The following is a 55,608-nucleotide window of genomic DNA, read 5'->3' as shown; positions in this document are numbered from 1 at the left end:
CACGTCGCGACCACCCTGCTCGGCATGGTCGACGCGGCGGTCGGCGGGAAGACCGGGATCGACACCAGGGCCGGGAAGAACCTCGTGGGTGCCTTCCACGAGCCGGCCGGCGTCCTCTGCGACCTGGAGCTGCTGCGGAGCCTGCCGCCCGAGGAGCTGCGCTCGGGGCTCGGCGAGGTGGTCAAGTGCGGCTTCATCGCCGACCCCCAGATCCTGCGCCTGGTCGAGTCCCACGGCGTGCCGGCGGCCGACTCGCCGACGCTGCGTGAGCTGGTCGAGCGAGCCGTGCGGGTCAAGGCCGCGGTGGTCTCCGGCGACCTGCGCGAGGCGGGCGGCGACGCGGGTCACCCGGGTCGGGAGGTGCTCAACTACGGACACACGATGGGGCACGCCGTCGAGCAGGCCAGTGACTACGCCCTGCGCCATGGCGAGGCCGTGGCCATCGGGTGCGTCTACGTCGCGGAGCTGGCCCGGGCCTCGGGGATCCTGGCCGACGACGTCGCCGACCGTCACCACGCGGCGTTCGCCGGCGTCGGTCTGCCGACCGGCTGGTCCGGCGCGTCGTACCCCGACCTGCGCGCGCGGATGGCCGTCGACAAGAAGGCCCGCGGCTCCACGCTGCGCTTCGTGGTGCTGAGCGACGTGGCTCGGCCACAGGTCCTGACCGACCCCGCCGAGGAGTCGCTGCGCGCGGCGTACGCCGTGATGACCGGAGGTGGCCGATGAGGGTGCTGGTGCTGAACGGTCCCAACCTCGGCCGCCTCGGCCGCCGTCAGCCCGAGATCTACGGCTCCACGACGTACGCCGAGCTGGTCGCGCTGTGCCAGACGTGGGCAGGCGAGGCGGGGCTGGAGGTCGAGGTCCGGCAGACCAACCACGAGGGCGAGCTCCTCGACTGGTTGAACGCGGCCGCCGACGAGACGACCCCGGTGATCCTCAACGCCGGCGCCTGGACCCACTACTCCCTCGCGCTCCACGACGCCTGCGCCCAGCTCTCCGCCCCGCTGGTCGAGGTCCACCTCAGCGACCCCGGGCAGCGTCCCGAGGAGTTCCGTCACCACTCCGTGGTGACCCCCCATGCCGTCGCGGTGATCAGCGGCAAGGGCGTGGAGGGCTACCACGAGGCCCTGCGGCTGCTCGCGGAGACGTCTGTCTGACCGGGGCTCCGATGCGTTGTCCGAGCGCTCGGACAGCGGGCGGGAGCGTGCCTGGGGCAGCCGGGGGGAACCAGGACCCCCACCTTCCCGTCCGATCGGCACATCACCGATCCCGGCCGAGAGCGGCCGACGAGGGAGCCTCTCGTGAACCGCACTGTCAGCATCAGCGCCAGGGGAGCGCTCGTCGCGGTGGTCGCGGCCCTGGCACTCCTGGTCGCCTACCTGCTCGGCACCACCGGCAGCTCCGCCCGCGCCGCCGACACCACGACGACCCAGGCGACGACCCAGGCGACGACCCAGGCGACGACCCAGGCGGCGAAGCCTCGCACGATGGTCACCAGCGGCACGGGCAGCAGCCTCGGCGTCCCGGACGAGCTGAGCTTCACCGTCTCGGTCGGGCTGCTGCGGCCGACCCTGACCGAGGCGATGGCGGCCGCCGACGCCCGGATGCACGGCGTGCTGGCGCGTCTCGACGGGCTGGGGGTACGCCGCTCCGACGTCCAGACCACCGGTCTGTCGATGAACGCCGTGTACGACTACCACTCCTCGGGTCCGCCGACGTTGCGCGGCTACCACGTCTCCCAGCGCGCCCAGGTGCTCGTGCACCAGCTCGCGGCGGGCGGACGTGCCGTCTCCGCGGTGATCCGGGCCGGAGGGGACGACGTCCGGGTCAGCGGGCTGGGCCTGCGGATCTCCGACCCCGACTCGCTGCTGGCCCGGTCGCGCGCGGCCGCCGTCGCCCAGGCGACCGTCAAGGCCAAGCAGTACGCCGCCGACACCGGACAGACCCTCGGGTCCGTGTTGTCGCTGCGCGAGGTGCACGCCAGCGCTCCGGCGCCGACCCCGCTGGCTCTTCACCAGGCCTACGCCGACGACCTGGCGACACTGCCGATCCGCGCCGGGCGCGACAAGCTCGCCGTGACCGTCCGCATCGTCTGGTCGTTCCAGTGAGCGTCGCGGCGCGGGGAGGGCGCCGTCCGCTGGTGCCGGCGACCCTCCTGCTCCTGGTCGTCCTCGTGGTGACCGGCTGCTCCGCGCCATCCAGCCGGTCGAACGACGCCGCGGCGACGGGCCAGGCCCCCGAGAGTGCCGCGGGGGCGAAGGCCCTCGCCTCGACCCGGTCGGACCGACTGTCAGCGAGCCACGCGGTGCCCGAACGGGCCGTCATCTCGACCGGGAGCATCGAGCTCGTCAGCAGCGATGTGTCGGCGACGCGCACCCGCCTGGACGCTGCGTTGTCCCGGCTCGACGGCCGGGTCGCGGACGAGCACACCGCCACCGACGACCACGGCACCGTGACGCGGTCGCACCTGGTCGTCCGGGTGCCGAGCACGCGGTTCGACCAGGCGATGACCGACCTCTCGGGAGTCGCCTCGCTGCGCAGCTCGTCGCGTCGCGCCGAGGACGTCACGACCCAGGTCATCGACATCGGGGCGAGGATCGCCGCCGAGCGGGCCGGCGTCCGCCGCCTGCGCGACCTGGTCTCCCACACCGCGAGCCTGGGCTCCCTCCTGGCCGTGGAGCGAGCGCTGACGCAGCGGCAGGGCGAGCTGGAGTCGCTGCGCCAGCAGCAGGCCTACCTGGCGGACCAGACCAGCCTCGCGACGATCACCGTCGACGTGGTCCGGAAGGTGTCGTCCGCCCCCGTCGAGGCGAGCGCCGGCGGCTTCGTCGGTGGCCTGCGGCACGGCTGGCACGGGCTGGTCGTGCTGGTGGTCGCGTTCCTGGTCGCCTTCGGCGCGGTGCTGCCGTTCGCGGTCCTCGCACTGCTCCTCGGAATGCCCTCGTGGCTGGTGACCCGCAGGATGCTGCGGATGCGCCGGCTGCGCACGCCCGCGGAATCGTAGGGAGCGCAGCGCGGGTACTAGACTTCGAGGCCGCCCGCCCGGACGTCCCCGATGAGTGGGCCCACCGATCTCGCCGATCCCACCAGAAGAGGCACTCCCGCATGGCCACCACCAATGACCTCAAGAACGGCATGGTCCTCAACCTCGACGGCCAGCTCTGGCAGGTCATCTGGTTCCAGCACCACAAGCCCGGCAAGGGCGGCGCGGTCGTGCGGTCGAAGCTGAAGAACGTCGAGTCGGGCAAGGTCGTCGACCGCACCTTCAACGCCGACGTGAAGGTCGACGTGGCCACGGTCGACAAGCGGACGATGCAGTACCTCTACAACGACGGCACGTCCTACGTCTTCATGGACACCGGCACCTTCGACCAGGTCGAGGTCGACCCCGACCTCGTCGGCGACGCGAAGAACTTCATGCTGGAGAACCAGGAGGCCATCGTGGCCAGCAACGACGGCCGAGTCCTCTACCTGGAGCTGCCGGCATCGGTGGAGCTGGAGATCACCTACACCGAGCCGGGTGTCGTGGGTGACAGCGCCACCGGGCGCACCAAGCCGGCCACGCTCGAGACCGGGCACGAGATCCAGGTCCCGCTGTTCATCACCCAGGGCGAGAAGGTCAAGGTCGACACCCGCGACTCGTCGTACCTCGGCCGCGTCAAGGCCTGACCGCCGCGCCATGCCCGCTCGCTCGAAGTCGCGCAAGCGCGCGCTCGACATCCTGTACGCCGCGGACGTGCGCGGCCAGGACCCCGTCGTCGAGCTGGATGCGGCCATCGCCGAGGGCCAGGGCCCGACGAACCCCTACACCGAGACCCTGGTCCGGGGGGTGAGCGAGCATCGCGAGCGGATCGACGAGATCCTGTCCGACTACGCCGAGGGTTGGAGCCTGGACCGGATGCCGGCCGTCGACCGGCAGGCGCTCCGCATCGGCGCCTTCGAGCTGTTGTACGCCGGCGACGTCCCACCGCCGGTGGCGGTCTCGGAGGCGATCGGCCTGGTCCGCGACCTCTCCACCGACGACTCGCCGGCGTTCGTCAACGGTGTGCTCGGCAGCGTGCTGCGCGACCGCGAGTCGCTGAAGGGCTAGGGAAGCGCTGGTCAGTCCCGCCTGCTGCGCGCCGCGATGCACGTACGCCGGCTGCGTTGCAGCCGCTCGACGTGCGCCCAGCATGCCGTCGCGACCGCGCCTTGCCATCGCCCACGCCTCGCGACGCTCGCGACGGCGCCAGTGATCGGCACTTCCCTAGTGAGGGGGTCACCCCTCGGGGTGGTCAGTGCGGCCGACACACGGCCCTAGTCTCGTCTGCATGGCGGGCGTCACCGACCAGGTCGACCAGCTGGGCCGCCGTGCGCGTCGTAGCCCGTGGAGCGAGCGTGCGCTGCGGGTGGGCATGGTGGCCTACGGGGTCGTGCACCTCACGATCGCGTGGCTGGGCATCGAGCTCGCCCTCGGCGACCACAGCGGCGCGGCGTCGCGCAACGGCGCGCTGCGCCAGCTGGCCCAGCAGCCGCTCGGGAGGATCGTCGTGTGGGTGGTCGCCGTCGGCATGTTCCTGCTGGTCGCCTACAAGCTCCTGGAGGCCGTCGTCGACGCGGGCGCCGAGGACGGCGCGAAGGAGGTCGTGGCGCCGGTCACCGACGTCGGCAAGGCGATCGTCTACGGCACGCTCGGAGTCAGCGCGGTGCACGTGGCCGTGGGCTCGGGCTCCAGGACCAGGACCACCGACTACACCGCGACCCTGATGGACCAGCCCTACGGCCGCTGGCTGGTGGGCGCGGTGGGGGTCGCGATCATCGGCTACGGCGGGTACCTGTGCCATCGCGGCTGGAGCGAGAAGTTCCTCGAGCACCTCGACCCGCGTGGCCGCTCGGGCCGGACCGGCACGGCGTACCGCTGGTTCGGCAAGCTCGGCCACCTCGCCAAGGGGGTCGCGATCGCCGTGGTCGGCGTGCTGTTCGTCTACGCGGCCATCGACCACCGCGCGAAGAGGTCCGGCGGTCTCGACCGGGCCCTGCACACGGTCCTGCACCAGCCGTTCGGGCCCGTGCTGCTGTTCGCGATCTCGGTGGGCATCGGCTGCTACGGGCTGTTCTGCTTCGCCCGCGCGCGGCATGTGTCGACGTAGGGAAGTGCTGATCAATGGCGCGCAGCAGGCGGGACTGACCCGCGCCTCCCTAGAGCGTGGCTCTCGCCGCGTCGGCGATTCGGGACCCGCACCCTAGTGGCGCTGCCGCGCGGGCACGACTCCGTGGTTGGCTGCTCGCATGACCGAGACGCACGAAGGCACCGAGTTCGACGTGATCGTGGTGGGCCTGGGCCCCGGCGGTGAGCACGTCGCGATCAAGCTCGCGGAGGCCGGACTCCGGGTGCTCGGCGTGGAGGAGCGACTGGTCGGGGGCGAGTGTCCGTACTTCGGGTGCGTGCCCTCGAAGATGATGATCGCCGCCGCGCACACCCTGCGAGAGGCCCATCGCGTCAACGAGCTCGCCGGCAGCTCGACGGTGAGCCCGGACTGGACTCCCGTCGCCACGCGCATCCGCGACGAGGCCACCGACAACTGGGACGACACGGTCGCGGTGAAGCGGCTCGAGGACGCCGGCGCGAGCTTCGTGCGCGGAAGCGGCGTCCTGGCCGGCGACGGGCGGGTCGAGGTCGCGGGGACGACGTACACCGCGACGCGGGGTGTGGTGGTCAACACCGGGACCGCACCGGCCGCGCCGCCGATCCCGGGCCTGGCGGACACGCCGTTCTGGACCAACCGGGACGCCGTGCAGCTCACCGAGCTCCCGGCGTCGCTGGTGGTGATCGGCGGCGGCGCGATCGGCTGCGAGCTGGCCCAGGTGATGGCGCTGTTCGGGGTGCAGGTGACGCTCGTGGAGGTCGCGGAGCGGCTGATCGCCCTGGAGGAGCCCGAGGCGAGCGCGGCCCTGGAGAAGGCGTTCGCCGAGACCGGGATCCAGGTGCTCACCGGCGCCGGCATCGGCTCGGTGTCCTACGCCGACGGGCGCTTCTCGGTGGAGCTGGCCGACCAGCGGCTGAGCGCGGACAAGCTGCTGGTGGCCGCCGGACGCCGCACCAACCTGCACGGGCTCGGGCTGGAGCACGTCGGCCTCGACCCGGACGCACGGGTGCTCGACCCCGACGAGCGGATGCGCGTCGCGGACGGGGTCTGGGCGATCGGCGACATCGTCGGCAAGGGTGCCTTCACGCACGTCTCGATGTACCAGGGCGCCGTGGTCGTCGCCGACCTGCTCGGCCGCGACGGCCCCTGGGCCGACTACCGCGCGGTCTCGCGGGTGACCTTCACCGCGCCGGAGGTCGCCTCGGTCGGGCTCACCGAGAAGGCGGCGCGCGACCAGGGCCTCGATGTCGTCGTGGCCACCGGCGACCTCGGCGGTCGCGGCTGGATGGCTCGTGAGGACGGCGTGATCAAGCTGGTGCTGGACCGGGCCCGCGAGGTGCTGGTCGGTGGCGTCGTGGTCGGCGTGAACGGCGGCGAGATCATGTCGATGCTCGAGCTCGCCGTGCACGCCGAGGTGCCGCTCGCGACGCTGCTGCACCAGCACTTCGCCTACCCGACCTACCACCGCGCCTACGAGACGGTCCTGAAGGACCTCGCCGAGCGCGGAGGTCGCTGAGCGTGTCCGGAGCCGCACGGGCCGCCCGGGCCGCACGGGCCGCGGTGGCGGTGATGGCCGGCACGGCGGCGGTGTCGCTCGCCGGTCTGACTCCGGTGTCGCCGACGACTCCGGCCGGCGCCAGCACACCCCCGCACCATGCGCGCGCCGTCGCTCGCAAGGTCGTCGCCCGCGGCCTGCGCGGACCCCGGGACATCGCGTTCGGTCCGCACGGGGTGATGTACGTGGCCGAGGCCGGACAGGGCGGCTCCGGGACGTGTGTCGCGGGACTCGACGGACCGTCCTGCCTCGGGTGGACGGGCTCGGTGACGCGCGTGCGCAAGGGCCGTCAGCACCGGGTTCTCACGGGCCTGGCCTCCCTCAGCGACCAGCACACGCACGCGTCGCCGATCGGCCCGTCCGGCCTGGCCGTGGTGGGCCGGCACACGCTGGTCCTGACCCTGGGGCTCGGCGCCGATCCCCGGTCACGGGGGAGGCTCCCGGCCCGTGCCCGCAAGCAGCTGGGCCGGCTCGTGTCGGTCGACCTGCGCACGACGAGGGTCCGCTCGGTGGCCGACCTCGCGTCGTACGAGCGCAAGGCGAACCCGGTCGACGACCCGGACAGCGACCCCGCGGGGCTGGTGAAGGGCACGCACGGCTCCTGGCTGGTCGCGGACGCCGGTGGCAACGACCTCGTCCGCGCCACGGGTGCCAAGGTGAAGACCGTGGCGAGGTTCAAGAACCGCAAGACCGGCGGCCGGGCCTACGAGTCGGTGCCCACCGACGTCGTGCGGGGTCCCGACGGCGCCTACTACGTCAGCGAGCTGACCGGCTACCCCGACCCGCGGGGGAAGGCCCGCATCTGGCGGGTCGTCCCCGGCCACAAGCCGAAGGTGTGGGCCACCGGCCTCACCGACGTGACTGGCCTCGCGTGGGACGGCAGGAAGCTGTACGCCGTGCAGATCGCGGACCACGGCCTGTCCGGCGGCGGCACCCCCCTGGGGTCGCTGCGGCGGGTGTTCCCGAAGTCCGCGGGCAGGGCGCCGGCGGTCGTCGCGGCGAATCTGTTCGCGCCGTACGGCGTGGCGATCCACCACGGCGCCGCCTACGTCTCGACCGGCGCGGTGGCCGCCACCGACGGCACGGTCGTCAAGATCCCGCTGGGGTGAGGTCGGCTGCTAGGGTCGCCTGCGATCGACATCCTTTAACGAGCCGTCCTGTGAGGCGGAGAAGGAGGTCTGGCAGTAGATGCCTGCGCCTGCCACCACCGCGTCCACACCCGGAGTGCCGGATCCCGGCTCCGATCGCACCGTCCTCGACGCGAGCGACATCTCCCGGGCCCTGAGCCGGATCTCCCACGAGATCCTCGAGCGCAACAAGGGCGCCGCCGACGTCGTCCTCCTCGGCATCCCGTCGCGGGGGGTGCCGCTGGCCGAGCGCCTCGCCGACCACGTCGCCGCGGTCGAGGGCGCCTCGGTGCCGCACGGCTCGCTGGACGTCACGATGTACCGCGACGACCTGCGCCTCAAGCCCGCCCGCACGCTCCTGCCGACCCAGATCCCCGACGGCGGCATCGACGACAAGATCGTGGTCCTGGTCGACGACGTGCTGTTCTCCGGCCGCACGATCCGGGCGGCGCTCGACGCCCTCAACGACGTCGGCCGGCCGCGAGCGGTGCAGCTCGCCGTCCTGGTCGACCGGGGCCACCGCGAGCTCCCGATCCGCGCCGACTTCGTCGGCAAGAACCTCCCGACCTCGCTGGTGCAGCGGGTGCGGGTCCATCTCACCGGCGTCGACGACGTGGACGCCGTGGTCATCGAGGGAGCGGCGTCATGAAGAAGCACCTGCTGTCGGCGGCCGACCTGAGCCGCGACGACGCCGAGCTGGTCCTGAGCACGGCCGAGGAGCTGCGGTCGCTGGCCGACCGGCCCATCAAGAAGCTGCCGGCCCTGCGGGGACGCACGGTGGTCAACCTGTTCTTCGAGGACTCCACCCGCACCCGCATCTCCTTCGAGGCCGCTGCGAAGCGGCTCTCGGCCGACGTCATCAACTTCTCCGCGAAGGGCTCCTCGCTGTCGAAGGGCGAGTCGCTCAAGGACACCGCCCTGACCCTGGAGGCGATGGGCTGCGACGCCGTCGTGATCCGGCACGGCGCCAGCGGCGCGCCGCACCGGCTCGCCAACTCCGGATGGGTCCGCGCGTCCGTCGTCAACGCCGGCGACGGCACCCACGAGCACCCCACGCAGGCCCTGCTGGACGCCTTCACCATGTGGCGTCACCTGGGTGCCCGCAACGGAGGGACCCTCGACGGCCAGCGGATCGCGATCGTCGGCGACGTCCTCCACTCCCGGGTCGCCCGGTCCAATGCGCTGCTCCTGCACACGCTGGGTGCCGAGGTCACGCTGGTCGCGCCGCCGACGCTGTTCCCGGTGGGGGTCGACACCTGGCCGGTCGAGACGTCGTACGACCTCGACGCGGTGCTGCCCAAGGCCGATGCGGTGATGATGCTGCGGGTCCAGCGCGAGCGGATGAACGGCGGCTTCTTCCCGACGGCCCGCGAGTACAGCCGGCGCTACGGCCTGGACGGACGCCGGATGGCCACCCTCCAGGACCACACGATCGTCATGCACCCGGGCCCGATGGTGCGCGGGATGGAGATCTCCGCCGACGTGGCCGACAGCGACCGCTCGGTGATCGTCGAGCAGGTCACCAACGGCGTGGCCGTCAGGATGGCGGTGCTCTACCTGCTGCTGGGTGGAGCCGAACCCGTCGAGACGCCGGTCTCGACCCCCGCCGGATCATCCGCCATCACGACCGAGGGGACAGACGCGTGACCAGCTACCTGATCAAGGGCGCCCGCATCCTGGGGGGCGAGCCCGGCGACATCCTGGTCCGGGACGGGGTGCTGGCCCTCGGTGAGACCGACCCGGCGGCGGAGGCGGTCGACGCGACGGGGCTGGTCGCGCTCCCCGGCCTGGTCGACCTGCACACCCACCTGCGCGAGCCCGGTCGCGAGGATGCGGAGACGGTCCTGACCGGCACCCAGGCCGCGGCGATGGGTGGCTTCACCGCCGTCCACGCGATGGCCAACACCGACCCCGTCGCCGACACGGCCGGCGTCGTGGAGCAGGTGTGGCGACTGGGCCGCGAGGGGGGCTACTGCGACGTCTACCCGGTCGGTGCGGTCACCGTCGGCCTGGCCGGCCAGCAGCTGGCCGAGCTCGGGGCGATGGCCGACTCTGCCGCCCGCGTGCGGGTCTTCTCCGACGACGGACACTGCGTGAGCGACGCCGTCCTGATGCGTCGGGCGCTGGAGTACGTCAAGGCGTTCGACGGGGTCGTGGCCCAGCATGCCCAGGAGCCGCGGCTGACCGACGGTGCGCAGATGAACGAAGGGGAGCTGTCCGGCCGCCTCGGCCTCACCGGGTGGCCGGCGGTCGCCGAGGAGGCCGTGATCGCGCGCGACTGCCTGCTGGCGGCCCACGTCGGGTCGCGGCTCCACGTGTGCCACGTCTCGACCGCCGGCTCGGTCGAGCTGATCCGGCAGGCGAAGGCCTCGGGATGGAACGTCACCGCCGAGGTGACTCCGCACCACCTGCTGCTCACCGACGACCTCGCCGCGTCGTACGACCCGGTCTTCAAGGTCAACCCGCCCCTGCGCACCGCGGCCGACACCGAGGCCCTGCGGGCGGGGCTGGCCGACGGGACGATCGACGCCGTCGCCACCGACCACGCACCCCATCCGCACGAGGACAAGGACTGCGAGTGGTCGGCTGCGGCCTTCGGGATGCTGGGCCTGGAGACGGCCCTGTCGGTGGTGCAGCAGACCATGGTCGACACCGGCCTGCTGACCTGGGCCCAGGTCGCCGACCGGATGTCCTACGCGCCGGCGCGGATCGGACGGGTCCTCGACCACGGCCGGCCGCTGGACGACGGCGCGCCCGCCAACGTCGTGCTCTACGACCCGTCGGTACGCCGCGTGGTCGAGGCCTCGGAGTCGGTCTCCCTGTCGCGCAACACGCCGTACGCCGGGATGGAGCTGCCGGGTCGCGTGGTGGCGACCTTCCGGCAAGGCCGCGCCACGGTCCTGGACGGCAAGCTCTGCTGACCCTCGCCATAGCAGTCCTGCTATGGCGAGGGGTGGCTGGGATGGGCAACGACCTCGTGCGGGAGGCCCGCAGGCGGACCGCGCTGAGCCAGCGTGAGCCGGCCGAGAAGGCCGGTACGACCCAGACCGCGATCGCCTGCATCGAGACGGGACGCTCGACGCCGAGCTTCGACGCCGTGCTGCGGCTGGTCCGGCTCAGCGGGCTCGACCTCGACGTCATGCTGGTCGAGCGCGACGACTCCGACTGGATCCAGGCCAGGGACCTGCTGACCCTGTCTGCGGAGGACCGAGTGGCGCTCGGGGTCCGGACGGCCAACACCATGCTGGCCGTCCAACGGCAGCCTGCCGCCCATGGCGCCGCTTGAGCTCACCGCGGACAAGCTCCTCGGGGTGCTGACCCGCCACGACGTCGACTTCGTCGTGATCGGCGGGCCGACGTCCCCACCCGGGACGCCGACATCACTTCGGACCGTGAGGCCGACAACCTCGGTCGGCTGTCCGATGCCCTGAGGGAGCCAGATGCTCAGGTGCGCCCCGATGACGAGCAGGTGCCCTTCCCCCTCGACGCGGAGTCACTGGCGTCGCCGGGGGCCTGGAACCTCCGGACGTCCTTCGGCGACCTCGACATCTCGATGGTGCCCAGCGGCACCGAGGGCTATGCCGATCTGGTCCGGGACGCGACCCCGACATCGATCCGCGGGACCGTCGTCCCGGTCGCGTCCCTGGCCGACGTGATCCGCAGCAAGCAGGCCGCCAACCGGCCCAGGGACCAGCGCGCGCTGCCGGTGCTCCACGAGATTCTCGCCAGCCGTTGCCAGCGACAAGGATTGGCAGCCTGTCGGCGGCGGAGGTGAGGATGGGCACCGTGATGACTCGGTGATCCGTCTGCTCCAACGCATCCTCCCGCCCACCACACTGGAGCGCGACCTCGCGTTCCAGTGCGTCCTCTCGGCGTTCGCGACCGGCTCGTTCCTGACCGGTACGGCGGTGTACTTCACCCAGATCGTCGGCCTGACCGGCGCCCAGGTCGGCCTCGGCATGTCGATCGCCGGGGTCGTCACGCTCCTGCTCTCCCTCCCGCTGGGCCGCCTCTCCGACCACGTCGGCGCCAAGCCGCTGTGGGCGGTCTCCGCCCTGGTGGAGGCGCTGCTGTACTTCGCCTGGCCCCTGGCCGGCGGGATGGTGTCGTTCGTCGCGGTGCTGTCGCTGCTGGCCGTGATCGGCACCGCCGGCACCACCGGTCGCAACGTCTACCGGATCGCGGTCTTCCCCCGTGAGGTGCGGGTCCGAGCCCTGGCCTACATGAGGTCCGCGCGCAACGTCGGCTACACGCTGGGCGCCCTCGCGGGCGGCATCGCGCTGGCCATCGGTACTCGTGGCGCGATCATGGCGGTGCCGATGCTCACCGGCGGCCTGCTGATCCTGAACGCCGCGATGGTCTCGCGACTGCCCCGGATCGACCGGCCGCAGCCACCCGCCACCGACGACCATGCCGGGGCCGCCCCGGCACCACCGGCCTGGCGCAACCTCGGCTTCGTCACCCTCTCGGTCTGCAACGGCGTGCTCGGGTCCAACCAGGTCCTGCTGAACGTCGTGGTGCCGTTGTGGCTGGTCGAGCGCACCGACGCTCCGCACACGCTGCTGGCCTGGCTGTTCGGCACCAACACGGTGATGGCGGTGTTCTGCCAGGTGCGGGCCTCGCGGGGCTCGGAGACCGTGCCCGGCGCGCTGCGCGCGGTGCGCCTGTCCGGGTGGGCGTTCATCGTGTCCTGCCTGGTCATCGGGATCACCCACGAGACCGTCGGCTGGGTCTCGATCGTGCTGATCTGGCTCGGCCACGTCACGATCACCGGCGCCGAGCTGTGGCAGTCCGCCTCCGACTGGGGCTTCCAGTCCGAGCTGTCCGACCACCGCCGGCTCGGCGACTACCAAGGCGTCTGGGGCCTGGGATACCAAGCCCAGCCCATCGTCTTCCCGGGGCTGTTCACCTTCCTGGCCCTCCAGTGGGGTGCGCCCGGCTGGGCCGTGATCGCCGCGATCGGCGTGCTGGCCGCACTCGTGTCCCACCCCGCCGCGCATGCCGCCGAGCGGTTCCTCCAGCGCTCCGGGGCGTCGTACGGCGAGACCAGCGGCAGCCTCACCGGGTCGTCGGCCTGACGCCGGGCTGGAGCCCGGCCCCAGGCCGACGACCCGGGCAGGCCCCGAAACTCGTTGGAGCTCGGGGCCACGCCCGGTATCCTCGCCGTCATCATGTGGATCGCACGCTGACCTGACTCGCGCCCGCGGCGCCGCCCGGCGAGTCCTCCTCCGCAGCAGCGAAGGTCACCGGCATGCCAGATTCCGCCAAGCTCCTCCCGGTGGTTCGCACCACCGGCCTCGACGTCCTCCTCGGCACCCGCCGCGTGCTGCACGACATCGACCTGACGGCTCCGCCCGGCCGGCGGATCGGCCTGGTGGGGGAGAACGGGTCGGGCAAGACCACGCTGCTCCGAGCCATCGCCGGTACGCTGCCCGCGCGGGCGATGGTGACCGGGGAGATCGAGCGCCCGCCCGACGTGGCGATGCTCGGTCAGGAGCCTCCGTTCGGCGACGCCCAGACGATCGGCGACGTGCTCGCGGGTGCCCTGGCACCCCTCCGCCGGCTCGTTCGCGACGTCGAGCGACTCTCGCTGGAGCTCACCGACGAGTCCGGCGAGCTCGCGGCGACGGCGTACGCCGACGTGCTGGACGAGGCGGTCGCCCGCGACGCCTGGGGAGCCGACCGACGGGCCGCGGAGGCCGCCGAGCGGTTGGGGCTCGGCGCGCTCGACCCCGAGCGACGGATCGGCACCCTATCCGGCGGGCAGCGCACGCGGCTCGCCCTGGCGACCCTGATGACGACACGTCCGGCCTGCCTGCTCCTCGACGAGCCGACCAACCACCTCGACGACGCCGCGATAGACCTGCTCTCGGCCTTCCTGGGAGGTCTACCGGGCGTCGTCCTGCTCGCCAGCCACGACCGGGTCCTGCTCGACGACGTCTGCACCGACCTGTTCGACCTCGACCCCCGGCCCGAGGGCGAGCTCGGGACCGATGGACAGGGCGGCCGGCGCTTCGGCGGCGGCTGGACGGCGTACGAGGAGCACCGGGCGGCCGCGCGACGACGCTGGGAGGAGACCTACGCCGAGCAGCAGGACGAGCTGACCCGGCTGCGGGCCGCCTCGCAGATCGACTCCTCGGCGATCGCCCACAACCGGCCGCCGCGCGACAACGACAAGCACATCTACGGGTTCAAGGGCGCCAACGTGCAGCGCACCCTGGCCCGTCGCAAGCGCGATGCCGGCCGGCGGCTCGATGCCGCCGAGCGTGAGCAGGTGCGCAGACCGCGCCCACCTCTGCGGCTGCGCGGCGACCTCACCGGAGGTCATGGCGCGGCGGGCCGGGTCGTCCAGATCCGCGACGTCGTCGTCGACGGGCGACTCGCGCTCGCGCGGCTCGACGTCACTGCGGGCGGGCACGTGCTGGTGTCGGGTCCGAACGGCTCGGGCAAGTCGACGCTCCTCGGTGTGATCTCGGGGCGGCTCGCGCCGACGTCGGGCTCGGTCGTGGTCGCCGCACACCGGGTCGCCGAGCTGATGCAGGACGCACGCTTCCCCGACCCGGAGCGCAGTGCCGCCGAGACCTACGTCGCGGCGCTCGGTGCGCAGCGGGCGGCGCGGATCCCCTTGCGAGACCTGGGGCTGGTGCCGCCGGACCGCCAGGTCACCCCGGTGGCGCTGCTCTCGGTCGGGCAGCGCCGCCGACTGGCGCTCGCCATCGCGATCGCGGGGGAGCCGGACCTGCTCCTGCTCGACGAGCCGACCAACCATCTCTCGCTGTCGCTCGCCGGCGAGATCGAGGAGGCCCTCCGGGTGACGGCGGGCACCGTCGTCGTGGCCTCGCACGACCGGTGGCTGCGCCGGCGCTGGGATGGCGCCGAGCTCGCCCTGCCCTCCGCGGACGCGCTGGACTGACCCCGCCAACCCGGCACCCTCGTCCCCAGCGACCCTCGGACCGGACCAGAGCGCGCGCGGGGTCTCAGCGCTCGAGCGCGAGCCCCAGCCAGTCGGCCAGAGCGGTGATCTCGGCGTCGACCGCGGTGGTCATCTGGCGGGTGAACGGCGTGTCCTCGTGGACGGCGTCGACGAACAGCCGACCGGCCTTGCGGTCGGCCGTGGCGTCGAGCTTGCCGACCAGCCGATCGCCGTGCAGGACCGGCAGCGCGAAGTAGCCCCAGCGGCGCTGGGCGGCGGGCTTGTACATCTCCAGGACGTACTCGAACCCGAAGAGCTGCTCCATCCGCACGCGGTCGCGCACCACCGGGTCGAACGGCGACAGCAGCGCGGTGCGCCCGGCGAAGGGCTGGCCGAGCAGCGCGAGCTGACCGGGGTCGACGCGCCACTCGCCGTCCGTGCCCGACACGACGGCAGGTACGCCGGCCTCGCCGACCTGGATCGGCTCCCCGGGCAGTGCGGTGCCCCTGGCGCGGGCGATGCCCAGCCCACGCAGCCGCGCGGAGTCCTTGAGCCGGCGAGCCTCCTCGCGGGGGACCGCCGCGACGCCGCGCGGATAGACCCGCGCGGCCAGGTCGTACTTGCGCTGGGTGCCGGCCCGCCCGTTCACCGCGACCTCGCCGCGCTGGAGCAGGCAGGAGAGCATGGTGCGGACGTTGCGGTCGGTGTTCCACCCCGACGACTTCCACGGCACCTGGGCCGTCGCCTTCACCTGGCGCGACGGGAGCGGTCCGTCGGCGTCGAGGAGGTCGAGCACCTCGGTGCGGAACAGCTCGTTGGCCTCCAGCCAGTCGCGCACCTCGTCCCAGCGGGGGTACGCCGCCATGTCCGCGAGGTGCAGACCCAGGTCGGCCATCGACCGGATGCCGTCGGAGTCCTCGTAGAGGCTGCGCTCGGCGAGCAGGTCGTCGAGGTCGGCGGGTGCGAAGGCCTCGCCCAGCCGCGACCAGCAGACCAGGTCGTAGCTCGGGGCGATCGCGCGCGTCGGCTCGGTCGGCAGCGCGACGAGCCGCTCCACGACCGTCATCAGGTCCGTGGGTCGGGCCGCGTCGAGCAGGGTGGCGCGGACGACGACCTGCCGCGCCTGCTCCCGGGTCAGCTCATGCACGGCTCACCAGCCCGCGCGCCAGGGGCCGGCCGAGCCGCCCGCCGGGGAAGCGGATTCGCAAGCCGACCCGGTGGGCCCGTCGGAATGCGTACGCGGTCGTCCCGGAGGAGGCGGTGGCCGTGGCCCAGTCGGTCATCCCCACCCCGAAGGGGGCCACGGTCCGCGGGAGCCCGAAGTCGTCCGCCGAGGATGCGCGGGCAGCGACCGAGCTGGTCATCAGAGCGAGCAGCAGGACCGGACCGAGCAGGATGCGACGCATGCCGCGGATCCTGGCACCCGTCGCCGACAAATGGCTGGCGCGGAGACGGTTCGGTCCGATGGACTGCGCCTCGATGAAGATCACCTCAGGCAGGGCCCAGCTCGCCGCGGCGTCCCACGGGACCGGTGACCCGACCGTCCTGCTCCTGCACGCCGGCGTCACCGACCGCCGAAGCTGGCACCACGTCGTGGACGCGCTGCCCGTCCAGCGGTGTGTGTCCTACGACGCGCGCGGCTTCGGCGAGACGACCTACCAGGCCCAGGACGGCTGGTCCGCCGTCGACGACGCGGTCGCGGTCCTCGACGGCTACGACGTGGGGTCAGCGGTCGTCGTGGCGTGCTCGATGGGCGGACGGACCGCTCTCGACCTCGCGCTGCGTGAGCCGGGGAGGGTCCGGGCACTGGTGCTCATCGGCCCGGCCGTCAGCGGGGCGCCCGAGCCGACCTACGAGCCGGAGGTGCTCGCCCTCGACCCGGTCTGGGTGGCCGCGGAGGAGCGCGACGACGGCGAGGCCCTCAACCGGCTGGAGGCGCGGCTCTGGCTGGACGGGCCGACCGCGCCTGAAGGGCGGGTCACCGGACCCGCCCGTGACCTGTTCCTGGAGATGAACGCGACCGCGCAGGCCGCGACGGACCCGGGCGAGCGCGCTGAGGACGCCACCGCCTGGGACCGGGTCGGCGAGATCGCCGTCCCCACGCTGGTCATGGTCGGCGAGCACGACCTGGCCTACGTCAAGCAGGGCTGCGGGCACCTCGCCGAGTCGATCGACGGCGCTCGCCTGGTGGAGCTGCCCGACGTCGCGCACCTGCCCCACCTCGAGGGCGACCGGACGACTCTCGCCGAGATCGCGGCGTTCGTCGTCGGCATCTCCGACCGCGGCTGCTAGGGTCGGCAGCGCTTCGACATCCTTTAACGATCCGTCCTGTGAGGCGGAGAAGGAGGTACGGCGTGCCCCGGCATGCGCCCGCTCTGCTGGTCCTCGAGGACGGCCGGACGTTCCGAGGGGCCGCTTTCGGCGCCGAGGGCGAGACCTTCGGCGAGGCTGTCTTCGCGACCGGGATGACCGGCTACCAGGAGACCCTGACCGACCCCTCCTACCACCGCCAGGTGGTCGTGATGACCGCCCCTCACGTCGGCAACACCGGGCTCAACGACGAGGACCCCGAGTCCTCCCGCATCTGGGTGGCCGGCTACGTCGTCCGCGAATCGTCGCGGGTGTCGTCGAGCTGGCGCGCGCGCCGCCCGCTGGCCGAGGAGCTGGCGAGGCAGGGCGTCGTGGGCATCTGCGAGATCGACACCCGCGCGCTGACCCGCCACCTGCGCGAGCGCGGCGCGATGCGGGTGGGCATCTCCTCGACCGAGACCGACCCCGCCGCGCTCCTGGACCGCGTCAGGTCCAGCGAGGAGATGCTCGGCGCCGACCTCTCCGGGGAGGTCTCGACCGCGGAGCCGTACGTCGTCCCGGCGGTGGGGGAGCGGCGGTTCACCGTGGCCGCCGTCGACCTCGGGATCAAGGCGAACACGCCGCGGATGCTGGCGCAGCGGGGGATCGAGACCCACGTCCTGCCGGCGAGCTCCACCCTGGCCGATGTGCTCGCGATGGCGCCGGACGGCCTGTTCTTCTCCAACGGACCCGGCGACCCGGCCGCCACCACCGGTCAGGTCGAGCTGCTGCGGGCCGCTCTGTCGCACGGGCTGCCCTACTTCGGGATCTGCTTCGGCAACCAGCTCTTCGGGCGGGCCCTCGGTCTGGACACCTACAAGCTCGCCTACGGCCATCGCGGCATCAACCAGCCGGTCCTCGACCGCACCACCGGCCGCGTCGAGGTGACCGCGCACAACCACGGGTTCGCGGTCCGTGCCCCGCTCGACGCCGCCACCAGCACGCCGTACGGCCGGGTGAGCGTCAGCCACGTGTGCCTCAACGACGACGTGGTGGAGGGCCTCGAGCTGCGCGACGACGACGGGCGGCTCCGGGCCTTCTCCGTGCAGTACCACCCCGAGGCCGCGGCCGGACCGCACGACGCCGCCTACCTCTTCGACCGCTTCGGTGACCTGATGGCGGCGTGCCCGCGGGTCGGGGAGGTAGGTCTGCGACCGTCTGGAGACCACGACGACGAGAGCGGTGACCTCTGATGCCGAAGCGCACCGACCTGCACAGCGTCCTGGTGATCGGGTCCGGGCCGATCGTGATCGGGCAGGCGTGCGAGTTCGACTACTCCGGGACCCAGGCCTGCCGGGTGCTCCGCGAGGAGGGGCTCCGGGTGATCCTGGTGAACTCCAACCCCGCCACGATCATGACCGACCCGGAGTTCGCCGACGCGACGTACGTCGAGCCGATCACGCCGGAGTTCGTCGAGCAGGTGATCGCCCGCGAGCGTCCCGACGCGCTGCTGGCCACCCTCGGTGGGCAGACGGCGCTCAACTGCGCGATGAGCCTGGACGCCGCCGGCGTCCTCGACCGCTACGACGTTGAGCTGATCGGGGCCAGCATCGAGGCGATCGAGAAGGGCGAGAACCGCGAGTCCTTCAAGCAGATCGTGGAGGGCCTGCCTCCCCGGTGGGGGGCCGAGGTGGCGGCGTCCCGGGTCTGCCACAGCATGGCCGACTGCCTGGCGGGCGTCTCCGAGCTGGGCTATCCCGTCGTGGTCCGGCCGAGCTTCACCATGGGCGGTGCGGGGTCCGGCCTGGCCTACGACGAGGACGACCTGCTCCGGATCGCCGGCCTCGGGCTGTCGCTGAGCCCCACCACCGAGGTGCTGCTGGAGGAGTCGATCCTCGGCTGGAAGGAGTACGAGCTCGAGGTCATGCGCGACCGCGCCGACAACGTCGTCATCGTGTGCTCCATCGAGAACCTCGACCCGATGGGCGTCCACACCGGCGACTCGATCACCGTCGCCCCGGCGCTGACCCTCACCGACCGCGAGTACCAGCGCATGCGCGACATCGCGATCGGGGTCATCCGCGAGGTGGGGGTCGACACCGGCGGGTGCAACATCCAGTTCGCGGTGAACCCCGACGACGGTCGCATCGTCGTGATCGAGATGAACCCGCGGGTCTCGCGGTCCAGCGCGCTGGCCAGCAAGGCCACCGGGTTCCCGATCGCCAAGATCGCGGCCAAGGTCGCCATCGGGTACACCCTCGACGAGATCCCCAACGACATCACCACCCGGCCCGACGGCCAGAGCACCCCGGCGTCGTTCGAGCCGACCCTCGACTACGTCGTGGTGAAGGTCCCCAGGTTCGCGTTCGAGAAGTTCCCGGGCGCCGACCCGACCCTGACCACGCACATGAAGTCGGTGGGCGAGGCGATGGCGATCGGCCGCAACTTCACCGAGGCCCTCCAGAAGGCCCTGCGCTCCCTGGAGCGGCCCGATGCGGTCTTCGACTGGCACCGTGAGTGGGTCGAGCTCGACAAGGCGACCCTGCTCGAGCAGATCAGCGTGCCCCACGACGGGAGGCTCAAGCTGGTCATGGACGCGATCCGTGCCGGTGCGACGCCGCAGGAGATCTTCGCGGCGACGCGCATCGACCCGTGGTTCGTCGACCAGCTGGCGCTGATCAACGAGGTCGCGGCCGAGGTCACCGCCGCCCCGGAGCTGACCCCCGACCTGCTGCGGCTCGCCAAGCGCCACGGCTTCTCCGACGCCCAGATCGGCAAGATCCGCGGGATGACCGCCGACGTCGTGCGCGGGGTGCGGCACGCGCTCGGGATCCGCCCCGTCTACAAGACCGTCGACACCTGCGCCGCCGAGTTCGCCGCCGCCACGCCGTACCACTACTCGACCTACGACGAGGAGACCGAGGTGGTGCCGCGCGAGCGGCCGGCGGTCGTCATCCTCGGCTCGGGACCCAACCGGATCGGACAGGGCATCGAGTTCGACTACTCCTGCGTGCACGCCTCGATGGCACTGGGGCACGCGGAGGGCGGCGCCGGCTTCGAGACGATCATGGTCAACTGCAACCCCGAGACGGTCTCGACCGACTACGACACCTCCGACCGGCTCTACTTCGAGCCGCTCACCCTGGAGGACGTCCTCGAGGTGGTCCACGCCGAGCAGCAGGCCGGGCCGCTCGCCGGGGTGATCTGCCAGCTCGGCGGGCAGACCCCGCTCGGCCTGGCGCAGGGACTGGCCGATGCCGGGGTGCCGATCGTGGGCACGCCGCCCGAGGCGATCCACCTCGCCGAGGAGCGCGGCGCGTTCGGGCGGGTGCTCGCCGACGCGGGGCTGACCGCACCGACCCACGGGCTGGCGTCGTCCTACGACGAGGCGCAGGTCATCGCCGACGAGATCGGCTACCCGGTGCTGGTCCGCCCGTCGTACGTCCTGGGCGGCCGCGGCATGGAGATCGTGTACGACGACGTGGCCCTGGAGGGCTACATCGCCCGCGCCACGGCGATCAGCCCGGAGCATCCGGTGCTGGTCGACCGCTTCGTCGACGATGCGGTCGAGATCGACGTGGACGCGCTGTTCGACGGCGAGGAGCTGTTCCTCGGCGGGGTCATGGAGCACATCGAGGAGGCCGGCATCCACTCCGGCGACTCCGCGTGCGCCCTCCCGCCCATCACGCTGGGCGACCACGAGATCGGGCGCATCCGCGAGGCCACCGAGGCCATCGCTCGCGGGGTCGGGGTCCTGGGGCTGATCAACATCCAGTTCGCGTTGGGATCCGACGTGCTCTACGTCCTGGAGGCCAACCCGCGTGCCAGCCGGACGGTCCCGTTCGTGTCCAAGGCGACGGCGACGCCCCTGGCGAAGGCCGCGGCCCGGATCATGTTGGGCGAGTCGGTCAAGCAGCTGCGTGCCGAGGGCCTGCTGCCCGCCTCCGGTGACGGCGGGACCCTGCCCGACGACTCGCCGATCGCGGTCAAGGAGGCGGTGATGCCGTTCAACCGCTTCCGCCAGCCCGACGGCCGCTACGTCGACACCGTGCTCGGTCCGGAGATGAAGTCCACGGGTGAGGTGATGGGCATCGATGCGGACTTCGGGCGGGCGTTCGCCAAGGCGCAGGCGGCGGCGTTCGGTTCCCTGCCGACCTCGGGCAAGGTCTTCGTCTCGATCGCCAACCGCGACAAGCGGTCCATGGTGTTCCCGGTGAAGGTGCTGGCCGATCTCGGCTTCGAGATCCTGGCCACGCAGGGCACCGCCGACGTGCTGCGGCGCAACGGCGTGCAGGCGTCGGTGGTGCGCAAGCACTTCGACGGCCCCGGTCCGGACGGCGAGCCGACGACCGTCCAGCTCATCGCCGAGGGCGGGGTCGCGCTCGTCGTCAACACCCCGCACGGCTCCTCGGGCAGTGCCGGCTCGGTCCGGGTCGACGGCTACGAGATCCGCACCGCCGCGGTGCGCGCGAACGTCCCCTGCATCACCACCGTGCAGGGGCTGGGCGCCGCGGTCCAGGGGATCGAGGCGCGCATCCGCGGTGACATCGGGGTCCGGTCGCTCCAGGACTGGGCGGCCCGGTGACCCCCGCCATGCCCGACCTGGCAGGGGTGCCCTCGGCGTGACGGCCTACGACGCGCTCTTCGGTGGTGTGCTCGCGCGGCTCGACGCCGAGCGTGCCCACCGACTGGGCTTCCGAGCCATCCGGGCGGGAGCCCCGGCGTCCAGGGTCGTGGTCCGCTCGCCGGGGCGGCCGGTGCACGCCATGGGACTGTCCTTCGCCAACCCGCTCGGCCTGGCCGCCGGCTTCGACAAGAACGCCGTCGGCATCGACGCGCTTGCCGCGCTGGGCTTCGGCTTCGTGGAGGTCGGCACCGTCACGGCCCAGCCGCAACCCGGGAATCCCGCGCCCCGGCTGTTCCGGCTGACCGCGGACCGCGCGATCCTCAACCGGATGGGGTTCAACAACCACGGCGCCGAGGCCGTCGCGGGACGCCTCGCGCGACGCGTCGCCCGGCTCGACCGCCGCGACCGGCGGGCCGTCGGCCGGATCGGCCAGCGCCCGGCGACGCGTCCCGTGCTGGGGATCAACATCGGCAGGTCGAAGGCGGTGCCCGAGGACGACCAGCGCGCCGTCCTGGGCGACTACTCCGTCAGCGCCCGCCTGCTGGCGCCGTACGCCGACTACCTCGTGGTCAACGTCTCCTCGCCCAACACCCCCGGCCTCCGGTCGCTCCAGGCGGCCGACCGGCTCGGTCCCCTCATCGACGAGGTACGCCGGGTGGCCGACGACGCCGCGAACCGGCCGGTGCCCCTGTGCGTGAAGATCGCTCCGGACCTCGCCGACGAGGACGTCGTCGCGATCGGCGAGCTGGCCCGCGACAAGGGCCTCGACGGGCTCGTCGCCACCAACACCACGATCTCGCGAGACGGTCTGGTGACTCCCGCTGCCGACGTCGAGGCGCTCGGCGCCGGCGGGCTGTCGGGGCCGGTGCTGCGACGTCGTTCGCTCCAGGTCCTGCGGCTGCTGCGGTCCCACGACCCCGCGATCGCCATCGTCTCGGTCGGCGGGGTCACCAGCGCCCACGACGTCCGCGAGCGCCTGGCCGCCGGCGCGACGCTCGTCCAGGCCTACACCGGCCTGGTGTACGGCGGCCCGCTGTGGCCCCGGCGCGTGCTCAAGGAGCTCGGCTCGTGACCCGTCTTCGGCAGGCAGCGCCGACCCCCGACCTCCGCGACGAGCGGACCCACTGCCGACGAGAGGCATCCCGATGACCACGTTCGGAGCACGTCTGCATGCCGCGATCAACACCCGGGGCCCACTCTGTGCCGGCATCGACCCGCACTCCGAGCTGCTGGACGCCTGGGGGCTGAGCGACGACCTTCAGGGGCTGGAGCGCTTCGCGCTCACCGCCGGTGAGCGGCTCGCACCAGCCGTGGCGGTGGTCAAGCCGCAGTCGGCGTTCTACGAGCGGTTCGGGAGCCGGGGGATCGCGGTGCTCGAGCGGCTGCTCGCGACCTGTCGCGAGGGCGGCGCGCTGGTGCTGCTCGACGTGAAGCGCGGCGACATCGGTTCCACCAGCCAGGCCTACGCCGACGCCTATCTCGACCCGTCCTCGCCGTTGGCGGCCGACGCGGTCACGGCCAGCCCCTACCTCGGCTTCGGGTCTTTGACGCCGATGGTCGAGACCGCACGCGCCCACGGAGCCGGGCTCTTCGTGCTCGCGCTGACCTCCAACAAGGAGGGCCCCGAGGTGCAGGAGGCGCTGGTGCGCTCCGAGACCGGGGAACGCGCCGTGGCCGACGTCGTGCTCGACCATCTCCGCGAGCTCAACCGCGATGCCGAGCCGCTCGGGTCCTTCGGCGCCGTCGTCGGCGCGACCATCGCGGGCGGCAGCCACCGGCTCGACGTCAACGGACCGATCCTCGCCCCGGGGTACGGCGCCCAGGGGGGCACGTCCGCCGACCTCCGCCGCATCTTCGGCAGCACCGTCGGCAGCGTCCTGCCGAGCACGTCGCGAGCCCTGCTGCGCGTGGGGCCGGACCGTCTCGCCGACGAGGCCGACCGGATCAACGACCAGCTGCGCGGGCTCGGCGGATGAGGGCGCGGGTCGCGCTCGTCGGGGTCGTGGCCCTGGCGATGCTCGGCCTGACGGGATGCGGCCACGGGCAGAGCTACTGCGCCGCCGTGAAGGCCCACCAGGCGGCCCTGGGCTCGCTGGCCGGTGGCAACGACCGCACCGCCCTGATCTCGGCACTGCCGATCTTCGACGACCTGCACGACAAGGCTCCCGGAGACGTCGCCGACGACTGGCAGCTCGTCATCACCCGCATCCGCGCCCTCGACCGTGCGTTGACGAAGGCCGGCGTCGACCCCTCGACGTACGACCCGAAGCACCCGCCGGCAGGCACCACCGCCGAGGACCGCGCCCTGATCCGCCGGGCCGCGGCCGAGCTGGCGGCCCCGGACACCCAACAGGCACTCGCGTCGGTGCAGCAGGAGGTCCTCGACGTCTGTCACACCCCGCTGGACCTCTAGCGAAGCGCTGACCAGTCCCGCCTGCTGCGCGCCGCGATGCGCGCACGCTGGCTGCGTTGCAGCCGCTCGACGTGCGCCCGGCATGCCGTCGCGACCGCGCCTTGCCATCGCACACGCGACGCGACGCTCGCGACGGCGCCATTGATCGGCACTTCCCTGGGCCACGTTGCCGCCCCCACGCCGGGCTGACTAGATTGTCGCCCTGTCGTCGGACACGACGTTGGACAAAGGATGTGCCTTGGCTCTCCCACCGCTCACTCCCGAGCAGCGCCAGGCGGCCCTCGACAAGGCTGCGGCCTCGCGTCGTGAGCGCGCCGAGGTGAAGAACCGTCTCAAGAACTCCGGTGCCTCGATCTCCGAGGTTCTCCACCAGGGCCATCACAACGAGGTCATCGGCAAGATGCGCGTCGTCGACCTGCTGTGCTCCATGCCCGGGGTCGGCAAGGTGCGGGCCAAGCAGCTCATGGAGCGGATCGGCATCGCCGAGAGCCGCCGGGTGCGTGGCCTGGGGGCCAAGCAGGTCGCGGCACTCGAGCGCGAGTTCGCTCCCGGCGAGTGAGCCGGTCCGGCCACGGCGACCAGCGTCCCAGTCGTTCTCGGCTGACCGTGCTCGCCGGCCCCACGGCCGTCGGCAAGGGGTCGGTGTCAGCCGACATCCGCGAGCACCACCCCGAGATCTGGATCTCGATCTCGGTGACGACCCGGGGCCCGCGTCCCGGTGAGGTCCACGGGGTGCACTACTGGTTCATCTCCGAGGAGGAGTTCGACCGCCTGGTCTCCGACGGAGCGTTGCTGGAGTGGGCGGTGGTCCACCGGGCGGCCCGCTACGGCACGCCACGGGCGCCGGTCGAGGAGAAGCTCGCCGAAGGGCGGGCGGCTCTGCTCGAGATCGACCTCCAGGGCGCTCGCCAGGTGCGCGAGGCGATGCCGGACGCGCGGATGGTCTTCCTCGCCCCACCCTCCTGGGAGGAGCTGGTGCGCCGGCTGGTCGGCCGCGGCACCGAGGATGCCGAGGAGCGCGAGCGCCGGCTCGCCAGCGCCCGGCTGGAGCTGGCCGCGGAGGCGGAGTTCGACACGAAGATCGTGAACACGGAAATTCACGATGCCGCCGAGGAGTTGGTAGCCTTGATGGTCGGGCGACCTGGCCCTGTGTGAGCGTGGGTGAGCCCACGCGCGCATCCGTGTGTGTCCCGAGTGACTCCGACTCTTTGTGAGGCTGTTGCGTGTCTGCCCCCACTCCCGCTGCCGAGGGCGTGACCAACCCCTCGATCGACGATCTGCTGACCAAGACCGACAGCAAGTACCGCCTGGTCCTCTACAGCGCCAAGCGCGCGCGGCAGATCAACGCCTACTACTCCCAGCTCGGCGAGGGCCTGCTGGAGTACGTCGGACCCCTGGTCGAGACGCACGTCCAGGAGAAGCCGCTGTCGATCGCGCTGCGCGAGATCAACGACGACCTGCTCACCTGCGAGGACGTCGACCCGGCCGAGCTCGCCGCCGAGGAGGAGGCCCGGAAGGCCGCCGCTCTCGAGGCGGGCTTCTCCGGCGAGTGATCCCGGACCTCTGGCGACCATGAGCGACCTGGCCGGTCCCGACGCCTCACCGGAGGCGCGGCTCCGGCCGTCGGTGGTCCTGGGGGTCGCCGGGGGCATCGCGGCGTACAAGGCCGCCGAGCTGCTGCGCAGATTCACCGAGTCCGGCCACGAGGTGACCGTGGTTCCGACTCCGTCCGCGCTGCACTTCGTCGGCGAGGCCACCTGGGCCGCCCTCTCGGGCAAGCCGGTGCACACACAGGTCTGGGAGTCGGTGCACCAGGTGCCCCACGTGCGGATCGGGCAGGCCGCCGACCTCGTCGTCGTGGCGCCGGCCACCGCCGACCTGCTGGCGCGAGCCGCGCACGGCCGCGCCGACGACCTGCTCACCAACGTCTTGCTGACCGCGCGCTGTCCGGTGGTGTTCGCGCCCGCCATGCACACCGAGATGTGGGGGCACGCCGCGACCCGGGCCAACGTCGCGACGCTGCGGCAGCGTGGCGCGCTGGTACTCGAACCGGCCGTGGGCAGGCTGACCGGTGCCGACTCCGGCGCCGGACGGCTCCCCGGGCCCGACGAGATCTTCGAGACCTGCCGGGAGGTGCTGGCCCGCGGAATCGGCGGGCGCGACCTCACCGGCCGCACCGTCGTGGTCTCGGCGGGCGGCACGCGCGAGCCCCTCGACCCGGTGCGCTACCTCGGCAACCGCTCCTCGGGACGCCAGGGCCTCGCGCTGGCCCGCGCGGCGCTCGCGCGAGGTGCCGAGGTGACCCTGGTCGCGGCGAACGTCGCGCTGCCCGACCCCGCCGGCGTCAAGGTCGTCCACGTCGAGACGACCGAGCAGCTGCGCGACGCCGTGGTGGCCGCTGCCACCTCCGCCGACGCCGTCGTGATGGCGGCGGCCCCGGCCGACTTCCGTCCGGTCGCCACGACCGGGACCAAGATCAAGAAGAGCCCGGACGGCAGCGTGCCCGCGTTGGAGCTGACCCAGACCCCGGACATCCTCGCTGAGATCTCCCGCGACCGCCTGCACCCCGGGCAGGTGGTGGTCGGCTTCGCCGCCGAGACCGGCGACGACACGGGCACGGTGCTCGACCTGGGGCGCGGCAAGCTCGCGCGCAAGGGGTGCGACCTGCTCGTCGTCAACGACGTGCGCGGGGGCGCGGTGTTCGGGTCCGAGGACAACCAGGCCGTGCTGCTGGGCGCCGACGGCACCGAGGTCGACGTGCCGGCCGGCCCCAAGTCATCGGTCGCCCACGCCGTCTGGGACGAGGTCGCACGTCGCCTCGACGCCGCCCGCCCCGGCTGACCGGTCGCCGACCGGCGGGTCTGCCCCAGGGCGCGCCGGATATCGTGACCGCCGACTCCACCCGCTCGACCGCCCGTGAGAACCAGGAGCACCCACCACCGTGACCGGACGCCTCTTCACCTCCGAATCCGTCACCGAGGGACACCCCGACAAGATCGCCGACCAGATCAGCGACTCGGTCCTCGACGCGATGATCCGGCAGGACGCCCACAGCCGGGTCGCCGTGGAGACCCTGCTGACCACCGGTCTGGTGGTCGTCGCCGGCGAGGTGACCACGACGGGCTACGTCGACATCAAGCAGGTCGTCCGCGACCGGATCCTCAAGATCGGCTACGACTCCTCGGAGAAGGGCTTCGACGGGGCGTCGTGCGGCGTGATGGTCGCGATCGGCGGTCAGTCCGGCGACATCGCCCAGGGCGTCGACTCCGGTCACGAGTCGCGTACCGGCTCGGTCGACGCGATGGACAAGCAGGGCGCCGGTGACCAGGGTCTGATGTTCGGCTACGCCTGCGACGACACCGACGTGCTGATGCCCCTCCCGATCGTGATGGCCCAGCGCCTGGCCGAGCGGCTCACGGCGGTGCGCAACGACCAGACCCTGGGCTACCTCCGCCCCGACGGCAAGACCCAGGTCACCATCGAGTACGACGCGGACAACCGTCCGGTGCGGGTCGACACCGTGGTCCTGTCGACCCAGCACGCCGAGGACGTGGACATCTCCTCCACCCTCGAGCCCGACATCAAGAAGCACGTCATCGACCCGGTGCTCGCGACGTTCTCGATCCCCTCCGACGGATACCGGCTGCTGGTCAACCCGACCGGACGCTTCGTCGTCGGCGGCCCGATGGGCGACGCGGGCCTGACCGGGCGCAAGATCATCGTCGACACCTACGGCGGGATGGCGCGTCACGGTGGCGGTGCCTTCTCCGGCAAGGACCCCTCGAAGGTCGACAGGTCCGCGGCGTACGCCATGCGCTGGGTCGCCAAGAACGTCGTCGCCGCCGGGCTGGCTCGGCGCTGTGAGGCTCAGGTGGCCTACGCGATCGGGAAGGCGCAGCCCGTGGGCGTCTTCATCGAGACCTTCGGCACCGGGGTGGTCCCCGACGAGCAGATCCAGCAGGCCGTGCTCGAGGTCTTCGACCTCCGGCCGGCCGCGATCATCGAGGACCTCGACCTCCTGCGCCCGATCTACGTGCTGACCGCCGCCTACGGCCACTTCGGCCGCGAGCTGCCGGAGTTCACCTGGGAGCGCACCGACCGCGTCGAGGCGTTGCGCAAGGCCGCAAGCTCCAGAACCCCTCGCCCGGTCGCACCGGGTTCAGCCGCGACAGCTTCGGCTACGTCGCGAGCCGAATGCGGCTGACCCGCTTCGGCGGCGACGCGGTCTCGCCGCAGTTCACGATGAGCACGACAACAACAGCACCGAGGAGGGCTGGTACCTCGACGACGTCCGCGTCTACACCTGCGGTCGCGGCCCGGTCCCGAGGTCGGTGCCGGCGATCACCGGCACCCCGACGGTCGGCAGCGTGCTCACCGCCGATCCCGGGCGCTGGCGCCCTGCCACGGCCCGGCTCCACCTCCGGTGGTACGCCGGCGGCGAGGCCCTGGCGGGCGCGACCGGCACGTCGTACACCGTCCGGACGGGCGACGTCGGGTCGCTGGTCACCGTGCGCGTGACCGCCTCCGACCACGGCCGCCACACCACGACCTCCTCCGCCGCCACCACCCCCGCCACCACCCCCGCCACCTGACCCCCGCCACCTGACCCCCGCAGATGCGCTGACTCGGCAGAAAGGTGCATCGCAAAACCGCCCAGTCGGCAGAAGAGTGCACCGCAACAACGCCGAGTCGGCACATGACGACTCGGCGAACGGGCTCGCCGTCCGCCCAGCGGTGTGGATGACGCCGGCCGCTGGTCGGAGGAGGCTGGTAGAACAACGGCCGTGGCCACGCGCAGGGAGTCCGCTGCCCAGACCCTGCCGGGTCTGCGCGAGACGGTGCGTGCCGCCCGCCCGCGGCCGACCACCGGTGAGCCCGTCGCCGACTCCGACCCGGTGGCCCAGGTGCTCGTCGACACACCCCTGGCCCACCTCGATCGACCCTTCGACTATGCCGTCCCCGGCTCGATGGCGAACGACGCGGTGCCGGGCGCCCGGGTCAAGGTGCGGTTCGCCGGAAAGTCGCTGGGTGGTTTCGTCCTGGGGCGATCGGCCCACACCGATCACACCGGCACGCTCTCGCAGATCCAGCGCGTGGTGAGCCCCGAGCCGGTGCTGCGGTCGGCCGTGGCCGAGCTGGCCGGGCTGCTCGCCGAGCGCTACGCCGGCACCCGCTCGGACGTCGTCCGGCTCGCCGTGCCGCCACGCCACGCCACCACCGAGCGGCAGCCGTCTGCGCCGGAGGATCCGCTGGAGCTGGACGTCGCCTCGGCGACGGGCCTGTGGTCGGGCTACCCGGCAGCCGACGCCTTCCTGAGTCACCTCGCCGGTGGCGGGTCGCCACGCGCGGTCTGGTCGGCCCTTCCGGGCGAGGCCTGGCCGCGCCTGCTCGCCGCCGCAGCCGCGCTCACCCTCGCCGGTGGCCGGGGCAGCCTCCTGGTGGTGCCCGACCGCCGAGACGTCGCTCGGCTCGACTCAGCGCTGCGGGAGCTTCTCGGGACCGGCCACCACGTCGTCCTGACCGCTGGGGCCGGCCCGGCCCGCCGCTACCGCGAGTTCCTGGCGGTCTCCCGCGGGACCCGACGGATCGTGGTCGGCACCCGCGCGGCGGCGTTCGCTCCGGTCCACGACCTCGGGCTCGTGGCTATCTGGGACGACGGCGACGACCTGCATGCCGAGCCCCGCGCGCCGTACCCCCACGCCCGTGAGGTGCTCCTGAGCCGTGCCCACCTCGAGCGGTCCGCGACGCTGGTCGGCGGCTTCGCCCGCACGGTCGAGGCTCAGCAGCTCCTGACCACCGGCTGGGCGCATGAGATCGCCGCGCCCCGCGACGCCTTGCGCGCGGCGGTCCGGGTGTCGGTGGCGGGGGCCACCGACCACGAGCTCGACCGCGATCCGATGGCACGCGCGACCCGGGTCCCCAGGCAGGTGTACGACGCCATCGGCGCAGGCCTCGAGCGCGGGCCCGTCCTGCTGCAGACGCCGCGGCGCGGCTATGCGCCGTCGCTGGCCTGCGAGCGCTGCCGCACACCTGCGCGCTGCGCGGTATGCACCGGGCCGTTGGCCGTCTCGGGACCCGCCGTGCCCCCGGCCTGTCGCTGGTGCGGGGTGGTCGAGGAGTCGTGGGCGTGCCACCACTGCGGTCATCGCGGGCTCCGGGCGCCGGTGGTGGGGGAGCGTCGTACCGCCGAGGAGCTCGGCCGCGCCTTCGCGTCGGTCCCGGTGGTCGCCTCCGGCGGAGACCACGTCGTGGAGACCGTCCGCGACCGTCCCGCCATCGTCGTCTCCACGCCCGGAGCAGAGCCCGTCGCCGAGCGGGGATACGCCGCCGTGGTGCTGCTCGACACGTGGCTGACCCTGGCTCGAGCAGACCTGCGCACCGACGAGGAGGCGCTGCGGCGGTGGCTGGGTGCCGCCGGGCTCGTGGGGCCCGGAGGACAGGTGGTCGCCGTCGGAGATCCCGCGCATCCCGCGCTGCAAGCCCTGGTCCGCTGGGATTCCGCGGGCTTCGCCCGCCGCGAGGCCGAGGCGCGCTCCGAAGCGCACCTCCCGCCCGCCAGCCGCCTCGCCACGATCACCGGTGACCCCGGCGCCGTCGACGACGCGCTCACCCTGCTCGACCAGCCTCGGGGCACGGAGGTGCTCGGCCCGGTCGAGCTCGGCGACGGCGAGTCTCGTCTCGTCGTCCGGTCGCCACGGGCGCAGGCCGCCGCCCTGTCGCTGGCGCTCGGCGAGGTCCAGCGGCTCAGGTCGTCCCGCAAGCTGGACCCGGTGCGCATCCAGGTCGACCCGCCGGCCCTGTGACCTCGTCGCCGCCTCCTAGACTCGCCGCGTGGCCATCCAGCCGATCCGCCTGTTCGGAGACCCGATCCTGCGCAGCAAGGCCGTCCCGGTCACCGACTTCGACCAGGAGCTGCGGCGCCTGGTCCAAGACCTCACCGACACCATGCTCGAGGCGCCGGGCGCGGGCCTGGCCGCTCCCCAGATCGGGGTCGGCCTCCGGGTCTTCACCTGGAGCATCGAGGGCGTGGTCGGCCACCTGGTCAACCCGGTGCTCGACCTCTCCGAGGAGACCCAGGACGGCGACGAGGGCTGCCTGTCCATCCCGGGCCTGGCGATCGACTGCCGGCGCGCCCTCTCGGTGGTCGCCACCGGCTTCGACCAGTACGGCGAGCCGGTCGTCATCGAGGGCAGCCAGCTGCTCGCCCGTGCCATCCAGCACGAGACCGACCACCTCGACGGCGTGCTGTTCGTCGACCGGCTCACGCCTGAGCTGCGCAAGCAGGCGATGAAGGAGATCCGCGAGTCCGACTGGTTCGGTCTCTCCGGCCCGCCCACGGTCAAGGTGTCGCCACACCCGACCGGTGGGCTGGGACTCTGACGATGCGCGTGGTCTTCGCCGGGACTCCCCAGGTCGCCGTGCCGTCGCTGCGCGCCATCGCCGACTCAGGGCACGACCTGGTCGGGGTGGTCACCCGGCCCGATGCACGGACCGGGCGCGGGCGGCGACTCGCCTCGTCCCCGGTCGCCGAGGCCGCCTCGGAGCTCGGCGTCCCCGTCCTGAAGCCCCGTCACCCGCGCGAGCCGGACTTCCAAGAGGCGCTCCGCTCCCTGGCCCCTGATGCCTGCCCGGTCGTCGCGTACGGTGCGCTCGTGCCGCCGTCGGCCCTGGAGATCCCACCGGAGGGCTGGGTCAACCTCCACTTCTCGCTGCTGCCGGCCTGGCGCGGGGCCGCGCCCGTGCAACGGTCGATCTGGGCCGGAGACGACGTGACCGGTGCGACGACGTTCCGGATCGTCGAGGCGCTCGACGCCGGTCCGACCTTCGGGGTGATGACCGAGACCATCCGCGCCCGGGACACCGCCGGCGACCTCCTGGCCCGGCTCGCGGAGGGTGGCGCGGGACTTCTGGTGGCCACCCTGGACGGCATCGCGGACGGCTCGCTCGAGGCCCGTCCCCAGCCCTCCGACGGCGTCTCCTCGGCACCCAAGATCAGCGTCGACCAGGCGCGCGTCGACTGGTCCCAGTCGGCGGCGGTCGTCGACCGCCAGGTGCGGGCCTGCACCCCCGCGCCGGGAGCCTGGACGACGTACGACGGGCAGCGGCTCAAGCTGGGACCCCTACGGCCGGCCGACGGACGGCTGCCTCCTGGTGAGATCGTCGCCGGGAAGAGAGCCGTCGTCGTCGGGACCGGCACGGCCGCGCTGCTGCTCGGCGAGGTGCAGGCGGTGGGCGGGCGGCCGATGCCGGCCCCCGACTGGGCCCGCGGACAACGTCTCGCCGGGGGAGAGGCGCTCGTCTGAGCCCGGAGGTGGCTCTGGTCCCACTGCTAGCGTGCGCCCGGGCCGTCGTAACTCGAGGGGGAGCCCCGCACGGGCGCCGAACCCGGCGACGGCGAGCAGGAGGGCATGTGAGTCGCAAGGCCCGCGCGGCGGACGTCCACGCGATCTGCTCGGCCCTCCCCGAGGTCGAGCTCGGTACGTCGTGGGGCGACCGGCCCACGTATCTGGTGCGTCAGAAGCCGAAGCCACGCGGCTTCGTCCTGGCGCGCGCGCCCCGACACGACGCCGTCGACCCGACGACCGGGGAGGAGTTCTGCGATCTCCTCGTGATCCGCACCGCGAACGCCGACGACAAGGCGGCGCTGGTCGAGGCCGGGGGGCCCTTCTTCACCATCGACCACTTCCGCAACTACAACGCGGTCCTGCTGCAACAGAGCCGCATCGGCGAGCTGGACGTCGAGGAGCTGCGCGAGGTGCTGACCGACGCCTGGCTCGCCGTGGCGCCGCGGTCCCTGGCCAGGAGGCTCCTGGCCGGCGAGCTGTCGTGAGCCGTCCGGACCCGGCCCGCCGGGCGGCGTACGACGTGCTGAAGGCCGTCCGGGCGGACGACGCCTACGCCAACCTCGCGCTGCCGGGGGCACTCGCCCGCCATGGGGTGGCCGGTCGCGACGCGGCCTTCACCACCGAGCTGGCCAGCGGCACGATCCGCTGGCAGGGGCTCTACGACGCCGTCCTGGCTGCGTGCGTCGACCGCCCGCCGCGCGAGGTGCAGGCCAGGGTCCGCGACGCGCTGCGCCTGGGCTGTCACCAGCTGCTGGGCATGCGCGTGCCGTCGCACGCCGCGATCAGCACCACGGTCGACCTGGTTCGCTCCGAGGTCGGGCCCGGTGCGGCGGGGTTCGCCAACGCCGTGCTGCGCAAGGTGGCCCAGCGCGACCGGGCGACCTGGGTGCTCCGGGTCGCTCCCGATCCGGCCTCCGACCCGGTCGGTTTCGCCGTGACGGCGTACAGCCATCCGCAGTGGGTGGTGGAGGCGCTCGGTCAGGCGCTCGCCGCCGCTGGCGACCCCGAGGAGCTGGAAGGGCTGCTGGCGGCCGACAACGAGCCTCCCCGGGTCACCCTGGTCGCCCGGCCCGGGCGCGCCGCCCTCGAGGAGCTCCCGGGCGACCCCACGCCGTACTCGCCGTACGGCTCCGTCTCGCCGGGCGGCAACCCGGCCGACGTCGCCGCGGTGGCCCAAGGGCGGGCGGGCGTGCAGGACGAGGGCTCCCAGCTGGTGGCGCACGCGCTCGCAGCGACACCGCTCGACGGCCCGGACGAGCGCTGGCTCGACCTGTGCGCGGGGCCGGGCGGCAAGGCGGCACTGCTGGCGGCGCTGGCCGATCGTCGCGGCGCCCGGATCGTCGCCAACGAGCGCCAGCAGCACCGCGCGGAGCTGGTCCGCCGTACCCTGGCCGGCGCCGCCGGTGTGGAGGCGGTGACCGTCGAGGACGGCACGGCCCCGTCGTGGGCGGCCGGCTCGTTCGACCGGGTCCTCGTCGACGCGCCGTGCACGGGACTGGGTGCCCTGCGGCGTCGCCCCGAGGCGCGCTGGCGTCGCCGCGCCGAGGACCTGCGAGAGCTCGAGCCGCTGCAACGTGCGCTCCTCGACAGCGCGATCGACCTCGTCCGGCCCGGCGGCGTCGTCCTCTATGCGACGTGCTCGCCGGTCCTGGCCGAGACCCGCGACGTCGTCGGGGCCGTGCTGGTCGGCCGAGACGACGTCGAGCTCGGCGACGCGACGTCCCTGCTCACGACGGCTGCGGGCCTGCGCGCCGACGTACCCGAGTGCGCCGGTCCGCTCGCCGGGACCGTCCAGCTGTGGCCGCACCGCCACCGCACCGACGCGATGTTCATGACCCTGCTACGTCGGGCAGCCCGCTCGTAGCCTGCCTGTCAGACGACGGAGGGCCCCCGACTTCTTGGCCTCTGCTGTCACTTCTTGGGGGTTGCAACGGCCAGGAAGTGCCAAATCCCCCGCTTCAGCGGGGGATTTGACAACAGCCACCACCCCCCACCCACAAGCAAGCCCGGATACGGTGACCGCATGGCGTCGCCGTTCGTCGAGATCGAGGTCGACAACCGGGTGGTGAAGGTGACCAACCCCGACCGCGTCTACTTCCCCGAGAGCGGCGCGACCAAGCGCGACCTGGTCGACTACTACGTCGCGGTCGGGCCCGGCATCGTCAACGCGCTGTCCGAGCGGCCCACGATGCTGCACCGGTACCCGACCGGCCTGGCGGGGGAGAAGGTGCATCAGAAGCGGGTCCCGTCCGGCGCGCCGCCCTGGGTCGAGACCGTGCAGCTGCGCTTCCCGCGGTGGAACCGGACGGCCGACGAGCTGTGCGTGACCGAGCTCGGCGCGGTCGTCTGGGCGGTGCAGATGTCGACGGTGGAGTTCCATCCGTGGAACAGCCGTCGCGAAGACCCCGAGAAGCCCGACGAGTGGCGCATCGACCTCGACCCGGGACCCCTGAGCAGGTTCGAGCAGGTACGCCGGGTGGCCGGCGTCGTCCACGAGATCCTCGACGAGCTGGGTGCCGTCGGATATCCCAAGACCAGCGGGGGGAAGGGGCTGCATGTCTACGTGCGGATCCGGCCCGAGCACGGTCACAAGGAGGTACGCCGCGCGGCGCTGGCGTTCGCTCGCGAGGTCGAGCGCCGGATGCCGGACGACGTGACGACCCTGTGGTGGCGCAAGGACCGAGACCCCCGCCACCTCTTCGTCGACTACAACCAGAACGCCCGCGACCACACCATCGCCGCGGCGTACTCCGTGCGGGGCTTCCCCGACGCCCGGGTGTCGACCCCCGTGCGCTGGGACGAGGTCGAGGACGTCGAGCCGCTGGACTGCACGATCTTCACCGTGCCCGCGAGGTTCGCCGAGATCGGCGACCTGCACGAGGACATCGACGACCACGTCTTCGACATCGAGCCGCTCCGGGTCTGGGCCGATCGCGACGAGGCGAACGGGCTGACCTCGACGACCGGCCGCGGCGACGACACCGACGGGCAGACGGAGGACTGATGGCAGGGGTACCCGAGCGTGTCGACGTGGCCGGGCGGCAGCTGGCCTGCCAGGTCTGTCGGGGCACCACGTTCGTGCATCGCACGATGAAGCTGGCGACGTCGGGCTTCGCCAACTCCGGCTTCAACAAGCAGGCCGATGCCGCGGTGTGCGAGACGTGCGGCTTCGTGCACACGTTCCTCGGCGGGGACCTGACCTGGACGCGCCTGGACCGGCCCGAGCACCAGAGTCCCTAGGCTGGACGGGTGGGCATCCAGATCACCCCGAGCATCCTCACCGCCGACTTCGCCGACCTCGGCGCCGAGGTGGCGCGCATCCCGAGCTCGGACTGGATCCACGTCGACGTCATGGACAACCACTTCGTCCCCAACCTGACCTTCGGTCCTCGGATGGTCGAGGCGCTCAGCAAGGCGAGCCCGCGACCGGTCGACGCCCACCTGATGATCACCGACGCCGACCGCAATGCCGCGGCGTACGTCGAGGCAGGGGCCGGCAGCGTGACCTTCCACGTGGAGGCGGCGGCGGCCCCGGTCCGGCTCGCCCGCGAGATCCGGGCGCAGGGGGCGCGCGCCAGCATGGCGCTGAAGCCCGCGACTCCCATCGACCCCTACGAGGACCTGCTGCCCGAGCTCGACATGGTGCTGATCATGACCGTCGAGCCGGGCTTCGGGGGCCAGAGGTTCCTCGACCTCTGCCTGCCGAAGATCCGGCGCGCTCGCGAGCTGATGGACAAGCACGGCCTCCAGACGTGGCTCCAGGTCGACGGTGGGGTCGGCCTGGAGACCATCGTCCGCTGCGCCGAGGCCGGCGCCGACGTGTTCGTGGCGGGCTCGGCGGTCTTCGACGCCGCCGACCCGGAGGCGATGATCGCCGCGCTCCGCACCTCGGCGACCGAGGCCGCCGACAGCGCGTGACGGACGCCACGTGTCGATCCCGACAGCCCGGGCGTACGCTGGCGCTCGCAAGAGCCAAGTGCTCGCGTGCTCTGGGGGCGGTGAAACTCCGCACCGGCGGTAACAGTCCGCGACCCGGCCACTGCCAGTGACCGGTTGACCAGGTGGAACTCCTGGACCGACGGTCAAAGTCCGGATGAGAAGCGCACGCAGACGTGGTGCTCGCCTCCATCGAGGTCGAGCGCACGGCGTCCGTTGCCCCGGAGTCCGCGACCGGACCGGAGGGCACGATGACAGTCAGCGAGACCGAGCGGACGGCGATGCGCCGCGCGCTCGAGCTGGCCGCGGGTCCCGACGTGCCGCTCGGACCCAACCCGCGGGTCGGCTGCGTCGTGCTCGATGCCGCAGGGCACACGGTCGCCGAGGGCTATCACCGCGGGGCCGGCAGTCCCCACGCCGAGGTCGAGGCCCTCGTCCGAGCCGGGTCCGAGGCGCGCGGGGCGACCGTTGTGGTCACGCTGGAGCCGTGCAACCACACCGGACGCACCGGACCGTGCGCGCAGGCCCTGGTCTCTGCGGGGGTACGCCGCGTGGTCCTCGCCCAGCGCGACCTCAACCCGGTCGCGGTCGGGGGGGCCGAGACGCTGCGCGCCGCGGGCGTCGAGGTCGAGACCGGCGTCCTGGCTGCCGAGGCGCGCGAGCTGAACCGCGTGTGGACCTTCGCCGTGGAGCACGCCCGGCCGTTCGTGACCTGGAAGGTCGCCACCACCCTCGACGGGCGGGTCGCCGCCACCGACGGCAGCAGCCGCTGGGTGTCGAGCCCGGCGTCCCGTCTCGACACGCACGCCTTGCGCTCGATCTGCGACACCATGCTGGTCGGCAGCGGCACCGTCGCCATCGACGACCCGCACCTCACGGCCCGCGACGCGGCTGGCCGGCTGCTGTCGCGTCAGCCGCTGCGCGCGGTGATGGGGGAGCGCGACCTCGATCCCGGTCGCCGGGTCTTCGACGACGCCGCGGAGACCGTCCACCTGCGCACGCGCGAGCCCGAGACGGCTCTGAAGCAGCTGTTCGCCCGAGACCGCCAGCACGTCCTGCTCGAAGGTGGGCCGACCCTGGCCGCGGCCTTCGTGGCGGCCGGCCTGGTCGACGAGGTCGTGGCCTACCTCGCCCCGATGCTGCTCGGCACCGGGCGGGCCGCGATCGGCGAGCTGGGAATCACCTCGATCTCCGATGCGCTGCACCTGCCGGTCACCGACGTCGTCGTCCTGGACGCACTGAACGCCGGAGACGACGTCAACGTACGCATCACCATGAGCCGGCCGTCCTCCACGGTCGAGCCGGCCCAGCCGGAAGGAAACGCCTAGATGTTCACCGGAATCGTCGAGGAGCTCGGCACCGTGGCGGCGCTGGAGCGGCAGTCCGACGCCGTTCGGCTCACCCTGCGGGCCGACGCGGTGCTCGAGGACGCCGTCCCGGGCGACTCGATCTGCGTCAACGGCTGCTGCCTGACCGTGGTCTGGACCGGCTCGACCGACGGCAGCAAGACCGACCTGTGGACCGCCGACGTGATGGCCGAGACGCTGGCCAGGACCGGCCTCGGCGTGCTCGACGTCGGCGACCGCGTGAACCTCGAGCGCGCGGTCACCGCCGGCACCCGGCTGGGCGGCCACCTCGTGCAGGGTCACGTCGACGCGACCGGTCGCGTCGCCCGACGCGAGCCTGGCGACCACTGGGACGTCGTGACGTTCTCCATGCCGCCCGACCTCGCGCCGTACCTCGTCGACAAGGGGTCGGTCACCGTCGACGGCGTCAGCCTGACCGTGGTCGAGGCTCGCGGCGACGGCTTCACCGTCAGCCTCATCCCCGAGACGCTGCGACGCACGACGCTGGGGTTCCGTGCGGTCGGCGACACGGTGAACCTCGAGGTGGATGTGATCGGCAAGTACGTCGCGCGCCAGCTGGAGCTGCGGTCGACCGAGGAGGTCGTCGCATGAACGTCCTCCAGTGGCTCTACGACGCGCAGATCATGATCGCGGGCCATCCGATCACGTGGCGCGAGATCCTGGGCAACGCGTTCGGGTTCGCCTCCGCCATCGGCGGGCTGCGCCGCCGGATCTGGGCGTGGCCGGTCGGGGTCGTCGGCAACGTCCTGCTGCTCAGCGTCTTCCTCGCCGCGACCTTCGACCAGGGCTCCCAGCAGCCGTTGTTCGGCCAGGCCGGGCGGCAGGTGTTCTTCATCGTCACCAGCGTCTACGGCTGGTGGCGCTGGAAGCAGGTGAAGGCCCGGCGCGCCGAGCACGCGCCGGCGATCACGCCGCGATGGGCCACGATGTCGGAGCGGCTGGGCTATCTCGTCGTCTGGGTGGCCGGAGTCCTGGTGCTCCAGTGGGTGTTCGCCCTGATCGGCGAGACCTGGCCCGCCCCCCGCTGGTACTACTGGTGCGACTCCTGGATCTTCATCGGCTCGATGGTCGCGACCTACGCGATGGCGCGGGGCTGGAACGACTTCTGGCTGGCCTGGATCGCCGTCGACGTGGTGGGCGTGCCCACGCTGTGGCACAGCCGGCTCTACCCGTCGGCGATGCTCTACGTCGCCTACGCCGCCCTGGTCGTCTGGGGCTTCGTCGTGTGGTTGCGCGTCTCGAGGCGCGAGCAGTCCGAGCAGCTCGAGGAGGCACTGGCATGAGCATCCGTCTGGACACCGTCGAGCGAGCGATCGCCGACGTCGCGGCCGGCAAGCCGGTGGTCGTCGTCGACGACGAGGACCGGGAGAACGAGGGCGACATCATCTTCGCGGCCGCCAGGGCGACTCCGGAGCTGATGGCCTTCACCGTGCGGCACAGCTCGGGGGTGATCTGCGTCCCGATGCCCGCCGAGATCCTCGACCGGCTCGAGATCCCCTTGATGACGCCGCACAACCGCGACCGGATGCGCACCCAGTTCACGATCTCGGTCGACGCCCGCGACGGGGTCTCCACCGGGATCAGCGCCGCCGACCGCGCGCACACCGCGCGGGTGCTCGCCGACTCCGCGACCGAGCCCTGGGAGGTCACCCGCCCCGGCCACGTCTTCCCGCTCCGCTACCGGGAGGGCGGCGTGCTCAGCCGGCGCGGACACACCGAGGCCGCGGTCGACCTCGCTCGGCTCGCGGGGCTCACCCCCGTGGGGGTCCTGGTGGAGATCGTCAACGACGACGGCTCCATGAAGCGCGCACCGCAGCTGCGGGAGTTCGCCGACGAGCACGGCCTGGCGATGATCTCGATCGACGACCTCGTCCGGTACCGCCACCGCACCGAGACGCTGGTCGAGCGGGTCGCGGTGACGCAGCTCCCGACGAGGTACGGCGAGCTCACGGCGTACGGCTACCGCTCGCGCATCGACGGCTCCGAGCACCTCGCGCTGGTCCACGGAGACATCGCGGGCGACGAGCCGGTCCTGGTCAGGGTCCACTCCGAGTGCCTGACCGGCGATGTGTTCGGGTCGCAGCGCTGCGACTGCGGCCCCCAGCTCGACGAGGCTCTCGAGCGGGTCGTCGCAGCGGGGCGTGGCGTGGTCGTCTACCTGCGGGGTCACGAGGGTCGTGGGATCGGACTGGTGGCCAAGCTCGAGGCATACGCGCTCCAGGACGCCGGGCGCGACACCGTCGACGCGAACCTCGAGCTCGGCCTGCCTGCCGACGCCCGTCACTACGGGGCCGCCTCCCAGGTGCTGCGCGACCTCGGTGTCACACGCGTGCGGCTCCTCACCAACAACTCCGAGAAGTCCGAGGCGCTGGCGGACTTCGGCGTGGCGGTCGAGGAGCAGCTCCCGCTGACGCCGCGGCCCAACCCGCACAACCTGCACTACCTGCGCACCAAGCGCGACCGGATGGGGCATGACATCCCCGATCTCCCGACCGACGGCGTCGACCTCGAGCCGGCACCGGCCGACCCCGGCCCGCGCGGAGTCGCCCGGTGAGCGGCGCGGGGGCGCCCGCCGACCAGCCGTTCGACTGCGGCGACCTCTCCGTCGGCGTCGTCGCGGCCCAGTGGCACACCGAGGTGATGGACGGCCTCCTGGCGGGCGCCCGGCGCGCCCTTGCGGCGTACTCCGTGACGCGGGTGAGCGAGGTCCGGGTGCCCGGCACCTTCGAGCTTCCGGTCGTGGCGGCCGAGCTCGCCCGCGAGCACGACGCCGTGGTCGCCCTCGGTGTCGTGGTCAGGGGCGGCACCCCGCACTTCGAGTACGTCTGCTCCGCCGCGACCGAGGGGCTGACCAGGGTGGCCCTGGACGCCGCGACCCCGGTCGGCTTCGGGGTGCTCACGTGCGACACCGACCGGCAGGCCCTCGACCGCGCCGGCCTGCCCGGCTCCTCGGAGGACAAGGGCTACCAGGCCACCGCGGCGGCTCTCCGCACCGCCCGCACCCTCAAGACGCTGCGCGCCGGCTGACGATCCCGCGGATCAGGTCTGCCACTCCTCGCGGAGCAGGGCGTAGGTGACGCCGTCGAGCCAGCCGCGGTCGCGATGCAGGGAGTCGGCCCTGTTGCGGGCCTCGCAGGTCATCCCCAGCCGCTCCATCACCCGCAGCGACGGCGTGTTGTCGGCGAAGGCATTGGCCACGACCCGGCGCACCCCGAGCTCGACGAAGCAGATCCTGAGCAGCTCCCCGCAGGCCTCGGTGACCAGCCCCTGCCCCTGGTACGCGGGCGCGAGGGACCAGCCGATCTCGGCCTGCACGCCCGCACCGGCCTCGCGCACCTCCAGCTGGGCCCAGGCGTTCTCGACGTGCAGGTAGAGGTCACCGACGATGGCGTCCCCGCGCTCCATCACCAGCATCCGGTCGAAGGCTCCGGAGCCGCCCAGACGCAGCACCCACTCGTCGTACGACGTGGGCCGGTCCGGCATCCACTCCGCCACCTCGGGCAGGCTCCTGACGGCGAACACCGCCGGGAGGTCCGAGGCGGTCGCGGGCCGGATGGTCAGGCGGTCGGTACGCCGGGGCCAGGCGATCTGGTCGAAGCTCACCGCGCCACCTTCGCGAGTCGCGCGGGGCGGGTCAACGGTGTCTCTCGCGCCACTCCTCGAGCAGGATCGCCGCCGTGACCCCGTCGAGCCATCCGAGGTCGCGGTGCAGGGAGTCGCGGACACCACGTCCCTCGATCCGCATCCCGATCTTCTCCATGACGCGCACCGAGGCGGCGTTGTCGGCGAAGGCGCCGGCCACCACGCGTCGTACGGCGATGTCCTCGAAGCAGATCCTCAGCAGCGCCGCGGCGGCCTCGGTGGCGTAGCCGCGCCCGGTGTACGCCGGGTCCAGGCACCAGCCGATCGCGGCCAGCGTGTTCCGAGCCCGGTCACGTACCTCGGCCTGCGACCACGGCGACTCGACGGCGCAGAACAGGTCGCCGACCACGGCACCCTCGGCCTCGAGCACTAGCGTCGTCGCGAGCCGCTCCGGCGTCCCGTACCGCTCGACGTAGTCCTCCAGCGAGGCCGGTGCCCCGGTGAGCCACTGGGTCACCCCCGGCGCCGCCCGGATCTCGTACAGGCGCGAGAAGTCCTCGGGAGTGGGCGGTCGGATGGCCAGCCGCTCGCTGCGCACCGGCCAGCTCACCCGGTCGAACGCCGTCAGGTCCTGCGCCGCGTCGCCACCCATGACGATCACCCTGGACGCCGTGGCGGCGCCGGGGCAAGCGACAACTACCCTGCTGTGCGTGAAGACCTTCGAGCAGCTCTGGACCGAGCTGGCCGACAAGGCGCGCGACCGGCCGGCCGGATCGCGCACCGTGGCCGAGCTCGACGCCGGCGTGCACGCGATCGGCAAGAAGCTGGTCGAGGAGGCCGCGGAGTCGTGGATGGCGGCCGAGCACGAGTCGCCCGCCCGGGCCGCCGAGGAGATCAGCCAGCTGCTCTACCACGCCCAGGTGCTGATGCTCGCGGCCGGTCTCGGCCTCGACGACGTCTACGCCCACCTGTGAAGCCGTGAGGACTCCCATGGTCACCACCAGCCCCCCGGCCGACCAGCTGCTGCGCATCGCGGTCCCCAACAAGGGATCGCTGTCGCAGGCCGCGACCGACATGCTGCGCGAGTCGGGGTACCGCCAGCGCCAGGACACCAAGGAGCTCACCCTCGTCGACGTCGAGAACGGCGTGGAGTTCTTCTACCTCCGCCCGCGCGACATCGCGTTGTACGTCGGAGAGGGCACCCTCGACGCCGGCATCACCGGCCGCGACCTGCTACTGGACTCCGGCGCCAAGGCCGAGGAGGTGCTCGGCCTCGGCTTCGGCCGCAGCACCTTCCGCTTCGCGGGACCGACCGGACGCTTCACCGATGCCGCCGCGCTCGAGGGTGCGCGGATCGCCACGTCGTACGCCGGCATCGTGCGGCTGTACCTCGCCGAGCGCGGCGTCCGGGCGACGGTGAACCGCCTGGACGGCGCTGTCGAGAGCAGCATCCAGCTCGGTGTCGCCGACGTGATCGCCGACGTGGTCGAGACCGGGGGCACTCTGGCCAAGGCCGGCCTGGCGACGTTCGGCGACCCCATCTTGGAGTCGGAGGCGGTCCTGGTCACCCGGGCAGACACTGCTCCCGAGGGCCTCGACGTGTTCCGGCGCCGGCTGGAGGGGGTGATGGTCGCGCGTACCTACGTGATGATGGACTACGACATTCCCGACGACCGGGTGGGTGAGGCCGTCGCGCTGACGCCCGGCATCGAGAGTCCCACGGTCTCGCCGCTTCATCGGGGCGGGTGGGTCGCCGTGCGGGCGATGGTGCCCCGAGCCGGCGCCCACCGCGTCATGGACGAGCTGTGGACGATCGGCGCCCGCGGGATCCTGGTGACCGACATCCATGCCTGCCGACTCTGAGCCTCTGCCGCGGCTCCCGCGCACCTGGCGACCACTCGGCGTCCGACTCGCCGTCGGGTTCTTCGGGGGGATGCTCACCGTGGTCTGTGTCGCGGCCTGGTTCGCCGTCGGACCCGAGGTGCGCGGCAACGTCTCGGTCTGGCAGCTCGGCACGGTGATCGGCATCGCGCTGATCGGAGTGGCGATAGGCTGGGGGCTGATCCGCTGTCGAGTCACCGCGAGCCCCGCCGGGCTGGAGCTCGTCAACGGCTACTCCACCCATCGCTACGAGTGGGCCGAGGTGCTTGCGGTGCACATGCCGCAGGGGGCGCCGTTCCCGGTGCTCGACCTGGCCGACGGCACGAGCCGTCCGGCCATGGGGATCCAGTCGTCCGACGGGGACCGCGCTCGCAGTGCCGTGCGCGAGCTGCGACTGCTGGTGGCCGCGACCGCCGAGCGGTCACTCAAGCGCCCGGATCCCCCAGCTCAGTGAGATCTCGTCGCCGGGCTCGCCGGCCGCCGCCAACGTCAGCAGGTCGCGGCCGCTCCGGAAGGCGTCCGGTGGAGCCGTCATCGGCTCGACGGCCAGTGCCTGCCGCGGGGGGTCCCAGCCGTCGTCCGAGCTGAAGACCATCAGCCACCGGTGATGGCCGTCGACCCACAGTGCCGCGCCCTGCCCGGTGGCCGGGTCGCGCACCGAGGCGGTCGCGACGTCGTCCTGGTCGCGGGTGAGCTCTCCGAAGCCGTCGTCGAGCCGCGCGCCGCGCAGGGGCCGCGAGACCCGGAAGTCGTACGCCGTGCCAGTCACGTCCTCGTCGCCCACCGGCAGGAGCCGGTCGTCGCTGAGCAGGCGCAGGGATGCTGGCAGGGTGAGCTCCCAGTCGTCGACCCCGCCGGCGCCGGCCCTGAGGTACGGATGGGCGCCGGAGGCGTACGGCGCGGGTGAGGAGGCGAGGTTGGTCGCGGTCTGGGTCACGGTGAGGCCGTCGGCCGAGAGGTCGTAGAGCACGTGCAGGTCGACGGTCCAGGGGTACCCCGACTGGGCCATCAGCCGGTAGCTCAGCGACACCGAGCTGGCGGCGTGCTCCTCGGGGGACCAGGCGGCCCAGCGCACGAGCCCGTGGGAGGCGTTGTGACGGCCCGGCTCGGTCAGGCCGAGCTGGAGGTCGCGGCCACCGAAGGAGTACCTGCCGTCGCCGATCCGGTTGGGCCACGGCACGAGCAGCTGGCCGCGGCCAGCCGACGACATCTCGTCCTCGCCGAACCCGTGCACGATGCCGCGCCCGGCGTACTCCAGGACTCGCAGCGTTGCTCCGCACTCCGTCACCACCGCGCGGTAGCCACCACCGGTGATCTCGAACTGGTCTCCTGACGGCCCCGTCATGCGCCGGACACTAGCCGCTCACCCGCGAGTCGGTCGGGATGACCGCCTCACGGGACCCGGCCGTCGAGGACGACGTCCGCGCGCTCGCGGGTGCGCTCACGTACGAACACGGCCTGTTCATCGTGCGTCCACTGCGCCCAGTGCTCGGCGACCCCGGGTCCGTCACGCGCGACCCCGCGTTCCAGGCGCAGCTCGGGTGGGACCTCCACCCACGCCAGCACCGTGGTCAGCGCCGCGAAGAGGCTCACGCCCGAGCCGACCCCCTCCAGCACCAGCAGCGACGAGGGCGCAATCGTCACGGTCTCGGCCCAGCCGTCCAAGCGCCAGTCCCAGCGTCGGTACGAGCCCGACGAGCCGACGGCCAGGGGGAGCAGCAGCGTGCCCAGCTGCGCGCCGACCTCCGCGAGCCCGCCCCAACCCTCGTAGAGGTCGTCCATGTGCACCACGACGGCGTCACCCCCCGCACTCGCGACCTGCGAGGCGAGGGTCGTCTTGCCCGATCCGGCGGGCCCGTCGATGCAGAGCAGCCGGCCTTCGCCGAGGGTCGGCGGTCGTGAGCGCACCAGGTCGAGGACGACCTCGGCACTGCTCACCAGCTGTTGCCGCAGCCGCGATAGGTCGGCACCTCGTCCACGAGCCGGTCACCGGCCAGCAACCACACCGTGTTGGTGTGCTCGAACAGCTCGCCGGACTTGGCATGCCGGAACCACACCAGGTCGCCCACCCGCAGCAACGCGGCCGGGTGTCCGGTCAGCGGGGTCTGCACCTCACCGACCCCCTCGAGGGAGGTCAGGTGGAGACCCGGCGGAGCCCAGGGGATCGGCGAGCGATCGGCGCCGGTCGCGCCCGAGGCGACGAAGCCGCCGCCGTGCACGGTGGCGGTGGACGGCGATGGCTTGCGGGTGACGGGGAGCCCGAAGAAGGCGGCGGGTCGGGGCGTGAACGCGCGGTAGTGGTCGAAGAGCCCTGGCACCAGCAGTCCTGACCCGGCCGCGATCTCGGTGACCGCGGGATCGGCCGCCGTCGCCTCGACCGAGCCGGAGCCGCCGGCGTTCCAGAACTCCAGCTCGACGAGGTCGGCGAGCCGCGCGGCGATCACCTGACGTCGCTCGCCGAGCTGGCTCATCGAGGCGGACTTCAGCCGCCGGACCACCAGCGAGCGGGCCCGCTGCGAGGGGAGGTCGTCGGGGACGCCGGCGACCTGCCCCTCGTAGGTCATGACGCCGACGAGGGCGAAGCCCTCCCGGTCGAGGACCTGCCGAGCCAGCCGCATCACGTCGTCAGGGTCGTGCAGGGGGGAGCGCCGGGGCCCGACGAGCTGGCCGCCCAGGCGCAGCCCGGCGTCCACGTCGAGCGCGACTCGCACCGGCACGGCCCGTGAGGAGCGGACTGAGTCGACCAGGTCGAGGTGCTCGACCTCGTCGACCATCACCGTGATCCGGGCCGCCGAAGACGGAGAGCCGACCAGCTCGGCCAGGGCCACCAGGTCGACCGTCGGGTAGGCCACGACGATGTCGTCGCTGATGCCGTTGCGCTCGAGCCACAGGGCCTCGCGCAGCGTGTAGGCCAACACGCCTCGGAACCCGTCGATGCTCAGGGCCCGCTCGAGCAGCGCCGGGACCCGGACGGACTTGGAGGCCACCCGGACGGGCTTCCCGGCGGCTCGGCGCACCAGGTCGGCGGCGTTGGCGTCGAAGGCATCGAGGTCGACCACCATCACCGGCGTGGCCGGGGCAGGGTCGAGCGCGGAGACCGCCGTCGAGAGCCGCGTCCACAGCCGGTTGCGGGCGACCTCCGAGTCGCCCGCCCGAGCCACGGGCATCAGGAGATGCCACGCTTCTTCAGGATCGCCTGGATCTCCGCCATCTCGTCGTCGATCAACGGGTCGGGTGCCGAGCTCTTCGCCACGGCCTTCGGCGCGCTGGTCGGCCGGGCCTGCGGACGCTCCTTCGACCCGCCCTTGCGACCGGTCAGCACGTTCCCCGCGCCGATCAGGACCACGGCCACCACGAAGACGACCACGCCGAGCCAGACGAACGGGCTGAACACCAGCCTGGTGAACCAATGCCCGAAGGCGCTCGCGACATCGCCGAACACCTCCAGCAGGCCGGTCATCCAGGCGGCCAGGGGCAGCAGCGTGAAGCCGGCTGCGCGCACGGCGGCGGCGAAGCCGCGGTTGCGCAGCGCCCACCAGGTATAGATCCCGCCGAGCGCCGTCAGCGCGAGGGCCAGGGCACCCCAGGAGACGTCGTTCACCACTCCAGCATGGCACGATCGACCGCATGTCCGAACGCCGACAGATCCCCGACCCGGGGTTCGCCGGCGACACCGGCGCAGCAGACCCGGCTCTGGGCGCCGCGCTGGCCGGCTTCGCCGCCGATCCGGGCCGACAGCTCGACGTCTTCGCGGCCCTTCAGGGCGCGCGGGTCCTGGTGCCCGTGCTGGCCGTGCTCGGGGAGGCGGAGGCGGACGCATCGGGGCTGGTCCACGACAAGACCAGCGACATGGCGACCGCGCTGCTCACCGGGCAGGACGGACGCCGGGCCCTGCTCGCCTTCACCTCGCTGGACGCACTGGCAGCTTGGCGGCCCGACGCCCGGCCGGTGCCGGTGACCGCGTCGCTCGCCGCCCGCTCGGCCGCTGCGGAGGGTGCCGCGGCGCTGGTGATCGACGTCGCCGGGCCCACGACGTACGTCGTCGAGGGCGAGCTGCTCGACGGCCTCGCTCGAGGCTGGACGCTGGCCCGCACCGGGTCCGGCCTGGCGTGGGTCGAGCCGGCACCGCCGGGCTCCTCGCGCGGGTGAGGCGCCCCGCCCCGCTGCTTGCCGGCCGAGGAGACTGCCCGCTCGGAATAGGCGCTCGGAGACCGAAGTTGTTATCCTTGGCACCGACCGACCGGAGGTGCGCCCGAGCCACGGACGCCGCCCGGTCCGACAAGTGGAGGCTCACTCCCACCCGCACCGGCCGTACCAGGTCGTCGGGTCAAGGTCCGCACACGGTGTGCGTGGCGTCTGGACCCAGACGTCGCAGCCCGGGTGTGCTCCCGAGCCTTCGCGCGTCGCGCGGGGGCTTTCGTCTTCTCAGACCGGCCCCCTCGGTGTCACCCATCCGTACGACACATGGAGGACACATCAGCACCGAGCTCCGCATCAACGACCGGATCCGCGTTCCCGAGGTCCGGCTCGTCGGTCCCAACGGCGAGACCGTCGGCATCGTCCCCACGGGCGAGGCCCTCAAGCTCGCCCAGGAGGCCGACCTCGACCTGGTCGAGGTCGCCCCGATGGCACGCCCGCCGGTCTGCAAGCTCATGGACTACGGGAAGTTCAAGTACGAGAACGCCCAGAAGGCCCGTGAGGCACGTCGCAACCAGACGAACGTGATCATCAAGGAGATGAAGCTTCGTCCCAAGATCGACGCGCACGACTACGAGACCAAGAAGGGTCACGTCGTGCGGTTCCTGAAGGCCGGCGACAAGGTCAAGATCACCATCATGTTCCGCGGTCGCGAGCAGCACCGTCCCGAGCTGGGCTTCCGGCTGCTCCAGCGGCTGGCCGAGGACGTCACGGAGCTCGGCTTCGTGGAGTCCGCGCCCAAGCAGGACGGCCGCAACATGATCATGGTGCTCGGTCCGCACAAGAAGAAGGCCGAGGCCAAGGTGGAGCTGCAAGCCGCCAAGGCCGAGCGGGCCGCTGCCAGAGCTGCCGATGTGGCGGAGGAGCGCGCCGAGCGCACCGCTGCGAACGCCGGGCACCAGGTGGCCGCCAAGAAGGAACACGGCCGGTCGGAGAATCTCGACCCCGAGATCGAGGCCTGACCTGTCGCTGGTTGAGAAGGGCCCGACGGGGCCGCTCGAGACCATGCTCAGACCACGTACCAAGAAGGAAGAGGAACCATGCCGAAGAACAAGACGCACTCCGGCGCGAAGAAGCGGTTCAAGGTGAGCGGCACCGGCAAGCTCCGGCGCCTTCAGACGGGCCGGAAGTCCGGCGCCGCGTTCGCCTCCGCCCCGACCACGGGCAGCCGCAAGAAGCACCGTCAGAAGAGCGGGTACGTCGACGTCTCCGCCGCCGACACCAAGGCAGCCAAGAGGCTCCTCGGGCGCTGATCGCCCGCCCACCGAACTTCTGCCGAACACCACCAAGGAGCAACAGACCATGGCACGCGTCAAGCGGGCAGTAAACGCCCACAAGAAGCGCCGGACCACCCTCGAGCGCGCCAGCGGCTACCGCGGTCAGCGCTCGCGCCTCTACCGCAAGGCCAAGGAGCAGGTCACCCACTCCCTCGTCTACAGCTACCGCGACCGCAAGGCCCGCAAGGGAGACTTCCGCAAGCTGTGGATCCAGCGGATCAACGCCGCCTCGCGTGCGAACGGGATGACCTACAACCGCTTCATCCAGGGCCTCGGCCTGGCCGGCGTCGAGGTCGACCGCAAGATCCTGGCCGACCTGGCCGTCAACGACGCGCCGGCGTTCGCCGCCCTGGTCGAGGTCGCCAAGGCCGCTCTGCCCGAGGACGTCAACGCTCCGAAGGCCTCCTGACATCTCGTCGGGCGAGGCTGTCGAGACCCGCGTGTCGAACCCGCTGCCGGCGCCGCTGACCGCGCGGAACGCCCGGGTCAAGGACGCCCGGAAGCTCAGCCGCCGTTCGGTCCGCGCCGAGCGGCGGCTGTTCCTCGCCGATGGCCCGAAGGCGGTCGAGGCAGCCCTCGAGCGCGGCGTCGTCGTGGAGGTCTTCGCAGCGCCCGCGGCTCGCCAGCAGTACGCCGACCTGCTGGCGGCGGCACCCCGCGCGAGCGAGGTCGACGACCGGGCCCTGGCCGCGCTCAGCGACAGTGTCAGTCCGGCCGGACTCGTGGCCGTATGCCGGTACTTCGACATCCCGCTCGCCGAGGCCCTGGCGCCCTCGTCCACCACGTCGCTGGTGACCATCGCCGCCGACGTTCGCGACCCCGGGAACGCCGGGACCCTCGTCCGCACCTGCGACGCCTTCGGAGCTGACGCGATGGTGCTGGCCGGTCGGTCCGTGGACCTCTACAACCCCAAGACCGTCCGGGCCAGCGTCGGCAGCGTGTTCCACCTGCCGGTCGCGGTGACCCCGGCCCCGGCCGAGGCCGTGACGAGCGCGCGGGAGCGGGGTCTGCTGGTGCTTGCGGCCGACGGCGACGGCGACCTGTCGCTCGACGACGCGGCGGATCTGCTGGCGGGGCCGATCGCCTGGCTGTTCGGCAACGAGGCCTGGGGGCTGCCCGCAGAGCTGTCCGCGCTGGCCGACCATCGCGTGCGGATTCCGACTCCTGGTCGCGCGGAGAGCCTCAACCTCGCCACCGCTGCCGCCGTGTGCCTCCACGAGAGCGTCCGAACGCGGCGCGCCGCCCCGTCCCCGGACCTTCCCTAGGTGACCGGCTCGGGCCGTCGCGCTGCCGTCGTGAGCCGGGCGTGGTGGTGCTCATGGCCCAGCTGCCGCAGCAGCACGAACACCTGCCCGTAGACCACCGAGCCGGTCACCATCTGCTCCAGGAGCTCGGCGCGATCGGTGGACTGGCTCACGAGCGCGATCTCCGCCCGGGCCAGCTGGTCGGCGATCCCGGCGTAGAGGCCGAGCACCTCGACGCTCGCGGCCAACGGGCCCGGACCGTTGAGCAAGGTCACGAGCTCGGCCAGGCGCTGTCGGTCGATCGACTCGGCGCGGACCAGGTCCCAGCCGACCTGCGCGAGCACCGCGTCCACGGTGTCGAGAGAGCCGGGCACCTGGTTCTCAGGCTCCGGGCGAGCCGAGATGACGTCGGCGACCAGGGTCATGACCTCGTGGACCGGCAGCTCCTCGTCGTCGAGCGCGTCGACCACCTGGCGCAGGCTGGTGACGGGGACCTCGCCGACCTCGCGCAGCAGGCGCAGCACCCGGAGGCGGCGCAGGTGCGCCTCGGCGTACTCGGCGCGGCGCGGACCGGTCGTCACCCCTGCGGGCAGGAGCCCTTCGCGCAGGTAGTACTTGACCGTAGCCAGCGGGACGCCGGCGCGCTCCGCCAGCTCGGACACGAGCATGAACCACTCTTTTCAAAGCAAAGTTTCCCGAAATCTTCGAAATCAGTTGTGAAGTGTGGATACCAGCACTATCTTACTACCTGTTCGCACATCGGGGGATGCGCGAGAGGACGGGCCTCACGGGGGAGGGACCGTCCACCCATGTTGTCGGTGCGGCCCCACCGGGGGGAGGGGCCGCCCACAGCATCTCTGCTGCTCCGGTCGGGGTGGCACAGTCGCCGCTCTGGTGACGCCCCGTAGCCCGTCGCGACGCCGCCTCGCGATGCACGCACCTTCGCGCCGCGTACGCTCCGCCAATTCGCACCCGCGACACTAGGCTGCCGCGGGTGAGCCTCTCTGGGTCGGACCCGGCCGACGACGTGTCCGCACCCGTCGTCGTCGATGTGCGGCAGGCCGTCGACGCGCTGCCCGACGGCGTGGTCGTCGCGGACCGCCGCGGGGTCGTCCGGCTCGTCAACGACCGGGCGGCGTCCCTGCTCGGGACCACCCGCGAGGATGCCGAGGGTCAGTCGCTCGCGGAGGTCCTCGCCGTCACCAACCAGGAGGGCGCGTCCTGGGTCGACTGCACCCGGCCGTACGAGGGCCTGGTCACCCGCACCGGTGTTCCCGAGCAGTCCTGGATCCTGCCGTCGGGCGCCGAGGTGCTGGTGACCGCCCGCATCCATCGCGCGCCCGGTCGCGGTCCGGTCACCGATGTCGCCGTCTCGCTGCGCTCGGGACGTGCCCGCGCCCGCCTCGACCGCGACCGCTCCGACCTGGTCGCCACGGTCGCCCACGAGCTCCGGTCACCGCTGACCGGGGTGAAGGGATTCGTCCAGGCGCTCCTCAACCGGTGGGACCGGCTCAACGACGAGCAGAAGAAGCTGATGCTGACCACGGTCCACGCCGACTCCGACCGGCTGAGCAGACTGATCACCGAGCTTCTCGACGTGGCCCGGCTCGACACCGGCCGGCTGTCGATGCACCAGCGGCCCTGCGACCTGCCGGTGCTCGCCGGCCGCGTGATCGACAGCGTGCGCGCCGGTGCCCCGCACCGGATCGAGCTCCAGGCGCCCGCCGACCTGCCCGAGGTGTGGGCCGACCCCGACAAGTTCACCCAGGTGCTGACCAACCTCCTGGAGAACGCGATCCGGCACGGGTCCGACCCGGTCAGCGTGACGGCGGTCCGCGACGGCGAGCACGTCCTGGTGCGGGTCGACGACTCCGGTGACGGCATCGCACCGGAGATCCGGCGTCGCGCGTTCACGAAGTTCTGGACCACCGGCCAGCGCGGTGGCTCGGGGCTCGGCCTCTACCTCGTCAACGGGCTGGTCCGCGCCCACGGCGGGACCGTGACCATCGACGACTCCCCGCTGGGAGGCGCGCGCATCGCGACCTCGTGGCCGGTGTTCGCGGCGGACTCGTGAGCAGCCGGCCTGCGCGATGAAACCCCGTCGCCGGCCTGCACGGCGACTTCCTAGACTTGGTCCCCCACGACCAGCGCGTCTCGCACTCGAAAGGCACTCATGTCGGGCCCGAACACCGATTACGACCCGGTCGAGGTGACCCCGCTCCAACCGGAGCAGGTGGCCGCCATGCGTGACGAGGCCGTGGCCGCGTTCGCGGCGGCCCGAGATCTCGAGGAGCTCAAGCGCGCCCGGATCGACCATGTCGGCGACCGGTCGCCGCTCGCACTGGCCAACCGCGAGATCGGTGCCCTGCCGCCGCAGGCGCGCAAGGAGGCCGGTCAGCGCGTCGGACAGGCCCGGGCCGTGGTGAGCGAGGCCCTGGCCCAGCGGACAGCGGCTCTGGAGGAGGCGGCCGAGGAGCGGATGCTGATCGAGGACGCCGTCGACGTCACGGTGCCGACCGGACGCCGCCCCCGAGGGGCCCGGCATCCCCTGACGCTGATGAGCGACTACATCGCCGACCTCTTCGTGGCCATGGGCTGGGAGGTCGCCGAGGGGCCGGTCCTGGAAGCGGAGTGGCTCAACTTCGATGCCCTCAACCTCGGACCCGACCATCCCGCTCGTACCATGCAGGACACCCTCTGGACCGATCCGCCCGAGGACCACCTCGTGCTGCGCACGCACACGTCGCCGGTGCAGGCGCGGACCATGCTGAGCCGCACGCCGCCCATCTACGTGGTCTGTCCGGGCCGGGTGTTCCGCACCGACCCCTACGACGCCACGCACTCACCGATGTTCCACCAGGTCGAGGCGCTCGTCGTCGACGAGGGCATCACCATGGCCCACCTCAAGGGCACGCTGGACCACTTCGCCCAACAGCTGTTCGGCGAGGGCATCACGACGCGCTTCCGGCCGTCGTACTTCCCGTTCACCGAGCCGTCCGCCGAGGTCGACATGGTGTGCTTCGTGTGTCGAGGCGAGCCGGGGGCGGTCGAGGACTGCCGCACGTGCCGCGGCGAGGGTTGGATCGAGTGGGGCGGCTGCGGCGTGGTCAACCCGCGTGTGCTCGCCGCCTGCGGCGTCGACTCCGAGCGCTACCGCGGGTTCGCCTTCGGGATGGGGATCGACCGGTCGTTCATGTTCCGCAGCGGAGCCGAGGACCTGCGCGCGCTGTTCGAGGGAGACGTCCGATTCGCCTCGGCGTTCGGCACCGACTGGTGACCGGCGCCCGCCTTCCGCTCTAGCCTCCCTACGAACCCACCCGAAGGACCACCCCATGCGCGCGCCCGTGTCCTGGATCCGCGAGTACGTCGACCTGCCGGCCGAGCTCGGCAGCGAGGAGCTCGCCCGGAAGCTCACCTCTCTCGGGCTGAAGCTGGAGGCCCTGGAGCGTCCAGGGGCGGGGCTGCGCGGGTTCCTCGTCGTCGGCCGGGTGCTGACCGTGGAGCCGGAGCCACAGAAGAACGGCAAGACGATCAACTGGTGCTCGGTCGACGTCGGCCACGGCAACGGCACCGGCGAGCCCCAGTGGGTCGTCTGCGGTGCCCACAACTTCGCGCCGGGAGACCTCGTCGTGGTGGTGCTGCCCGGTGGCCTGCTGCCCGACGGCATGGCGATCTCGGCGCGCAAGACCTACGGGCACGTCTCGGCCGGCATGATCTGCTCGGCTCGCGAGCTCGCGGTCGGCGACGACCATGACGGGATCATCGTGCTGCCCGCCGAGGCCGGCTCTCCCGGCGACGACGCGCTGCCGCTGCTCGGGCTCGACGAGGAGGTCATCGAGTTCGAGATCAACCCCGACCGCGCCTACGCACTCTCCCTGCGCGGGGTCGCACGCGAGGCCGCACTCGGCTTCGACGCGCCCTACCGCGACCCCTGCGAGCGCGAGGTGCCCGCGCCGAGCAGCGACGGCTACCCGGTCCGGGTCGACGACCCGAGCGGCTGTCCGGTCTTCGTCGCGCGGACCGTGTCGGGGTTCGACCCGAGCGCCCCGTCGCCGGAGTGGCTGCGGCGCCGGGTCCGCCTGGCCGGGATGCGGCCGATCTCGCTGGCCGTCGACGTCACCAACTACGTCATGCTCGAGACCGGCCGGCCGATCCACGGCTACGACGGCGACCGGCTCCAGGGGCCCCTCGTCGTACGCCGGGCGAGCGCGGGCGAGCACCTCACGACGCTCGACGGCGTCGATCGCGAGCTGTCCACCGAGGATCTCGTGGTCTGCGACGACAGCGGCGCCATCGGCCTCGGCGGGGTCATGGGCGGGGAGACGACGGAGATCTCGGGCGCCACGACGACGGTCGTGGTCGAGGCCGCGCACTGGGACCCCGTCGCCATGTTCCGCACCGGCCGACGGCACAAGCTCACCTCGGAGGCGGGCAAGCGCAACGAGCGCGGCGCCGACCCGACCATCTGCCAGGTCGCCGCCGATCGCGTGGTCGAGCTGCTGACGACGTACGGCGGCGGCACGGCCTCGCCGGGCGTGACCGTGGTCGGCACGCCTCCCGAGCCGGCGGATGTCCAGATGAGCTACGTCCTGCCGGGCGCCGTCGCCGGCATGCCCATCGAGAGCGGGGAGGTCGTGAGCGCCTTGCAGGCGATCGGTTGCCTCGTGGCTGCGGACACCGACGGGGTGAGCGTCACGCCTCCACCCTGGCGGCCCGACCTGACCGACCCCTACGACCTGGTCGAGGAGGTCGTGCGGATCGTCGGCTACGACCAGGTGCCATCGGTGGTCCCCGTGCCCCCCGTCGGGCATGGCCTCACCCGCGAGCAGCGGTTGCGCCGCCGCATCGGCCGGACCCTGGCCGGCCTGGGATGCGTCGAGGTCGTCAGCTTCCCCTTCGTCGGTGACGACACGTTCGACGCGCTCGGGCTGCCGGACGACGACGTCTTGAGGCACGCAGTCCGGCTGTCCAACCCGCTCTCCCAGGAACGACCGCTGTACACGACGACGCTCCTTCCGGGAGTGCTCGACGCGGCTGCCCGCAACCTCGCGCGCGGTGCCACCGGTGTCGCGGTGTTCGAGACCGGCACGGTGGCGTTCCCGTCCGACCGCGGCCCCGCACCGGTGTACGGCGTCGAGTGGCGCCCGACCGCGGCGGAGCTGGACAAGCTCTACGACGCGGTCCCCGACCAGCCGCTGTTCCTGGCGGCGGTGCTGTCGGGAGAGCGCGACCCGGACGGCTGGTGGGGCGACGGGCGGCGCGCCGACTGGTCCGACGCGGTGGAGATCGTGCGCGAGCTCGGTCGCGAGCTCGGGGTCGCGGTCCGCGCCGAGAGGGCCGAGCGCATGCCGTGGCATCCGAGTCGATGTGCCCGGGTCTTCGTCGCGGACGAGGAGTTCGGCCACGCCGGTGAGCTGCACCCGCGCGTATGCGCGACGTACGACCTGCCTCGCGGCACCGCGGCGCTGGAGATCGACCTCGACTTCCTGATGCGCCATGCGCCCGACGTCCGCCCCGCGCCCAGCCTCTCCCAGCATCCGCTGGCCAAGGAGGATGTCGCGCTGGTCGTCGACGAGTCGGTGCCGGCCGCGGCGGTGGAGGCCTCGCTCCGCACCGGCGCCGGGGAGCTGCTGGAGTCGATCCGGCTCTTCGACGTCTACACCGGTCCGCAGGTGGGCGTGGGCAAGAAGTCCCTGGCCTTCGCGCTCCGCTTCCGTGCCCTCGACCGC

Annotated in this window: 62 protein-coding genes and 1 riboswitch (1 of these 63 only partly in view); of the genes, 53 read left to right on the top strand and 9 right to left on the bottom strand. The window is 72.5% G+C overall.

The features are described 5' to 3' along the window. The 17 genes from aroB to VHW64_RS15425 all read left to right on the top strand — a co-directional run. Positions 1-726 carry the 3' portion of a 3-dehydroquinate synthase gene (aroB, locus tag VHW64_RS15505; protein ID WP_329651478.1) on the top strand. Its footprint begins 384 nt before the window's first position, so only the last 726 of its 1,110 coding nucleotides appear in the window; the start codon falls outside the window, past its left edge; it ends in the stop codon at positions 724-726. Continuing rightward, positions 723-1,157 (top strand): type II 3-dehydroquinate dehydratase, encoded by a 435-nt coding sequence (locus VHW64_RS15500; protein ID WP_329651477.1) that lies wholly within the window; start codon positions 723-725, stop codon positions 1,155-1,157. Before aroB ends, VHW64_RS15500 begins: the two co-directional genes overlap by 4 nt. Before the next feature lie 144 nt (positions 1,158-1,301). Next, the gene (locus VHW64_RS15495; protein ID WP_329651476.1) at positions 1,302-2,108 is read left to right on the top strand and encodes an SIMPL domain-containing protein; all 807 of its coding nucleotides are present in this window, start codon (positions 1,302-1,304) and stop codon (positions 2,106-2,108) included. 32 nt (positions 2,109-2,140) lie between these two features. Beyond that, entirely contained in the window at positions 2,141-3,004 is an 864-nt protein-coding gene (locus tag VHW64_RS15490) for a DUF4349 domain-containing protein (protein ID WP_329651475.1), read from the top strand. A gap of 101 nt (positions 3,005-3,105) precedes the next feature. Beyond that, entirely contained in the window at positions 3,106-3,669 is a 564-nt protein-coding gene (gene efp / locus VHW64_RS15485) for an elongation factor P (protein ID WP_329651474.1), read from the top strand. 10 nt (positions 3,670-3,679) lie between these two features. Then, positions 3,680-4,090 carry a transcription antitermination factor NusB gene (gene nusB, locus VHW64_RS15480; RefSeq protein ID WP_329651473.1) on the top strand — a complete coding sequence of 137 codons (411 nt, stop codon included), beginning with the start codon at positions 3,680-3,682 and terminating at the stop codon, positions 4,088-4,090. Positions 4,091-4,310: 220 nt separating this feature from the next. Further along, positions 4,311-5,129: a DUF1206 domain-containing protein gene (locus VHW64_RS15475; RefSeq protein WP_329651472.1), complete on the top strand. Its 819-nt coding sequence runs from the start codon at positions 4,311-4,313 to the stop codon at positions 5,127-5,129. Positions 5,130-5,268: 139 nt separating this feature from the next. Then, complete coding sequence (locus VHW64_RS15470; protein WP_329651471.1) at positions 5,269-6,642, top strand: NAD(P)/FAD-dependent oxidoreductase; 1,374 nt, start codon at positions 5,269-5,271, stop codon at positions 6,640-6,642. 2 nt (positions 6,643-6,644) lie between these two features. Beyond that, positions 6,645-7,790 (top strand): ScyD/ScyE family protein, encoded by a 1,146-nt coding sequence (locus tag VHW64_RS15465; RefSeq protein ID WP_329651470.1) that lies wholly within the window; start codon positions 6,645-6,647, stop codon positions 7,788-7,790. A 79-nt stretch (positions 7,791-7,869) separates the two neighbouring features. Then, a complete protein-coding gene (pyrR, locus tag VHW64_RS15460) occupies positions 7,870-8,457 on the top strand; it encodes a bifunctional pyr operon transcriptional regulator/uracil phosphoribosyltransferase PyrR (RefSeq protein ID WP_329651469.1) in 588 nt (195 codons plus the stop codon). Continuing rightward, positions 8,454-9,455, top strand: a complete 1,002-nt coding sequence (locus VHW64_RS15455) for an aspartate carbamoyltransferase catalytic subunit (protein WP_329651468.1) — start codon at positions 8,454-8,456, stop codon at positions 9,453-9,455. The genes pyrR and VHW64_RS15455 overlap by 4 nt, the downstream gene beginning before the upstream one ends. After that, positions 9,452-10,729, top strand: coding sequence for a dihydroorotase (locus VHW64_RS15450; protein ID WP_329651467.1), 1,278 nt, complete (start codon positions 9,452-9,454; stop codon positions 10,727-10,729). Before VHW64_RS15455 ends, VHW64_RS15450 begins: the two co-directional genes overlap by 4 nt. 41 nt (positions 10,730-10,770) lie before the next feature. After that, on the top strand, positions 10,771-11,094 hold the full coding sequence (locus tag VHW64_RS15445) for a helix-turn-helix domain-containing protein (protein WP_329651466.1): 324 nt from the start codon (positions 10,771-10,773) through the stop codon (positions 11,092-11,094). After that, a complete protein-coding gene (locus tag VHW64_RS15440; protein WP_329651465.1) occupies positions 11,081-11,239 on the top strand; it encodes a hypothetical protein in 159 nt (52 codons plus the stop codon). The genes VHW64_RS15445 and VHW64_RS15440 overlap by 14 nt, the downstream gene beginning before the upstream one ends. Before the next feature lie 17 nt (positions 11,240-11,256). Then, the gene (locus VHW64_RS15435) at positions 11,257-11,583 is read left to right on the top strand and encodes a hypothetical protein (protein ID WP_329651464.1); all 327 of its coding nucleotides are present in this window, start codon (positions 11,257-11,259) and stop codon (positions 11,581-11,583) included. A gap of 22 nt (positions 11,584-11,605) precedes the next feature. Then, the gene (locus VHW64_RS15430) at positions 11,606-12,886 is read left to right on the top strand and encodes an MFS transporter (RefSeq protein ID WP_329651463.1); all 1,281 of its coding nucleotides are present in this window, start codon (positions 11,606-11,608) and stop codon (positions 12,884-12,886) included. Between the two features lie 173 nt (positions 12,887-13,059). Further along, positions 13,060-14,721: an ABC-F family ATP-binding cassette domain-containing protein gene (locus tag VHW64_RS15425; RefSeq protein ID WP_329651462.1), complete on the top strand. Its 1,662-nt coding sequence runs from the start codon at positions 13,060-13,062 to the stop codon at positions 14,719-14,721. 64 nt (positions 14,722-14,785) lie between these two features. Here the strand turns inward: VHW64_RS15425 and VHW64_RS15420 are convergent, their stop codons facing one another. Together VHW64_RS15420 and VHW64_RS15415 are read right to left on the bottom strand one after the other, a co-directional pair. Continuing rightward, the gene (locus VHW64_RS15420; RefSeq protein ID WP_329651461.1) at positions 14,786-15,868 is read right to left on the bottom strand and encodes a DNA glycosylase AlkZ-like family protein; all 1,083 of its coding nucleotides are present in this window, start codon (positions 15,866-15,868) and stop codon (positions 14,786-14,788) included. Further along, entirely contained in the window at positions 15,861-16,127 is a 267-nt protein-coding gene (locus VHW64_RS15415; RefSeq protein ID WP_329651460.1) for a hypothetical protein, read from the bottom strand. The genes VHW64_RS15420 and VHW64_RS15415 overlap by 8 nt, the downstream gene beginning before the upstream one ends. Here VHW64_RS15415 and VHW64_RS15410 point away from each other — a divergent pair. The 25 genes from VHW64_RS15410 to ribH all read left to right on the top strand — a co-directional run bounded on the left by VHW64_RS15410 (position 16,126) and on the right by ribH (position 40,725). Next, the gene (locus VHW64_RS15410) at positions 16,126-17,013 is read left to right on the top strand and encodes an alpha/beta hydrolase (protein WP_329651459.1); all 888 of its coding nucleotides are present in this window, start codon (positions 16,126-16,128) and stop codon (positions 17,011-17,013) included. The two genes, VHW64_RS15415 and VHW64_RS15410, sit on opposite strands and share 2 nt — an antisense overlap. A 62-nt stretch (positions 17,014-17,075) precedes the next feature. Further along, complete coding sequence (carA, locus tag VHW64_RS15405; RefSeq protein ID WP_329651458.1) at positions 17,076-18,263, top strand: glutamine-hydrolyzing carbamoyl-phosphate synthase small subunit; 1,188 nt, start codon at positions 17,076-17,078, stop codon at positions 18,261-18,263. Next, positions 18,263-21,595 carry a carbamoyl-phosphate synthase large subunit gene (carB, locus tag VHW64_RS15400; protein WP_329651457.1) on the top strand — a complete coding sequence of 1,111 codons (3,333 nt, stop codon included), beginning with the start codon at positions 18,263-18,265 and terminating at the stop codon, positions 21,593-21,595. Before carA ends, carB begins: the two co-directional genes overlap by 1 nt. A 37-nt stretch (positions 21,596-21,632) precedes the next feature. Next, positions 21,633-22,709 carry a quinone-dependent dihydroorotate dehydrogenase gene (locus tag VHW64_RS15395; RefSeq protein ID WP_329651456.1) on the top strand — a complete coding sequence of 359 codons (1,077 nt, stop codon included), beginning with the start codon at positions 21,633-21,635 and terminating at the stop codon, positions 22,707-22,709. A 73-nt stretch (positions 22,710-22,782) separates the two neighbouring features. Then, positions 22,783-23,613 (top strand): orotidine-5'-phosphate decarboxylase, encoded by an 831-nt coding sequence (pyrF, locus tag VHW64_RS15390; protein ID WP_329651455.1) that lies wholly within the window; start codon positions 22,783-22,785, stop codon positions 23,611-23,613. Continuing rightward, on the top strand, positions 23,610-24,050 hold the full coding sequence (locus tag VHW64_RS15385; protein WP_329651454.1) for a hypothetical protein: 441 nt from the start codon (positions 23,610-23,612) through the stop codon (positions 24,048-24,050). Before pyrF ends, VHW64_RS15385 begins: the two co-directional genes overlap by 4 nt. Before the next feature lie 238 nt (positions 24,051-24,288). Next, positions 24,289-24,609, top strand: a complete 321-nt coding sequence (gene mihF / locus VHW64_RS15380; protein WP_329651453.1) for an integration host factor, actinobacterial type — start codon at positions 24,289-24,291, stop codon at positions 24,607-24,609. Beyond that, on the top strand, positions 24,606-25,205 hold the full coding sequence (gmk, locus tag VHW64_RS15375; protein WP_329651452.1) for a guanylate kinase: 600 nt from the start codon (positions 24,606-24,608) through the stop codon (positions 25,203-25,205). The genes mihF and gmk overlap by 4 nt, the downstream gene beginning before the upstream one ends. A 68-nt stretch (positions 25,206-25,273) precedes the next feature. Further along, positions 25,274-25,603, top strand: coding sequence for a DNA-directed RNA polymerase subunit omega (gene rpoZ, locus VHW64_RS15370; protein ID WP_329651451.1), 330 nt, complete (start codon positions 25,274-25,276; stop codon positions 25,601-25,603). Positions 25,604-25,622: 19 nt separating this feature from the next. Beyond that, on the top strand, positions 25,623-26,891 hold the full coding sequence (gene coaBC / locus VHW64_RS15365) for a bifunctional phosphopantothenoylcysteine decarboxylase/phosphopantothenate--cysteine ligase CoaBC (protein WP_329651450.1): 1,269 nt from the start codon (positions 25,623-25,625) through the stop codon (positions 26,889-26,891). Between the two features lie 100 nt (positions 26,892-26,991). After that, positions 26,992-28,254, top strand: coding sequence for a methionine adenosyltransferase (gene metK / locus VHW64_RS15360; protein WP_329651449.1), 1,263 nt, complete (start codon positions 26,992-26,994; stop codon positions 28,252-28,254). A gap of 127 nt (positions 28,255-28,381) precedes the next feature. After that, positions 28,382-28,642, top strand: coding sequence for a hypothetical protein (locus VHW64_RS15355; protein WP_329651448.1), 261 nt, complete (start codon positions 28,382-28,384; stop codon positions 28,640-28,642). 192 nt (positions 28,643-28,834) lie between these two features. Beyond that, positions 28,835-30,853: a primosomal protein N' gene (locus tag VHW64_RS15350; RefSeq protein ID WP_329651447.1), complete on the top strand. Its 2,019-nt coding sequence runs from the start codon at positions 28,835-28,837 to the stop codon at positions 30,851-30,853. A 28-nt stretch (positions 30,854-30,881) separates the two neighbouring features. Further along, positions 30,882-31,430, top strand: coding sequence for a peptide deformylase (gene def, locus VHW64_RS15345; protein ID WP_329651446.1), 549 nt, complete (start codon positions 30,882-30,884; stop codon positions 31,428-31,430). 2 nt (positions 31,431-31,432) lie between these two features. Continuing rightward, positions 31,433-32,353: a methionyl-tRNA formyltransferase gene (gene fmt, locus VHW64_RS15340; RefSeq protein ID WP_329651445.1), complete on the top strand. Its 921-nt coding sequence runs from the start codon at positions 31,433-31,435 to the stop codon at positions 32,351-32,353. Between the two features lie 107 nt (positions 32,354-32,460). Further along, on the top strand, positions 32,461-32,880 hold the full coding sequence (locus VHW64_RS15335) for a hypothetical protein (RefSeq protein ID WP_329651444.1): 420 nt from the start codon (positions 32,461-32,463) through the stop codon (positions 32,878-32,880). Beyond that, positions 32,877-34,259 carry an RsmB/NOP family class I SAM-dependent RNA methyltransferase gene (locus tag VHW64_RS15330; RefSeq protein WP_329651443.1) on the top strand — a complete coding sequence of 461 codons (1,383 nt, stop codon included), beginning with the start codon at positions 32,877-32,879 and terminating at the stop codon, positions 34,257-34,259. Before VHW64_RS15335 ends, VHW64_RS15330 begins: the two co-directional genes overlap by 4 nt. 159 nt (positions 34,260-34,418) lie before the next feature. Further along, positions 34,419-35,399, top strand: a complete 981-nt coding sequence (gene ligD / locus VHW64_RS15325; RefSeq protein ID WP_329651442.1) for a non-homologous end-joining DNA ligase — start codon at positions 34,419-34,421, stop codon at positions 35,397-35,399. Continuing rightward, entirely contained in the window at positions 35,399-35,635 is a 237-nt protein-coding gene (locus VHW64_RS15320; RefSeq protein ID WP_329651441.1) for a hypothetical protein, read from the top strand. Before ligD ends, VHW64_RS15320 begins: the two co-directional genes overlap by 1 nt. A gap of 9 nt (positions 35,636-35,644) precedes the next feature. Then, positions 35,645-36,313 carry a ribulose-phosphate 3-epimerase gene (gene rpe / locus VHW64_RS15315; protein ID WP_329651440.1) on the top strand — a complete coding sequence of 223 codons (669 nt, stop codon included), beginning with the start codon at positions 35,645-35,647 and terminating at the stop codon, positions 36,311-36,313. A 62-nt stretch (positions 36,314-36,375) separates the two neighbouring features. Further along, a riboswitch (FMN riboswitch) is annotated at positions 36,376-36,505 on the top strand. A gap of 2 nt (positions 36,506-36,507) precedes the next feature. Then, positions 36,508-37,659: a bifunctional diaminohydroxyphosphoribosylaminopyrimidine deaminase/5-amino-6-(5-phosphoribosylamino)uracil reductase RibD gene (gene ribD, locus VHW64_RS15310; RefSeq protein ID WP_329651439.1), complete on the top strand. Its 1,152-nt coding sequence runs from the start codon at positions 36,508-36,510 to the stop codon at positions 37,657-37,659. Next, positions 37,660-38,289 (top strand): riboflavin synthase, encoded by a 630-nt coding sequence (locus VHW64_RS15305; RefSeq protein WP_329651438.1) that lies wholly within the window; start codon positions 37,660-37,662, stop codon positions 38,287-38,289. Further along, a complete protein-coding gene (locus tag VHW64_RS15300; protein ID WP_329651437.1) occupies positions 38,286-38,981 on the top strand; it encodes a nicotinamide mononucleotide transporter family protein in 696 nt (231 codons plus the stop codon). Before VHW64_RS15305 ends, VHW64_RS15300 begins: the two co-directional genes overlap by 4 nt. Beyond that, on the top strand, positions 38,978-40,252 hold the full coding sequence (locus VHW64_RS15295) for a bifunctional 3,4-dihydroxy-2-butanone-4-phosphate synthase/GTP cyclohydrolase II (protein ID WP_329651436.1): 1,275 nt from the start codon (positions 38,978-38,980) through the stop codon (positions 40,250-40,252). The genes VHW64_RS15300 and VHW64_RS15295 overlap by 4 nt, the downstream gene beginning before the upstream one ends. Next, positions 40,249-40,725: a 6,7-dimethyl-8-ribityllumazine synthase gene (gene ribH / locus VHW64_RS15290; RefSeq protein ID WP_329651435.1), complete on the top strand. Its 477-nt coding sequence runs from the start codon at positions 40,249-40,251 to the stop codon at positions 40,723-40,725. Before VHW64_RS15295 ends, ribH begins: the two co-directional genes overlap by 4 nt. A 12-nt stretch (positions 40,726-40,737) precedes the next feature. On the opposite strand, the gene VHW64_RS15285 is transcribed toward ribH, so the two are convergent. Then, on the bottom strand, positions 40,738-41,301 hold the full coding sequence (locus VHW64_RS15285) for a GNAT family protein (protein WP_329651434.1): 564 nt from the start codon (positions 41,299-41,301) through the stop codon (positions 40,738-40,740). A gap of 31 nt (positions 41,302-41,332) precedes the next feature. Continuing rightward, positions 41,333-41,932 carry a GNAT family protein gene (locus VHW64_RS15280; protein ID WP_329651433.1) on the bottom strand — a complete coding sequence of 200 codons (600 nt, stop codon included), beginning with the start codon at positions 41,930-41,932 and terminating at the stop codon, positions 41,333-41,335. Between the two features lie 58 nt (positions 41,933-41,990). On the opposite strand from VHW64_RS15280, the gene VHW64_RS15275 reads away from it, so the two are divergent. From VHW64_RS15275 to VHW64_RS15265, 3 genes are read left to right on the top strand one after another with little or no spacing between them, the layout of a single operon-like run. Further along, on the top strand, positions 41,991-42,254 hold the full coding sequence (locus VHW64_RS15275) for a phosphoribosyl-ATP diphosphatase (RefSeq protein ID WP_329651432.1): 264 nt from the start codon (positions 41,991-41,993) through the stop codon (positions 42,252-42,254). A 16-nt stretch (positions 42,255-42,270) separates the two neighbouring features. Beyond that, a complete protein-coding gene (hisG, locus tag VHW64_RS15270; RefSeq protein WP_329651431.1) occupies positions 42,271-43,143 on the top strand; it encodes an ATP phosphoribosyltransferase in 873 nt (290 codons plus the stop codon). After that, entirely contained in the window at positions 43,127-43,615 is a 489-nt protein-coding gene (locus tag VHW64_RS15265; RefSeq protein WP_329651430.1) for a PH domain-containing protein, read from the top strand. The genes hisG and VHW64_RS15265 overlap by 17 nt, the downstream gene beginning before the upstream one ends. On the opposite strand, the gene VHW64_RS15260 is transcribed toward VHW64_RS15265, so the two are convergent. The 4 genes from VHW64_RS15260 to VHW64_RS15245 are packed head-to-tail and all read right to left on the bottom strand — an operon-like array spanning position 43,583 to position 46,762. Continuing rightward, positions 43,583-44,506, bottom strand: a complete 924-nt coding sequence (locus VHW64_RS15260; RefSeq protein ID WP_329651429.1) for an aldose 1-epimerase family protein — start codon at positions 44,504-44,506, stop codon at positions 43,583-43,585. The genes VHW64_RS15265 and VHW64_RS15260 overlap by 33 nt on opposite strands. Positions 44,507-44,553: 47 nt before the next feature. Beyond that, positions 44,554-45,099 carry a 4-amino-4-deoxy-L-arabinose transferase gene (locus tag VHW64_RS15255; protein WP_329651428.1) on the bottom strand — a complete coding sequence of 182 codons (546 nt, stop codon included), beginning with the start codon at positions 45,097-45,099 and terminating at the stop codon, positions 44,554-44,556. Continuing rightward, positions 45,096-46,328 (bottom strand): amino acid deaminase/aldolase, encoded by a 1,233-nt coding sequence (locus tag VHW64_RS15250; RefSeq protein WP_329651427.1) that lies wholly within the window; start codon positions 46,326-46,328, stop codon positions 45,096-45,098. The genes VHW64_RS15255 and VHW64_RS15250 overlap by 4 nt, the downstream gene beginning before the upstream one ends. Next, positions 46,328-46,762, bottom strand: coding sequence for a hypothetical protein (locus VHW64_RS15245; protein WP_329651426.1), 435 nt, complete (start codon positions 46,760-46,762; stop codon positions 46,328-46,330). Before VHW64_RS15245 ends, VHW64_RS15250 begins: the two co-directional genes overlap by 1 nt. A 26-nt stretch (positions 46,763-46,788) precedes the next feature. Here VHW64_RS15245 and VHW64_RS15240 point away from each other — a divergent pair, with 26 nt between their 5' ends. From VHW64_RS15240 to VHW64_RS15220, 5 genes are all read left to right on the top strand, one after another. Further along, complete coding sequence (locus VHW64_RS15240; RefSeq protein ID WP_329651425.1) at positions 46,789-47,310, top strand: SseB family protein; 522 nt, start codon at positions 46,789-46,791, stop codon at positions 47,308-47,310. 293 nt (positions 47,311-47,603) lie between these two features. Next, positions 47,604-48,320, top strand: a complete 717-nt coding sequence (gene infC / locus VHW64_RS15235; protein WP_329651424.1) for a translation initiation factor IF-3 — start codon at positions 47,604-47,606, stop codon at positions 48,318-48,320. 78 nt (positions 48,321-48,398) lie between these two features. Next, on the top strand, positions 48,399-48,611 hold the full coding sequence (locus VHW64_RS15230; protein ID WP_329651423.1) for a bL35 family ribosomal protein: 213 nt from the start codon (positions 48,399-48,401) through the stop codon (positions 48,609-48,611). Between the two features lie 49 nt (positions 48,612-48,660). Then, positions 48,661-49,044, top strand: a complete 384-nt coding sequence (gene rplT, locus VHW64_RS15225) for a 50S ribosomal protein L20 (RefSeq protein ID WP_329651422.1) — start codon at positions 48,661-48,663, stop codon at positions 49,042-49,044. A gap of 31 nt (positions 49,045-49,075) precedes the next feature. Beyond that, a complete protein-coding gene (locus VHW64_RS15220) occupies positions 49,076-49,900 on the top strand; it encodes an RNA methyltransferase (protein WP_329651421.1) in 825 nt (274 codons plus the stop codon). On the opposite strand, the gene VHW64_RS15215 is transcribed toward VHW64_RS15220, so the two are convergent. Further along, complete coding sequence (locus tag VHW64_RS15215; RefSeq protein ID WP_329651420.1) at positions 49,897-50,547, bottom strand: MerR family transcriptional regulator; 651 nt, start codon at positions 50,545-50,547, stop codon at positions 49,897-49,899. The genes VHW64_RS15220 and VHW64_RS15215 overlap by 4 nt on opposite strands. Before the next feature lie 326 nt (positions 50,548-50,873). Between VHW64_RS15215 and VHW64_RS15210 the strand changes: the two genes are divergently transcribed. The 3 genes from VHW64_RS15210 to pheT form a co-directional block, all read left to right on the top strand. Continuing rightward, positions 50,874-51,953, top strand: a complete 1,080-nt coding sequence (locus tag VHW64_RS15210; protein WP_329651419.1) for an ATP-binding protein — start codon at positions 50,874-50,876, stop codon at positions 51,951-51,953. Between the two features lie 99 nt (positions 51,954-52,052). Further along, the gene (gene pheS / locus VHW64_RS15205; RefSeq protein WP_329651418.1) at positions 52,053-53,156 is read left to right on the top strand and encodes a phenylalanine--tRNA ligase subunit alpha; all 1,104 of its coding nucleotides are present in this window, start codon (positions 52,053-52,055) and stop codon (positions 53,154-53,156) included. Between the two features lie 55 nt (positions 53,157-53,211). Next, positions 53,212-55,608, top strand: a 2,397-nt coding sequence (gene pheT / locus VHW64_RS15200; RefSeq protein WP_329651417.1) for a phenylalanine--tRNA ligase subunit beta, incomplete at its 3' end; no start/stop codon positions are given.

It is taken from the genome of Nocardioides sp., from assembly GCF_036267815.1.
GTDB lineage: Bacteria > Actinomycetota > Actinomycetes > Propionibacteriales > Nocardioidaceae > Nocardioides.
Note: the sequence above shows the minus strand (reverse complement) of the source record. Positions and strands in the feature narration are given on the sequence as shown.

Bases quoted from the DNA above. Each gene is read 5' to 3' on its own strand.
- rplT (WP_329651422.1), top strand. From the start codon at position 48,661: ATGGCACGCGTCAAGCGGGCAGTAAACGCCCACAAGAAGCGCCGGACC.
- VHW64_RS15300 (WP_329651437.1), top strand. From the start codon at position 38,286: ATGAACGTCCTCCAGTGGCTCTACGACGCGCAGATCATGATCGCGGGC.
- VHW64_RS15295 (WP_329651436.1), top strand. From the start codon at position 38,978: ATGAGCATCCGTCTGGACACCGTCGAGCGAGCGATCGCCGACGTCGCG.
- pheS (WP_329651418.1), top strand. From the start codon at position 52,053: ATGTCGGGCCCGAACACCGATTACGACCCGGTCGAGGTGACCCCGCTC.
- VHW64_RS15500 (WP_329651477.1), top strand. From the start codon at position 723: ATGAGGGTGCTGGTGCTGAACGGTCCCAACCTCGGCCGCCTCGGCCGC.
- VHW64_RS15440 (WP_329651465.1), top strand. From the start codon at position 11,081: ATGGCGCCGCTTGAGCTCACCGCGGACAAGCTCCTCGGGGTGCTGACC.
- ligD (WP_329651442.1), top strand. From the start codon at position 34,419: ATGGCGTCGCCGTTCGTCGAGATCGAGGTCGACAACCGGGTGGTGAAG.
- VHW64_RS15415 (WP_329651460.1), bottom strand. From the start codon at position 16,127: ATGCGTCGCATCCTGCTCGGTCCGGTCCTGCTGCTCGCTCTGATGACC.
- pyrR (WP_329651469.1), top strand. From the start codon at position 7,870: ATGCCTGCGCCTGCCACCACCGCGTCCACACCCGGAGTGCCGGATCCC.
- carB (WP_329651457.1), top strand. From the start codon at position 18,263: ATGCCGAAGCGCACCGACCTGCACAGCGTCCTGGTGATCGGGTCCGGG.
- VHW64_RS15445 (WP_329651466.1), top strand. From the start codon at position 10,771: ATGGGCAACGACCTCGTGCGGGAGGCCCGCAGGCGGACCGCGCTGAGC.
- VHW64_RS15470 (WP_329651471.1), top strand. From the start codon at position 5,269: ATGACCGAGACGCACGAAGGCACCGAGTTCGACGTGATCGTGGTGGGC.
- efp (WP_329651474.1), top strand. From the start codon at position 3,106: ATGGCCACCACCAATGACCTCAAGAACGGCATGGTCCTCAACCTCGAC.
- VHW64_RS15260 (WP_329651429.1), bottom strand. From the start codon at position 44,506: ATGACGGGGCCGTCAGGAGACCAGTTCGAGATCACCGGTGGTGGCTAC.
- pyrF (WP_329651455.1), top strand. From the start codon at position 22,783: ATGACCACGTTCGGAGCACGTCTGCATGCCGCGATCAACACCCGGGGC.
- VHW64_RS15425 (WP_329651462.1), top strand. From the start codon at position 13,060: ATGCCAGATTCCGCCAAGCTCCTCCCGGTGGTTCGCACCACCGGCCTC.
- VHW64_RS15385 (WP_329651454.1), top strand. From the start codon at position 23,610: ATGAGGGCGCGGGTCGCGCTCGTCGGGGTCGTGGCCCTGGCGATGCTC.
- VHW64_RS15230 (WP_329651423.1), top strand. From the start codon at position 48,399: ATGCCGAAGAACAAGACGCACTCCGGCGCGAAGAAGCGGTTCAAGGTG.
- VHW64_RS15305 (WP_329651438.1), top strand. From the start codon at position 37,660: ATGTTCACCGGAATCGTCGAGGAGCTCGGCACCGTGGCGGCGCTGGAG.
- VHW64_RS15280 (WP_329651433.1), bottom strand. From the start codon at position 41,932: ATGGGTGGCGACGCGGCGCAGGACCTGACGGCGTTCGACCGGGTGAGC.
- VHW64_RS15250 (WP_329651427.1), bottom strand. From the start codon at position 46,328: ATGCCCGTGGCTCGGGCGGGCGACTCGGAGGTCGCCCGCAACCGGCTG.
- hisG (WP_329651431.1), top strand. From the start codon at position 42,271: ATGGTCACCACCAGCCCCCCGGCCGACCAGCTGCTGCGCATCGCGGTC.
- VHW64_RS15410 (WP_329651459.1), top strand. From the start codon at position 16,126: ATGCCGCGGATCCTGGCACCCGTCGCCGACAAATGGCTGGCGCGGAGA.
- fmt (WP_329651445.1), top strand. From the start codon at position 31,433: ATGCGCGTGGTCTTCGCCGGGACTCCCCAGGTCGCCGTGCCGTCGCTG.
- VHW64_RS15475 (WP_329651472.1), top strand. From the start codon at position 4,311: ATGGCGGGCGTCACCGACCAGGTCGACCAGCTGGGCCGCCGTGCGCGT.
- VHW64_RS15215 (WP_329651420.1), bottom strand. From the start codon at position 50,547: ATGCTCGTGTCCGAGCTGGCGGAGCGCGCCGGCGTCCCGCTGGCTACG.
- coaBC (WP_329651450.1), top strand. From the start codon at position 25,623: ATGAGCGACCTGGCCGGTCCCGACGCCTCACCGGAGGCGCGGCTCCGG.
- VHW64_RS15320 (WP_329651441.1), top strand. From the start codon at position 35,399: ATGGCAGGGGTACCCGAGCGTGTCGACGTGGCCGGGCGGCAGCTGGCC.
- VHW64_RS15455 (WP_329651468.1), top strand. From the start codon at position 8,454: ATGAAGAAGCACCTGCTGTCGGCGGCCGACCTGAGCCGCGACGACGCC.
- nusB (WP_329651473.1), top strand. From the start codon at position 3,680: ATGCCCGCTCGCTCGAAGTCGCGCAAGCGCGCGCTCGACATCCTGTAC.
- VHW64_RS15240 (WP_329651425.1), top strand. From the start codon at position 46,789: ATGTCCGAACGCCGACAGATCCCCGACCCGGGGTTCGCCGGCGACACC.
- VHW64_RS15265 (WP_329651430.1), top strand. From the start codon at position 43,127: ATGCCTGCCGACTCTGAGCCTCTGCCGCGGCTCCCGCGCACCTGGCGA.